This is a genomic window from Stenotrophomonas sp. 112478_Sma (genome assembly GCF_056479905.1).
Genome location: NZ_CM151072.1, coordinates 591,207 through 648,877, shown reverse-complemented (window position 1 = coordinate 648,877; position 57,671 = coordinate 591,207). Strand labels below are relative to the sequence as shown.

46 protein-coding genes and 1 riboswitch (2 of these 47 cut by a window edge) are annotated in these 57,671 nt (G+C 68.3%); of the genes, 7 read left to right on the top strand and 39 right to left on the bottom strand.

Annotation, left to right across the window (positions count from 1 at the left end):
* Positions 1–1,236 carry the 3' portion of an FAD-binding oxidoreductase gene (locus tag ACZK08_RS02885; protein ID WP_065182807.1) on the top strand. 150 nt of this gene lie to the left of the window's left edge, so only the last 1,236 of its 1,386 coding nucleotides appear in the window; its start codon lies off the left edge, out of view; the stop codon is at positions 1,234–1,236.
* Between the two features lie 72 nt (positions 1,237–1,308).
* On the opposite strand, the gene thiL is transcribed toward ACZK08_RS02885, so the two are convergent.
* The 5 genes from thiL to ACZK08_RS02860 all read right to left on the bottom strand — a co-directional run bounded on the left by thiL (position 1,309) and on the right by ACZK08_RS02860 (position 5,196).
* A complete protein-coding gene (thiL, locus tag ACZK08_RS02880) occupies positions 1,309–2,271 on the bottom strand; it encodes a thiamine-phosphate kinase (protein ID WP_081284448.1) in 963 nt (320 codons plus the stop codon).
* 126 nt (positions 2,272–2,397) lie between these two features.
* Positions 2,398–2,877 carry a transcription antitermination factor NusB gene (gene nusB / locus ACZK08_RS02875; RefSeq protein ID WP_053516471.1) on the bottom strand — a complete coding sequence of 160 codons (480 nt, stop codon included), beginning with the start codon at positions 2,875–2,877 and terminating at the stop codon, positions 2,398–2,400.
* A complete protein-coding gene (gene ribH / locus ACZK08_RS02870; RefSeq protein WP_010481977.1) occupies positions 2,874–3,341 on the bottom strand; it encodes a 6,7-dimethyl-8-ribityllumazine synthase in 468 nt (155 codons plus the stop codon). Before ribH ends, nusB begins: the two co-directional genes overlap by 4 nt.
* A 146-nt stretch (positions 3,342–3,487) precedes the next feature.
* The gene (gene ribB, locus ACZK08_RS02865) at positions 3,488–4,588 is read right to left on the bottom strand and encodes a 3,4-dihydroxy-2-butanone-4-phosphate synthase (protein WP_053516472.1); all 1,101 of its coding nucleotides are present in this window, start codon (positions 4,586–4,588) and stop codon (positions 3,488–3,490) included.
* A complete protein-coding gene (locus tag ACZK08_RS02860) occupies positions 4,585–5,196 on the bottom strand; it encodes a riboflavin synthase (protein WP_065182808.1) in 612 nt (203 codons plus the stop codon). Before ACZK08_RS02860 ends, ribB begins: the two co-directional genes overlap by 4 nt.
* Before the next feature lie 74 nt (positions 5,197–5,270).
* A riboswitch (FMN riboswitch) is annotated at positions 5,271–5,416 on the bottom strand.
* Positions 5,417–5,653: 237 nt separating this feature from the next.
* On the opposite strand from ACZK08_RS02860, the gene ACZK08_RS02855 reads away from it, so the two are divergent.
* The 3 genes from ACZK08_RS02855 (at position 5,654) to ACZK08_RS02845 (ending at position 8,129) form a co-directional block, all read left to right on the top strand.
* Positions 5,654–6,277, top strand: coding sequence for a hypothetical protein (locus tag ACZK08_RS02855; protein WP_053518907.1), 624 nt, complete (start codon positions 5,654–5,656; stop codon positions 6,275–6,277).
* 146 nt (positions 6,278–6,423) lie between these two features.
* A complete protein-coding gene (locus ACZK08_RS02850) occupies positions 6,424–7,308 on the top strand; it encodes a hypothetical protein (protein ID WP_065182809.1) in 885 nt (294 codons plus the stop codon).
* 167 nt (positions 7,309–7,475) lie between these two features.
* Positions 7,476–8,129, top strand: coding sequence for a hypothetical protein (locus ACZK08_RS02845; protein WP_065182810.1), 654 nt, complete (start codon positions 7,476–7,478; stop codon positions 8,127–8,129).
* A 45-nt stretch (positions 8,130–8,174) separates the two neighbouring features.
* Here the strand turns inward: ACZK08_RS02845 and ribD are convergent, their stop codons facing one another.
* The 5 genes from ribD to ACZK08_RS02820 form a co-directional block, all read right to left on the bottom strand.
* The gene (ribD, locus tag ACZK08_RS02840) at positions 8,175–9,260 is read right to left on the bottom strand and encodes a bifunctional diaminohydroxyphosphoribosylaminopyrimidine deaminase/5-amino-6-(5-phosphoribosylamino)uracil reductase RibD (protein ID WP_065182811.1); all 1,086 of its coding nucleotides are present in this window, start codon (positions 9,258–9,260) and stop codon (positions 8,175–8,177) included.
* Between the two features lie 161 nt (positions 9,261–9,421).
* Positions 9,422–9,943 (bottom strand): transcriptional regulator NrdR, encoded by a 522-nt coding sequence (gene nrdR, locus ACZK08_RS02835; protein ID WP_053518899.1) that lies wholly within the window; start codon positions 9,941–9,943, stop codon positions 9,422–9,424.
* A 215-nt stretch (positions 9,944–10,158) separates the two neighbouring features.
* Positions 10,159–10,593, bottom strand: a complete 435-nt coding sequence (locus ACZK08_RS02830; RefSeq protein WP_065182812.1) for a hypothetical protein — start codon at positions 10,591–10,593, stop codon at positions 10,159–10,161.
* A gap of 82 nt (positions 10,594–10,675) precedes the next feature.
* On the bottom strand, positions 10,676–11,929 hold the full coding sequence (gene glyA, locus ACZK08_RS02825; protein ID WP_065175825.1) for a serine hydroxymethyltransferase: 1,254 nt from the start codon (positions 11,927–11,929) through the stop codon (positions 10,676–10,678).
* Positions 11,930–12,075: 146 nt separating this feature from the next.
* Positions 12,076–12,555 carry an RcnB family protein gene (locus tag ACZK08_RS02820; RefSeq protein ID WP_065175826.1) on the bottom strand — a complete coding sequence of 160 codons (480 nt, stop codon included), beginning with the start codon at positions 12,553–12,555 and terminating at the stop codon, positions 12,076–12,078.
* Between the two features lie 251 nt (positions 12,556–12,806).
* On the opposite strand from ACZK08_RS02820, the gene ettA reads away from it, so the two are divergent.
* Together ettA and ACZK08_RS02810 are read left to right on the top strand one after the other, a co-directional pair.
* Positions 12,807–14,471, top strand: a complete 1,665-nt coding sequence (gene ettA / locus ACZK08_RS02815) for an energy-dependent translational throttle protein EttA (protein ID WP_005415249.1) — start codon at positions 12,807–12,809, stop codon at positions 14,469–14,471.
* An 84-nt stretch (positions 14,472–14,555) separates the two neighbouring features.
* Positions 14,556–15,872: an NCS2 family permease gene (locus ACZK08_RS02810; RefSeq protein ID WP_065182813.1), complete on the top strand. Its 1,317-nt coding sequence runs from the start codon at positions 14,556–14,558 to the stop codon at positions 15,870–15,872.
* 41 nt (positions 15,873–15,913) lie between these two features.
* On the opposite strand, the gene bcsZ is transcribed toward ACZK08_RS02810, so the two are convergent.
* From bcsZ to ACZK08_RS02745, 13 genes are all read right to left on the bottom strand, one after another.
* A complete protein-coding gene (gene bcsZ / locus ACZK08_RS02805) occupies positions 15,914–17,050 on the bottom strand; it encodes a cellulose synthase complex periplasmic endoglucanase BcsZ (RefSeq protein WP_065182814.1) in 1,137 nt (378 codons plus the stop codon).
* Positions 17,034–20,615 (bottom strand): cellulose synthase complex outer membrane protein BcsC, encoded by a 3,582-nt coding sequence (bcsC, locus tag ACZK08_RS02800; RefSeq protein ID WP_065182815.1) that lies wholly within the window; start codon positions 20,613–20,615, stop codon positions 17,034–17,036. The genes bcsZ and bcsC overlap by 17 nt, the downstream gene beginning before the upstream one ends.
* The gene (gene bcsB, locus ACZK08_RS02795) at positions 20,612–22,987 is read right to left on the bottom strand and encodes a cellulose biosynthesis cyclic di-GMP-binding regulatory protein BcsB (protein ID WP_081284449.1); all 2,376 of its coding nucleotides are present in this window, start codon (positions 22,985–22,987) and stop codon (positions 20,612–20,614) included. Before bcsB ends, bcsC begins: the two co-directional genes overlap by 4 nt.
* Positions 22,984–25,611: a UDP-forming cellulose synthase catalytic subunit gene (bcsA, locus tag ACZK08_RS02790; RefSeq protein ID WP_065182816.1), complete on the bottom strand. Its 2,628-nt coding sequence runs from the start codon at positions 25,609–25,611 to the stop codon at positions 22,984–22,986. Before bcsA ends, bcsB begins: the two co-directional genes overlap by 4 nt.
* The gene (gene bcsQ, locus ACZK08_RS02785) at positions 25,608–26,363 is read right to left on the bottom strand and encodes a cellulose biosynthesis protein BcsQ (protein ID WP_065182817.1); all 756 of its coding nucleotides are present in this window, start codon (positions 26,361–26,363) and stop codon (positions 25,608–25,610) included. The genes bcsA and bcsQ overlap by 4 nt, the downstream gene beginning before the upstream one ends.
* Positions 26,360–26,536: a cellulose biosynthesis protein BcsR gene (gene bcsR, locus ACZK08_RS02780; protein WP_080375313.1), complete on the bottom strand. Its 177-nt coding sequence runs from the start codon at positions 26,534–26,536 to the stop codon at positions 26,360–26,362. The genes bcsQ and bcsR overlap by 4 nt, the downstream gene beginning before the upstream one ends.
* The gene (gene bcsG / locus ACZK08_RS02775; protein ID WP_065182818.1) at positions 26,536–28,173 is read right to left on the bottom strand and encodes a cellulose biosynthesis protein BcsG; all 1,638 of its coding nucleotides are present in this window, start codon (positions 28,171–28,173) and stop codon (positions 26,536–26,538) included. Before bcsG ends, bcsR begins: the two co-directional genes overlap by 1 nt.
* Entirely contained in the window at positions 28,170–28,349 is a 180-nt protein-coding gene (bcsF, locus tag ACZK08_RS02770; protein WP_053518880.1) for a cellulose biosynthesis protein BcsF, read from the bottom strand. The genes bcsG and bcsF overlap by 4 nt, the downstream gene beginning before the upstream one ends.
* Positions 28,346–29,884 (bottom strand): BcsE family c-di-GMP-binding protein, encoded by a 1,539-nt coding sequence (locus tag ACZK08_RS02765; protein WP_065182819.1) that lies wholly within the window; start codon positions 29,882–29,884, stop codon positions 28,346–28,348. Before ACZK08_RS02765 ends, bcsF begins: the two co-directional genes overlap by 4 nt.
* 215 nt (positions 29,885–30,099) lie before the next feature.
* Positions 30,100–31,134, bottom strand: coding sequence for a fimbrial protein (locus ACZK08_RS02760; RefSeq protein WP_065182820.1), 1,035 nt, complete (start codon positions 31,132–31,134; stop codon positions 30,100–30,102).
* Positions 31,125–33,689: a fimbria/pilus outer membrane usher protein gene (locus ACZK08_RS02755; protein ID WP_065175834.1), complete on the bottom strand. Its 2,565-nt coding sequence runs from the start codon at positions 33,687–33,689 to the stop codon at positions 31,125–31,127. Before ACZK08_RS02755 ends, ACZK08_RS02760 begins: the two co-directional genes overlap by 10 nt.
* 91 nt (positions 33,690–33,780) lie before the next feature.
* On the bottom strand, positions 33,781–34,509 hold the full coding sequence (locus ACZK08_RS02750) for a fimbrial biogenesis chaperone (RefSeq protein WP_053518872.1): 729 nt from the start codon (positions 34,507–34,509) through the stop codon (positions 33,781–33,783).
* An 85-nt stretch (positions 34,510–34,594) separates the two neighbouring features.
* The gene (locus tag ACZK08_RS02745; protein WP_053518870.1) at positions 34,595–35,134 is read right to left on the bottom strand and encodes a fimbrial protein; all 540 of its coding nucleotides are present in this window, start codon (positions 35,132–35,134) and stop codon (positions 34,595–34,597) included.
* A 455-nt stretch (positions 35,135–35,589) separates the two neighbouring features.
* Between ACZK08_RS02745 and ACZK08_RS02740 the strand changes: the two genes are divergently transcribed.
* Positions 35,590–35,955: a hypothetical protein gene (locus ACZK08_RS02740; protein ID WP_053518868.1), complete on the top strand. Its 366-nt coding sequence runs from the start codon at positions 35,590–35,592 to the stop codon at positions 35,953–35,955.
* Here the strand turns inward: ACZK08_RS02740 and pncB are convergent.
* From pncB to ACZK08_RS02660, 16 genes are all read right to left on the bottom strand, one after another.
* Positions 35,952–37,133: a nicotinate phosphoribosyltransferase gene (gene pncB / locus ACZK08_RS02735; RefSeq protein ID WP_053518866.1), complete on the bottom strand. Its 1,182-nt coding sequence runs from the start codon at positions 37,131–37,133 to the stop codon at positions 35,952–35,954. The two genes, ACZK08_RS02740 and pncB, sit on opposite strands and share 4 nt — an antisense overlap.
* A 73-nt stretch (positions 37,134–37,206) precedes the next feature.
* Entirely contained in the window at positions 37,207–38,046 is an 840-nt protein-coding gene (locus ACZK08_RS02730) for a glycosyltransferase family 2 protein (protein ID WP_065182821.1), read from the bottom strand.
* On the bottom strand, positions 38,043–38,894 hold the full coding sequence (locus tag ACZK08_RS02725; RefSeq protein ID WP_065182822.1) for a glycosyltransferase family 2 protein: 852 nt from the start codon (positions 38,892–38,894) through the stop codon (positions 38,043–38,045). Before ACZK08_RS02725 ends, ACZK08_RS02730 begins: the two co-directional genes overlap by 4 nt.
* A 132-nt stretch (positions 38,895–39,026) precedes the next feature.
* Complete coding sequence (gspD, locus tag ACZK08_RS02720) at positions 39,027–41,228, bottom strand: type II secretion system secretin GspD (protein WP_065182823.1); 2,202 nt, start codon at positions 41,226–41,228, stop codon at positions 39,027–39,029.
* A 9-nt stretch (positions 41,229–41,237) separates the two neighbouring features.
* The gene (locus tag ACZK08_RS02715) at positions 41,238–42,038 is read right to left on the bottom strand and encodes a hypothetical protein (RefSeq protein ID WP_478452434.1); all 801 of its coding nucleotides are present in this window, start codon (positions 42,036–42,038) and stop codon (positions 41,238–41,240) included.
* Entirely contained in the window at positions 42,028–42,726 is a 699-nt protein-coding gene (gene gspM, locus ACZK08_RS02710; protein WP_065182825.1) for a type II secretion system protein GspM, read from the bottom strand. Before gspM ends, ACZK08_RS02715 begins: the two co-directional genes overlap by 11 nt.
* A complete protein-coding gene (locus ACZK08_RS02705; RefSeq protein WP_065182826.1) occupies positions 42,707–43,864 on the bottom strand; it encodes a PilN domain-containing protein in 1,158 nt (385 codons plus the stop codon). Before ACZK08_RS02705 ends, gspM begins: the two co-directional genes overlap by 20 nt.
* Positions 43,861–44,724, bottom strand: a complete 864-nt coding sequence (locus ACZK08_RS02700; protein WP_065182827.1) for a type II secretion system minor pseudopilin — start codon at positions 44,722–44,724, stop codon at positions 43,861–43,863. The genes ACZK08_RS02705 and ACZK08_RS02700 overlap by 4 nt, the downstream gene beginning before the upstream one ends.
* On the bottom strand, positions 44,721–45,353 hold the full coding sequence (locus ACZK08_RS02695) for a type II secretion system protein J (protein WP_065175843.1): 633 nt from the start codon (positions 45,351–45,353) through the stop codon (positions 44,721–44,723). The genes ACZK08_RS02700 and ACZK08_RS02695 overlap by 4 nt, the downstream gene beginning before the upstream one ends.
* Complete coding sequence (gene xpsI, locus ACZK08_RS02690) at positions 45,350–45,766, bottom strand: type II secretion system protein XpsI (protein WP_053520017.1); 417 nt, start codon at positions 45,764–45,766, stop codon at positions 45,350–45,352. Before xpsI ends, ACZK08_RS02695 begins: the two co-directional genes overlap by 4 nt.
* Entirely contained in the window at positions 45,766–46,260 is a 495-nt protein-coding gene (gene xpsH / locus ACZK08_RS02685; protein ID WP_053520018.1) for a type II secretion system protein XpsH, read from the bottom strand. Before xpsH ends, xpsI begins: the two co-directional genes overlap by 1 nt.
* A 6-nt stretch (positions 46,261–46,266) precedes the next feature.
* The gene (gspG, locus tag ACZK08_RS02680) at positions 46,267–46,710 is read right to left on the bottom strand and encodes a type II secretion system major pseudopilin GspG (protein ID WP_053520019.1); all 444 of its coding nucleotides are present in this window, start codon (positions 46,708–46,710) and stop codon (positions 46,267–46,269) included.
* A gap of 48 nt (positions 46,711–46,758) precedes the next feature.
* Positions 46,759–47,979 (bottom strand): type II secretion system protein XpsF, encoded by a 1,221-nt coding sequence (gene xpsF, locus ACZK08_RS02675; protein ID WP_065182828.1) that lies wholly within the window; start codon positions 47,977–47,979, stop codon positions 46,759–46,761.
* A gap of 24 nt (positions 47,980–48,003) precedes the next feature.
* Entirely contained in the window at positions 48,004–49,725 is a 1,722-nt protein-coding gene (gene gspE / locus ACZK08_RS02670) for a type II secretion system ATPase GspE (protein WP_111186337.1), read from the bottom strand.
* A gap of 140 nt (positions 49,726–49,865) precedes the next feature.
* The gene (locus ACZK08_RS02665) at positions 49,866–51,719 is read right to left on the bottom strand and encodes a S8 family peptidase (protein ID WP_065182835.1); all 1,854 of its coding nucleotides are present in this window, start codon (positions 51,717–51,719) and stop codon (positions 49,866–49,868) included.
* A gap of 158 nt (positions 51,720–51,877) precedes the next feature.
* A protein-coding gene (locus ACZK08_RS02660) for an ESPR-type extended signal peptide-containing protein (protein ID WP_065182830.1) crosses the window boundary here: on the bottom strand, positions 51,878–57,671 show its 3' portion. 2,663 nt of this gene lie beyond the right edge of the window; the window shows 5,794 of its 8,457 coding nt (coding positions 2,664–8,457); its start codon lies off the right edge, out of view; its stop codon occupies positions 51,878–51,880.

The window sequence follows — 57,671 nt, the reverse complement described above, 5'->3', positions numbered from 1 at the left end:
GACACCGAACAGGTGCAGGCGCTGGTCCGCGCCTGCCGCGTGCACGGCGTGGCCCTGGTCGCGCGTGGCGCGGGCACCGGTACCACCGGGGCGGCGGTGCCCCTGCCGGGCAGCATCGTGCTGTCGTTCACCCGCATGGATCGCATCGTCGAGATCCGTGCCGGTGATCGCTGCGCGGTGGTGCAGCCTGGCGTGCTCAACGGCGCCCTGCAGCAGGCGCTGACACCGCATGGGCTGTTCTGGGCGCCGGACCCGTCCAGCGCGGAGATCTGCAGCGTCGGCGGCAACCTCGCCTGCAATGCCGGTGGCCCACGCGCGGTGAAGTACGGCACCAGCCGCGACAACGTACTGGGGCTGGTCGCGGTCACCGGCACCGGCGAGGTGATCCGCTGCGGTGGTGCCTATACCAAGGATGCCACCGGCTACGACCTGACCCACCTGCTGGTGGGTAGCGAGGGCACCCTGGCGCTGATCGTGGAAGCTACCTTGAAGCTGACGCCGCTGCCGGTCGCGCAGGCCGGACTGCGCGTGCTGTACCGCGATGCCGATGCCGCCGCCGCCGCGGTATCGCGGCTGATGTCGCAGCCGGTGGTACCCACCCGCCTGGAGTTCATGGACGCGCGCAGCCTGGAACTGCTGCGCCTCAATGGCGCCGACGTACCGGAGGCCGGCGCGATGCTGCTGGTCGAGGCCGATGGCGACCACGACACCCTGCCCTACCTGCTGCAGGCGCTGGCCAGCGCTGCCGAAGGCGACGGCATGATGGAACTGGACGTAGCGATGGAGGGCCGCGCACGCGACCAGCTGTGGGCGGCGCGCAAGGCACTGTCGCCCGCGCTGCGCAGCGTTGCACCCGGCAAGATCAACGAAGACGTGGTGGTGCCGGTATCGCGCATTCCCGACCTGGTTGCCGGGGTACAGGCGCTGGCAGGCCAGTACAGCCTGACCATCGTCACCTTCGGCCATGCCGGCAACGGCAACCTGCATGTCAACATCCTGTACCACCCGGACGATGCCGATGAGAGCGCGCGAGCGCATGCGGCGCTGCCAAAGATCTTCGCGCTGACGCTGGCACTGGGCGGCACACTGTCCGGTGAACATGGCATTGGCCTGGCCAAGCGCGATTTCATGGCGCAGGCGTTCACTCCCGCCACGCTGGCGACCATGCGCGCGATCAAGGCCACGCTGGACCCGGATGGCATCCTCAACCCGGGCAAGGTGCTGCCTCCTGCATGAGGCGCCGCCCTGTGCATGAACGCCGTCCGTGTCAGGACGGTAGCGCCGGGCCATGCCCGGCGTTCTCATTCGTCAGGCGAAGTGCTGATAACCACCGTCGGCCACTTCGCCATCCACGTGCACGCCCTGCCCTTCGGCGATGCGGCCAATGCGGGTGAGCGGCAGGTCCAGCGATTCGGCGAGGTAATGCAGTGCGTCGCGCTGATCGGCGGCCGCGGTGAAGCACAGCTCGTAGTCGTCTCCGCCACGCAATGCACAGTCGCGCGCGCCATCGCGGCCGAGCAGCTCACGCAGCGCGTGCGAGATCGGCAACGCATCGGTATCGACATGCGCTGCCACGTCACTGAGGCGGGCGATGTGGCCCAGATCGGCCAGCAGTCCGTCGGACACATCCACTGCCGCATGCGCGAAGGCACGCAGGCGCAGGCCGAGGGTGACACGCGGCGTCGGCCGCAGCAGGCGCACGCGCAGGCGTTCGTAATCGGCCAGCAACGTGGCCGTGGCCACGTTCAGCGCCCCCTGTTGCCACAGGCGCAGCGCACCTGCCGCATCCCCCAGCGTGCCACTGACCCATATGTCATCGCCGGCCTGTGCACGGTCGCGGCGCAGGGCCTGACCACGGCCCACCTGGCCCATTGCGGTGACAGACAACGACAGCGGTCCGCGCGTGGTGTCACCCCCGATCAGCGCGACGTCATGCTGGTCGGCCAATGCGAAGAAGCCATCGGCGAATGCCTCGATCCAGTCTTCGGACGTTTCCGGCAATGACAGCGCCAAGGTGCACCAGGCCGGTCGCGCGCCCATCGACGCAAGATCGGAAAGATTGACCGCCAGCGTCTTCCAGCCGATATCGAAGGCCGGCGTCTCCACCGGGAAGTGCACGCCACTGTTGAGTGTATCGGCGGTCACCACCAGCTGTTCATTCGCGCGCGGCTGCAGCAGCGCGGCATCGTCACCGATGCCGAGCAGCACGTCATCGCGCTCGGCGGTGCGGGCGCGGATACGGTCGATGAGGGCGAATTCGGCCAGGGACATGGGGCGTTCTGCTCTTATGTAGCGGCCGGGCCATGCGCGGCTGCAGTTCGATCACGCGCCACACTACCGGACGCAGCCCTGCCCTGCGCGGCAAGCCAGGCAGGGCACGGCTCTACAGCGATCGGGTCAGTGGCCCGATTCGACCTTGCGCCATTCCACGGCGGCGCGGTCCAGCACACCGTTGACGTAGGTGTGGCCGTGTTCGGAGCCGAAGCGCTTGGCCGATTCGATGGCCTCGTTGATCACCACGCGGTACGGCACGTCCAGGCGGTAGCGCAGCTCGTACGCGGCCAGGCGCAGCACCGCGCGTTCGATGGCATCGACTTCCTCGATGCCACGGTCCAGATACGGGCCCAGCGCTTCGTCGATGTCGGTGCGGTTGTCGAGCACGCCGTGCATCAGCGCCTCGAAGTACGCCAGATCGGCGATCTCGCGGGCCTGCTCATGCGCGAACTGGGCGATCAGCGACTGTGCGTTGCCGCCGGAGATCTGCCACGCATAGACGGCCTGCACGGCACGACGGCGCGCGCGCGAGCGCAGCACCGGATCAATGCCATCGCGGCGGACGGGTTTACCGGAGGGCTTGCCCTGGGTGTTCTTGTTCATGGCAGCTGCTCCAGAAGATTGACCATTTCCAATGCGGCGAGTGCGACTTCCTCGCCCTTGTTGCCGTGGCTGCCGCCGGCGCGGGCCTCGGCATCTTCCACGCGTTCCACCGCCAGCACGCCGTTCAGTACCGGCACGCCGAAATCCAGCTGCACGCGCATCAGGCCTTCGGCGCAGCGGTCGGCCACGTGTTCGTAATGACGGGTGTCGCCGCGGATCACACAGCCCAGGGTGAGGATGGCGGCGTGTTCATGGGCGGCGGCCAGGCGTGCGGCGACCAGCGGCAGTTCCCAGGCGCCCGGCACCCGGATCACGTCGATGTTGGCTTCGGTGATGCCGTTGCCGGCCAGGCTCTGGCGTGCGCCGGCCACCAGCGTATCGGTGATGCGGGCGTTCCAGCGGCTGGCCAGGATGGCAAAGCGCGCCGACTCGGGAGTGCGAAGATCGCCTTCGTAGTGGCTCATATGCGGCTTGGGGGACTCGATAAGGGGTAATTCTAGCGTGGATGGGCCCCGGCCGTGGTTGGCGGGGGCCTGGCATCCGCCCGGCATGGCCCGGCGCTACCGGGGTCGGATCCCGCACCGCGGCCTCCGCCCCCACGGGGCGACCGTTACAGGGCCACCGTCTCCACCACTTCCAGGCCATAGCCGGCCAGGCCGATCTGCCGGCGCGGCGTGCCCAGCACGCGCAGCTTGCCCAGCCCCAGATCGGACAGGATCTGCGCACCGGCGCCATTGCGGCGCCACTGGCCCACATCCTTGTCCTTGCCCGGCACCACCGGTGCGGGCTGCTGGCGCAGGCGGGCGAGCAGCGCCTCGCCATCGCGCGGCGCCGACAGCACCACCATCACGCCGGCACCTTCGGCGGCGATCGCACGCAGCGCGTCGGTGGCGGCCACGCCGAAATCGTCACGACGCCAGTGCAGCAGGTCGGCCAGCGGATTCTCCACCTGCACGCGCACCAGGGTGGGCGTGCCGGCGTCCGGAGTGCCGCGGACCAGGGCGAAGTGCAGGTCGTGGGCGATGCGGTCGCGGTAGGTCACCAGCCTGAACGGGCCGAACTCGGTATCGATGTCGCGCTCATCGACGCGTTCGACCGTCTTCTCGGTGGCCAGGCGGTAGGCGATCAGGTCGGCGATGGAGCCCATCTTCAGGCCGTGCTCGCGGGCGAACACTTCCAGCTCCGGGCGACGCGCCATGCTGCCGTCCGGGTTGAGGATCTCCACCAGCACGCCGGCCGGTTCCAGCCCGGCCAGCATGGCCAGGTCCACGCCCGCCTCGGTGTGGCCGGCGCGGGTCAGCACGCCGCCCGGCTGGGCGATCAGCGGGAAGATGTGGCCGGGCTGGTGCAGGTCTGACGGCCGCGCGTTGGGCTTCACCGCGGTGCGGATGGTATGCGCGCGGTCATGGGCGGAGATGCCGGTGGTCACGCCCTCGGCCGCTTCGATGCTGACGGTGAAATTGGTCTGGAACTGCGCGGTGTTGGCCTGCACCATCGGCGCCAGGCCCAGGTCGGCGGCGCGGGTGCGGGTCAACGGCAGGCACACCAGGCCACGGCCATGGGTAACCATGAAGTTGATGTCGCTGGCCTTGACCAGCTCGGCAGCCATGATCAGGTCGCCTTCGTTCTCGCGGTCCTCGTCATCGACGATGACGACCATGCGGCCCTGGCGGATGTCTTCCAGGATCTCGGGGATCGGCGCGAAGTTCATGCTGCGTCTCCCCGCAGGTGCCCGCCGACAAGGCGTTCGACATAGCGGGCGACCAGGTCGATTTCCAGATTCACCGCACTGCCCACGCCGGAGGCGGAGAAGGCGGTGTTGGCCACGGTATGCGGGATCAGCGCGACCTCGAAGCCTTCCTCGTCCACTTCGTTGACGGTGAGGCTGACGCCGTCCACGCAGATCGAGCCCTTCTTGGCGATGTAGCGCAGCAGCGAGGCCGGCGCGGCGAAGCGCCAGCGCTGGGCGCGCGCGTCATCGTGGATGGACAGCACCTGGCCCAGGCCATCAACGTGGCCGCTGACCAGATGCCCACCCAGACGATCGGTCGGGCGCATGGCACGCTCGAGGTTGATGACCGCGCCCTGCTCGAGTTGGCCCAGCGTGGTCAGGCCCAGCGTCTCGGTGGAGGCATCGGCCCGGAAGCTGTTGGCGTCGAATGCGATGACCGTCAGGCAGACACCGTTGATGGCGATGCTTTCGCCCATCTGCACGTGATCGAACGGCAGGTTGCCGACATTGAAGGTGAAGCGGACATCGCCGCCGATGGACTCGCGTGCGGCCAGACGGCCGACGCCTTCGATGATTCCAGTAAACAAGTAACGTTCTCCGCAGGATGTGAGCGAAAAACGCCGCAAGGCAAACAGGCACGCGCAGGGCATGAGCCCTGTGGCACCGTCTTCTTTCATCCGGACTATGACCGTCGGCTCCGGCCTTGAACCGGATCTGCTGACCCCCGGCCGTGGGCCGGGGCGCTCGCGGGCTCGTGCTTGCGCACCTACCGCCGGTGGGGAGTTGCACCCCGCCCTGAAGACGTTTGTATACCGGCGAACCGGCGTGGCCAGTGTACCAGCCCGGGCTGAACGGGGTGGGACACCCGGGGCCGAAGCCGTTTCCCGGCGGGAAACGGATCTGACCCCAAGCCTGCCCAGCCTGTGACGGCTGTCTCTCGCATTTTGTAAAACTTTCATTAAAATTCGCCGCGGACGACATGAGGCCGCCACGGGCTGCGCCTCCGGCGCGCCCGCCAATGGACTGCAATTCACAGGAATTCCCATGCGCAAGCTCCTGATCATCGCCAGCCTGCTGGCCGTCGCTCCGCTGGCCTCGGCCGCCGAAGGGCTGAGCTACACCTACGTCGAAGGTGGCTGGACCCAGGTCAAGACCGACGACAGCGATTTCAACGACCCGAAGCTTGACGGCGGCTACGTGCGCGGTTCGTTCGCGCTGGCCGAGCAGGTGCACGTGTTCGGCAGCTGGTCGCGTACCAGCAAGAGCTACCACTTCACCGGTGCGTCGGCCAAGTTCGAACTGGACCAGCCTGAGCTGGGCATCGGCTACCACATGCCGTGGACGGACCGCCTGGACTACACCGCCGACATCGCCTGGGTGCGCCAGAACGCCGAGCTGACCGTGAAATCGGATCTGTTCGGCCGCGAACACCTGAAGGATCACACCAACCTGGCCCGCGCCACCATGGGCGTGCGTGGCAAGCCTTCGCCGAAGACCGAAGCGTGGGCCAAGGCCGGCTACATGGATGGCGGCAACGACTTCAAGGGCACCTGGGTCGGCACCGTCGGTGGCCAGATCAATTTCACCCCGACCTGGGGCCTGGTGGGAGAAGTCTCCGGCCAGCGCGATGTCACCCAGTTCTCGGCCGGCGTCCGCGCCAGCTTCTGATTGCCCGATCCTCGTCGTGCGATCGAACGGGCCCCGCAAGGGGCCCGTTTTTTTTCCGCTGCACACCGTTACCTGGCTGCATCGCGCCATCGAAAGCGTGGGCAGATGCGCTAGGCTTGCCCGCCTCTGGACCCGGAATCACTGTCATGAAGACCCCCCTGCGCTCCCTGCTGGCCACTGCACTGTTGTGCGCTCCCCTGTTCGCCAGCGCCGCCTCGACGCAGCTGAGCCCCGAACAGACGTTCGATCTCTATGCCCGCGTACTGCTGGAAGACGACGCGACCGCCACGCGCACGCTCAACGACGCGCTGAAGCCGGCGTTCGAGGGCCAGGACGCCGTGACCCCGAACCCGGGCGCGCTGGCCAAGGCATTGGCCGAACCCTGGCAGACGGTACTGACCAGCACCGGCGCTTCGATCGACGCTTCGGCCACCGAAGCGCTGTACGCCAAGGCGCTGCGTGATTCGAAGTGCCGCGCAACCCAGAGCGTGATCGAAGACAACGAATACGTTGAAGACCAGAAGCTGGCGCGGATCACCTACACCTGCCAGGTGCCCGACCTGGGCAAGGTCCGCCCGCTGTTCGCCGCCAGCCTGGCCGACCATGCCAGCCCGGCCTCGCGCAAGCAGTTCACCGACGCCTACACCCAGGCGCTGCAGAGTGGTGCACGCGTGCCGGTCAGCGGCACCTTCACCCTCTACCCGGCCAAGGACAACGGCTACTGGTACAGCGGCAACTTCGATGATCTGGTGGGCACCGTGGCCGGTGCGCTGGCTCCGTTCGAGGACTGGATGCAGGACGCGCAGGCAGCCAACGCGCCGAAAGTGACCGGCATACCCGGCTGCGACCTGCTGCTGCAGCAGCACCGCAGCTGCGTGGCGAAGATCGCGCCCAACCAGATCAGCGGCGTGGACGCGATGGCCGAAGAGCTGAAGGCCAAAGCGCAGGTGCAGTCGGCCGAGGAGATGACGCAGGAGTGCAAGGCGCTGCGCCCGCTGGCCGAGATGATGTGGACCGACGAATGCACCTGAGCCGCTAAGTGGTAGCGCCGGGCCATGCCCGGCGACACTCGAATGCACCTGATCGCGTGATGATGGCATCGCAGCGGGGACACGCGCTGCATGACCCCGTTTGCAACTTGTTGCATTGCTTCACAGGATGCCGGGGCCGATCCTGCAGCACCTTCCCGGCCCCTGACATGCGCCTGCTCGCCGCTCTGTCTTTTCTGTTCACCGGCGTGTGCATTGCCGCGCCACACACGCCGGAACAGGAGTACACGCTGCAGGCGCGTGTTGTTCTTCAGCACGATCCGGCTGCGCGCGACCAGCTGGCCCTGTGGGACGCTGCCGCTGTTCCTCGCAACGGAATCGATTGGCAGCGCAGCCTCGATGATCTGCCCACCTGGCTGCGGCAGCAACAGATCGTGCCGCCCTCGGCGGCGGTGATGCAGGATGTCACCGATGCACTGCTGGCGCGACTGTCGACGGCCACCTGCCACGCCGAGGCGTTCCTGCCGCTGGGCAGTCCCGAGATCGGTCGATTCACGCTCGCCTGCGCGTTGCCCGACCCGGCGCCCACGTTCGCGCTGTACCGGGCATTGCGCCAGGCCGGGCCTAGCGGGCAGGCGCAGCACAGCGATGTGTTCTTCAGCGCCTACGCCGCCCACCTTCGCAGTGCGCAGGCGGCATTGCATCGCACCCATATGGTGGGGTGGTCCTCCTATCGCCATGGCGACGTGCATGAGGCACGTTCAGACCAGCTGTACCAGGCCATTCTGCTGACATTGCTGCCGTTCGAGGCATGGGACATGCGTATCGCGGGGGATGTTCCCCCAATCCTGCTCCACGACTGACCACCCCGGCTACCGCGCGTCCGTCTCGTCCGCCGCCTGCCAATGCTACGGCCGCAGCAGCAGGCGCAGGTCCTCACCCACCTGGCATTGCTCGACCACGCGCAGCCGGCGTTGCTGCTGCATCGCTTCGATGCCCAGCCCGGCCAGCAGCGGGCGGGCCCGGTCACCCAGCAGGGTGGGCGCCTGGTACAGCAGCAGCTCATCCACCCAGCCGCCGCGCAGCAGCGCACCGGCCAGCGTAGCGCCGGCTTCGGTATGCACTTCGTTGATGCCGCGCCCGGCCAGCAGGGTCAGCATCGCGCCAAGATCGAGACGGCCGTCGGCACTGGGCACGCAGGCGAACTCGGCATCGGCGGCATCCGGTGCGCTGACCGCCGCATCGTGCAGGTACAACGTGGGTGCCCCACCCTCGCGCACGCGGCTGCATTCCAGCGAACGCAGGCGCGAATCGAGCACGACGCGCAGTGGCGGCATCACCTCGGCATCGGCCAGGCGCACGGTCAGCATCGGATCGTCGGCCAGCACGGTATCGGCACCGGTCAGGATCGCGCCGGCGCGTGCACGCCAGTGCTGCACGTCTTCGCGCGCCGCTGCTCCGGTGATCCATTTGGACGTGCCGTCGGCCATCGCCGTACGCCCGTCCAAGCTGGCGGCCAGCTTCACCCGCAGCCACGGGCGATTGCGCTCCACGCGTGACAGAAAGCCCTTGTTGAGCTCGCGTGCCTGCGCCGCCATCAGCCCTTCGGCGACCTCGATGCCGGCGCCGCGCAGCAGGTCGAATCCGCCGCCATCGACCTGCGGGAAGGGATCACGCAGCGCAGCGACCACACGCGATACACCGGCCTCGATCAGTGCCAGCGCGCAGGGGGGTGTGCGCCCGTAATGCGCGCAGGGCTCAAGGGTGACGTAGGCAGTGGCACCGCGCGCCTCACCACCGGCCTCTCGCAACGCGAACACTTCGGCATGCGGGCCACCGGCACGCTGGTGCCAGCCCTGCCCGACCACACGTTCACCATGGGCGATCACGCAGCCGACCATCGGATTGGGGCGGGTGGTGTAGGCGGCGCGCTCGGCCAGACGCAGCGCGCTGGCCATGTGCAGATGGTCGAGTACGGAGAATGGGGTGGTCATCTGGCCATGGTAACGCTGCCGGTGTTGATCCATGCCATCGATGCCAACCAAGGTTGGCACCCACCAGTGAATGCAGCTATCGGTGCCAACCAAGGTTGGCACCCACCCGTGGATGCGCCATCAGTGCCAACCGAGGTTGGCACAGGCCACCGCAGAGGCGGTCAGCCCTTCTTCTTCTTGGCCAGCGCGATCACATCGCCCAACAGCTGCAGCTGTTCGGTGCTGGCCGGCAGCTCGCGTTCGAGTTTTTCGATTTCCTCGCGGAAATCGGCCACATCCTCGAAGCTGCGGTAGACCGAAGCGAATCGCACGTACCCCACGTGATCGAGCTTGCGCAGCTCGTTCATCACGAACTCGCCCACCTTGATCGAAGGCACTTCACGCTCGCCACTGAGGCGCAACTGATGGACCACCGCACGCACCGCCGCTTCAATCTTGTCTTCCGGCACGGCACGCTTCTGCAGCGCGCGATCAAAGCCGGCGCGTACCTTGCGCTGGTCGAAGGCCTCGCGGGTGCCATCGCTCTTGACGATGGCCGGCAGCTTCAGTTCGACGGTTTCCAGGGTGCTGAAGCGCTCGTTGCAGGCCTCGCACTCACGCCGACGGCGGATCGTCGCGCCGTCTTCAGAGACGCGCGAGTCGATGACCCGGGTATCGGCATGTTGGCAGAAGGGGCAATACATTGAACGCCTGGCTCAGGGGACAACCTAATGCCACGGTCATGGCAGCGTCGCAAAGGTACCTGAGAAGGGGCTTTCCGGCAAATTTCATGTGCGGTACGGTCCCTCGTCAAGGGCAACCCTGCAGCCGTCCCAGATGCACCCAGATACTCAGAAACACCCTGATGCGTGAGGCTGGACATGCCATCCCTACACCACCATGCGACTTGCCTGAAAAGTCAGGCGCCCGGAAGGTGAGCAGGCCGCCAGCGCAGCCAGGCCAGATGCGCCGCCGGCAGCAGCAGCGGCGGGCCGAACAGCAACAGGCTGAAGCCCTCCATGCGTTCGGTCAGGCCGACCACCAGCCCGAGCACGACGGCGGGCACTGCTGCCAGCGCGCCCAGCGCCAGCAACGCCCACCACACCCGGCCCACTGCCTGCAGGCCAGACCGGCCCTGCAGCAGGAAACCGGCGCCGATGTACAACCAGCCAACAATGCCCAGCGCCCCGGCGGTGCCCCAGCACACCAGCAGCAGTCGGCTCGGCAGGCGGGTTTCCTGCGTCAGGCCGGAGTACACGCCCACCAAGGCCACGGTGCCTCCCAGCAGCACGCCTGGCAGCCCGAACAGCAGGGCCTGCACGAGGTGCAGGCGCTTGTGCAGACGTTCATCCATACGCTCATCCATGTGCGTTGCTCTCCCTGGGCCGGGGTCGGAGCCCTTCCCCTGCGGGACGGGATCCGACCCCATCAGCCGATCAACCGTAGACCGGGTACTTGCGGCACTGCGCGCTGACGGCATCGCGCACGCGGGCGATCACGGCGTCATCGTTCGGCGCATCGAGGACATCGGCGATCCAGTTGGCCAGATCCACGCAGTCCTGCTCGGTGTAGCCACGGGTGGTCACCGCCGGCGTACCCAGGCGCAGGCCCGAGGTCACGAACGGCGAACGCGGGTCGTTCGGCACCGAGTTCTTGTTGACGGTGATGTGCGCCTTGCCCAGTGCCGCTTCCGCGTCCTTGCCGGACACGTCCTTGCCGATCATGTCCACCAGCATCAGGTGGTTCTGGGTGCCGCCGGAGACGATCTTGTAGCCGCGCGCGATGAGCGTGCTGGCCATCGCCTGGGCGTTCTTCACCACCTGCTGCTGATAGGTCTTGAAGGCCGGCTCCAGCGCTTCCTTGAAGGCCACCGCCTTGCCGGCGATGACGTGCATCAGCGGACCGCCCTGGATACCCGGGAACACGATCGACTGCAGCTTCTTGACCAGGTCCTCATCGGCACCCTTGGCGACGATGATGCCGCCGCGCGGGCCGCGCAGGGTCTTATGGGTGGTGGAGGTGACGACGTGGGCGTGGTCCAGCGGGCTCGGATAGACGCCGGCGGCGACCAGACCGGCGACATGGGCCATGTCGACGAACAGGTAGGCGCCGACCTTGTCGGCGATGGCGCGGAAGCGTGCCCAGTCGATCACCTGCGAGTAGGCCGAGAAGCCGGCCACGACCATCTTCGGCTTGTGCTCCAGGGCCAGGCGCTCGACTTCGTCGTAGTCGATCAGGCCCTGGTCGTTCACGCCGTACTGCACGGCGTTGAACAGCTTGCCCGAGGCGTTCACCTTGGCGCCATGGGTGAGGTGGCCGCCGTGGGCCAGGCTCATGCCGAGGATGGTGTCGCCGGGCTGCAGCAGCGCGAAGTACACGGCCTGGTTGGCCTGCGAGCCGCTGTGTGGCTGCACGTTGGCATAGTCGGCGCCGAACAGCTGCTTGAGGCGGTCGATCGCCAGCTGCTCGGCGATGTCCACGTATTCGCAACCACCGTAGTAGCGCTTGCCCGGATAGCCTTCGGCGTACTTGTTGGTCAGCTGGCTGCCCTGCGCTTCCATCACTGCCGGGCTGGTGTAGTTCTCGCTGGCGATCAGCTCGACATGGTCTTCCTGGCGCTGGGTCTCAGCGGCGATGGCCTTGGCCAGTTCGGGATCGTAGGATTCGATGCGGACGTCACGCGGGAACATCGGGTACTCCAGCAGGCAGGGAAAGGGGGTGTACGGCTCAGCCCCTGATTGTAGCCCCGCACCGGCCGGCTGGGGCCGAAACGGACGGGGCCGGATCCCTCGAAGGAATCCGGCCCCGTATGGTTCCGAGTGATGTTGCGGGGTCCTCAGCGGCTGCTGAGCACGTACTGGGCGATCACGCCGGTGGCGATGGCCACCAGCAGCATGTTGCCGCGGTCATCGCGGATCCAGTGGTGGCCATGCGGCGGACGGCGCAGGTGGTAGCGCGGATAGTCGTTCACCACGTAGATCGGGCCGCGATAGTAGTCGCGGTAGCGGTGCCCCACCTTCCAGCCATAGCCGGGGCCGTAGGCAGGACGGTAGACCACACGCGGCGGCGGTGCCGGGCGGTAGTAGCGGTCATGATCACGGTGCCACTCGCGGCGGTCCTGCCGGTAATCGCGCCGGGCCTCACGGCGGTCGCGCTCCCAGTCACGACGGTCCTGTCGCCACTCGCGACGATCCTCCCGCCACTCGCGGCGGTCGTGGCCGCGGCCGCGATGGTCGTCGTCGGCAAATGCCGGGGCAACCGCGCCGAGCGCCAGCACAGAGGCCACGGCTCCGGCCATTACTCGATTGATGCGCATGTCAGACCTCTGCTTGGGTGGTGGTGACCCCATATTGCGCACCGGATCTGAACCGTTTCCGGCTGGAAACGCTTCCCGCTTCAGGACTGTGACGGCGATTCAGGCCGCGGCCAGCCCGGCCGGCTCCCCGTGGCGCGGCGGGTAACCGGTTCCGGCTATAATTGGCGGTATTCCATTCAAGTCTGTGCCCGCTGCCGCACCGGGAAACCTCCCGTGACGGTCGGGCGCAGGGTCGCGCCTACGGAGACCTCATGTCCTCGCAATACATCTACACCATGAACCGCGTGTCCAAGGTGGTCCCGCCCAAGCGGCAGATCATCAAGGACATCTCGCTGTCCTTCTTCCCGGGCGCGAAGATCGGCCTGCTGGGCCTGAACGGCGCCGGCAAGTCGACCGTGCTGAAGATCATGGCCGGCGTGGATACCGACTTCGAGGGCGAGGCACGCCCGCAGCCGGGCATCAAGGTCGGCTACCTGGCGCAGGAACCGGAACTGGACCCGAACAAGACCGTGCGCGAGTCGGTCGAGGAAGGCGTGGGCGAAGTGCTGCAGGCCCAGGCTGCGCTGGAGGCGGTGTACGCCGCCTACGCCGAGGAAGGCGCCGACTTCGACGCGCTGGCCAAGGAACAGGAGCGCCTGGAGGCGATCCTGGCCGCCGGCGACGCGCACACCCTGGAAAACCAGCTGGACGTGGCTGCCGATGCGCTGCGCCTGCCGCCGTGGGATGCCAAGATCGCCAACCTGTCCGGCGGTGAAAAGCGCCGCGTCGCGCTGTGCCGCCTGTTGCTGCAGAAGCCGGACATGCTGCTGCTGGACGAACCGACCAACCACCTCGACGCCGAGTCGGTGGAATGGCTGGAACAGTTCCTGGCGCGCTACACCGGCACCGTGGTGGCCGTTACCCACGATCGCTACTTCCTGGACAACGCCGCCGAGTGGATCCTGGAACTGGACCGCGGCCGCGGCATTCCGTGGAAGGGCAACTACACCGAATGGCTGGTGCAGAAGGATGAGCGCCTGAAGCAGGAAGAAAACCAGGAAAAGGCCCGCCAGAAGGCGATCCAGAAGGAACTGGAGTGGTCGCGCCAGAACGCCAAGGGCGGCCGTTCCAAGGGCAAGGCCCGTCTGGCCCGCCTGGAAGAGCTGCAGTCGCAGGATTACCAGAAGCGCAACGAGACCAACGAAATCTTCATCCCGCCGGGCGAGCGCCTGGGCAACATGGTGATGGAGTTCAAGAACGTGTCCAAGAAGTTCGGCGACCGCCTGCTGATCGACAACCTGTCGATGCTGATTCCGCCGGGCGCGATCGTCGGCATCATCGGCCCGAACGGCGCCGGCAAGTCGACGCTGTTCAAGATGATCACCGGCCAGGAGAAGCCGGATTCGGGCGAGATCGTGATCGGCCCGACCGTGCAGCTGTCCTACGTGGACCAGAGCCGCGACAAGCTGGAAGGCAACCACAACGTCTTCCAGGAAATCGCCGGTGGCCTGGACATCCTCAACATCAACGGCATCGAGATCCAGTCGCGCGCCTACATCGGCCGCTTCAACTTCAAGGGCCAGGACCAGCAGAAGATGGTCGGCTCGCTGTCCGGTGGTGAGCGTGGCCGCCTGCACATGGCCAAGACCCTGCTGCAGGGTGGCAACGTGCTGCTGCTCGACGAACCGTCCAACGACCTGGACATCGAAACGCTGCGTGCGCTGGAAGACGCGCTGCTGGAGTTCCCGGGCAACACCTTCGTGATCTCGCACGACCGCTGGTTCCTGGACCGCATCGCCACGCACATCATCGCTTTCGAAGGCGACTCGCACGTGGAGTTCTTCCAGGGCAACTACCGCGAGTACGAGGAAGACAAGAAGCGCCGCATGGGCGATGACGCTGCGCCGAAGCGCCTGCGCTTCAAGGCACTGAAGTAACGCAACAGGAAAGGCCGCGCTCGCGCGGCCTTTCTCCTTCTGTGGGTCGCCCGCTTGCCGGGAGACACCTTCACGAGAAGCCCCATGTCCCTGTTCGAACGCCTGTTCCAGCTGCAGCAGCACGGCACCACCGTGCGCACCGAGCTGCTGGCCGGTGTCACCACCTTCCTGACGATGTCCTACATCGTCTTCGTCAACCCCGAAATCCTCGGCACCACCGGCATGGATGCGGGTGCGGTATTTGTCGCCACCTGCCTGGCGGCCGCGCTGGGCTCCACGGTGATGGCGCTGGCAGCCAATTTCCCGGTCGGCATGGCTCCGGGCATGGGCCTGAACGCGTTCTTTGCCTTCACCGTGGTCGGCGCCGCCGGCCTGCCCTGGCAGCAGGCGCTGGCGGCAGTGTTCATCTCCGGCCTGGTGTTCCTGGTGCTGTCGCTGACCGGCGTGCGTGCCTGGCTGGTATCCGGCATTCCTTCGTCACTGCGCTCGGCCATCGTCGCCGGCATCGGCCTGTTCCTGGCCATCATCGCCCTGCAGAAGTCCGGGGTGATCATCGGCAACGAGGACACGCTGGTGGCGCTGGGCCCGCTCAACACCGCCTCTCCGCTGCTGGCACTGGCCGGCTTCCTGCTGATCGCCGTGCTGGAGGCGCGCCGCATCCGTGGTGCGATCCTGATCGGCATCCTGGCGGTCACTGGGGCCGGCTGGGCGCTGGGCGACGTGCAGTACCAGGGACTGGTGTCCCTGCCGCCAAGCCTGGCGCCGACCTTCCTGCAGCTGGACCTGCCGGGCCTGCTGCACCACGACGGCGGTGCCCCCATCGCGGTACTGCTGCAGGTGGTGCTGGTGATCGTGCTGGTGGAGGTGTTCGATGCCACCGGCACGCTGTACGGGGTGGTCGGCCGCGCCGGCCTGCTGAAGCTGCCGGGTGCGCAGAAGCGTTTCGGCCGTGCACTGCTGGCCGACAGCACGGCAATCGTCGCCGGCTCCATGCTGGGCACCAGCAGCACCACGGCATTCGCTGAAAGCGCCTCGGGCGTGCAGGTGGGCGGCCGTACCGGCCTCACCGCCCTGGTGGTCGCCGCGCTGTTCCTGGCCGCCCTGCTGTTCTCGCCGCTGGCCTCGATGGTGCCAAGCTACGCCACCGCACCGGCCCTGCTGTTCGTTGCCGGGTTGATGCTGCGCGAGCTGGTGGAAGTGGACTGGAGCGACCTCACCGAATCGGTGCCGGCGGCCCTGTGCGCGCTGGCGATGCCGTTCACCTACTCCATCGCCAATGGACTGGCTTTCGGCTTCATCGCCTACGCCGCGCTGAAGGCCGGCACTGGCCGCTGGCGCGAGGTGCATCCGGCGGTGTGGCTGGTGGCCGTGCTGTTCGTGCTGCGCTTCGCGCTGGAGTAATCAGGGCAGGGGCCCGCTGTCACGGCGGGCTGCTGGTGTACTCATCGCCATGCCGGTCGCAGCTGGCCATCCACGCCGAAACGCCAGCGGCCCTCGGCCCAGCCCCGGCCGAACAGGGCCAGCATCTGCGAATAGTAGGCCGGTGCCTCGGCACGCTGCTGTTCCGGGCTGGGCAGGCTGGCCAGCAGCGACTTCGCCAGCCCCTGCTCGCGCTGTGCCAGCACACAGGGCAGTACAGCCGCGCGGAAACCATAGTTGCCTTCGCCCTGCCCCTGCCCGCTGCGGGTATCGACCTTTTCCCAGAGTGCCGCACCGCTGCGCAGGCGCTGCAGCGGACCGGACAACGCCGCCAGCTGCCGCCGGAACAACGGATCGCGCGGGGCCGTCATGCCTGCCCACGTGTAGCAGCGGATCGCGTCGTAGCCGCCCACCGCTCCGTTCACCGGATCGACCACGAAGCGTCCCTGCTGCCACGCCGCCCAGTCCGGTGCATAGCCATGCGGGCTGGTCTGCTCCAGCAGCGTGGTCGCGTTGTCCGCCAGTTCCGCCCAGGGCCCACTGCGATCGGCCGCGGCAAAGCGCCGCAGCAGCGGCAGCGGCAGATAGCTGGGATTGACCCGGGTCGCATCGCCTTCGATGAATCCCTGCGGTCCCGGCAGCAGCATCGGGCCGAGACCGGGCAGCTGCACGACTTCCCTTTCCCGCACCTGCCCCAGCATGCCCCCGGCGATGGCCTGCAACGCAGGACGGTGCCAGAGCCGCCCCGCTTCGAGCAGGGCGTAGGCCAGCCACAGATCGGAATCGGACGCCGGATTGTCGTCCAGTACGCGCCAGCCGCCCTTGTCATCGCGGCCCCACAGCCAGGCCGGCAACCGCTGCCGCATATCGCCCCCGGCCAGGTTGTCCTGGGTCCAGCCCAGAACGCGATCAAACAGCGCCTGATCGTTGTCGACCAGCGCGAAGAACAACGCATACGACTGCCCTTCCGACGTACTGCGCTGGTCGTCCTGGCTGCGATCGATCATGCGTCCGTCGTTGCTGAGGCTGCTGTCCAGCAGCACCTGCCAGGCCGGCCAGCGCGGCGCTGCGAGCGCACGCCCTGCGCCCATGGCCAGCAACGGCAAGGCGGCCGTCGCCTGCAGCAGTCGGCGGCGTTGCGGGTCAGCGGAACTCGCCATAGGGCACCAGCGGCGACACGGGCAGCGGCAGGTTGCCCTGCCAGGGCTTGAAGGTATAGCGCAGATAGAGCTGGAATGTGTTCGGCGAGAAGTCACGGCTGCGCTGCAGGGTTCCCGCCGCGCCCAGGACGATGTGATCGCCCAGCCGCCGCTCCACGGCCGCGTAGAGCCGATAGCCGGTGCCGGTGCTGCGGCTGTCGCCGGTGTACAGGCCGGCCTCGTCCAGCGCGAGAGCACCGTACTGCGGCTCCAGCTGTGCCACCACGCGCTCGATCAGCGCCTGGTCCGGGAAGCGGCTGATCGACGCCGTGCGCGCGCTGGACACACTGACCGACCCATCCACCCGCAGCGACCACAGATCGTTGCGCCAGGCAAAGCTGGCCGGCAGGCTCAACGAGGCATAGCGCTGCGGGCTGTAGTAGCCGCCCTGGCCCAGGGAGTAGCCGCCCAGATCCTTCTGGTAACGCCAGTACATGGCCGTGGTGCCGACGTCCAGGCGCATGTCCGTACGCTGGATCAGCTTGTGGTACCAGCCGACCATCGCACGCGCACGCGTGTTGTCCGCGACGTTGTGACCGGTCAACCGGTGCCAGCTCCAGTTCGACCAGACACCATTACGTCCGCCCTCATCGAAGCCCAGGCTGAAGGTGATGCCATTGGCGGTCACCCCACCCCAGGCAATGCCGCTGCGAGGATCGTAGGCACCGGCCTGTGACAGCAGGGAGTTGGTCATCGGCCGCCGCGACAGCGTCGCCCCCCAGCCGAGACGGCCCAGATCGCCATTGGCGGTGATGCCTCCCAGCCAGTTGCCGATCACATAGTGGGACGGCGTATGGCCAAGGTCGACATTCCAGCGATCGTCCAGCGTGCGCCAGCCGGCCGCGAACCCTGCGCCGGAACTGCGCCGCTGATGCACGAAGCGGGTACATCCCGGGGCCTGCAGCCGGGAGCCGTCGGCACGCAGCAGCGACAGGTCGCAGCTGCCGAAATCCTCGTCGTAAGTGCCGTCGGCGCCGGTGCGGAACCGCCCTGCGTCGAAGTGCACCTGTTCGATGCGCGCCCAGCCGAGCCCGCCTGCAAACGGCGCATCCAGATGCGCGATGCGGGTGTCGCGCCCGAGGCGGGAAATGCCGGGCGTTCCGTCGCTGCGACGACCGGTATCCTGCATCACCGTCAGCGTGGGATTTTCCTGCTGGTACAGCGTTTCCACGTCGCTGCGCAGGCTGCGCCGCAGCCAGTCGTCCCCCGCGGTCTCGCGGCTGGCCAGGGTCAGCGCACGGTTGTCGCGCGGCTGTGCCTGCGTTGCGGCCAGCAGGCCGTTGTCGGCCATCGCCTGCGCGTACATGTCCAGCGCCTGCTGCGGATCCTCGCGGCGCACCAGTCGCGCTGCGTCGCGCCAGGACTGTGGATCCGGACCGTCCCTGCGGGCCAGCAGCGCGCGCAAGATCGCCAATGCCTTGGCGTCCTCGTGCAGGTCGGTCCAGATGCCGGCCAGCTGGCGCTGCTGGCCGAGCGCATCTTCGGCGACCACCGGGGGCGACAGCCGCATCTGCCGCCGCGCGTTGTCCAGATCGCCGGCACCGATCCAGGCCTGCACCTGGCCAAGCTGTGCATCGACGTTGTCCGGCTGCTCCGCAAGTACCCGCTGGTAATACTGCAGGGCCTGCGGGTGGTCGCCGCGCAGGCGCGCCCAGTCGGCCAGCAGCAGGTTGTTCTCGGCACTGGCCGGTTGCTGTTGCAGCAGAGCGATGGCTTCCGGCTCGCGTCCCTGCGCACGCAGCGACCAGAGATGATCGATGAGCTGCTGCCGGCGCAGCCGTGCGGACAGTGCGCGGATATCGTCATCCCATTCCGCCAGCGGCACCGCGTCCAGCACTGCCAGTGCCTGCGGCAGGCGATCGGTGCCGGACAGATACAACGCCTGCGCGTAGCGTGCTTCAGCGCTGTCATTGCGCGCCACCATGTCCGCGACCACCGCATCGGCCTCGGCAGGCCGACCCGCGGCCTGCAGCTCAACGGCCAGGGCACGGGCGAGCCACGCATCGGCGGGCAGCTCCACGCGCAGCTCATGCCCGAGCGCAAGGGCGGCCTCCGCATCGCCGGCCGCCAGGGCCTGCTCACGTCGTTCGCGCAGGCGACTGATCCGCAGCTGACGCAGATCCTCGGCGTACAACCGGCGCTGCGCGGCCGGCAACGCATCGATGAAGGTCTCCAGACGCTGCGGATCGGTCCTCCCATACAGCTGCACCAACCTGCGGATCACGTTGGCATCGTTCGGCGCCATCCGCCTCGCGGCCTGCAGCTGGCGTTCGGCCGAGGCGTCGTCGCCACGGGCCACGGCAACATCCACCTGCCCCAGCCGTGCGTTGACCTCGCGTGGCTGCTGCCGCCGCGCCTGCGCGTACAACGCATCCGCCTCGTCCAACCGACCGGCACCGAGTGCGGCATCGGCCTGGTCCAGCAGCAGCCAGTAGCGCGTACTGGCAATGAGGTCGCGCCATTTGTCGCTGCTCTCGCCGACGGGCGTGGCCTGGATCGCGCGTTCGAACAGGCCGATCGCCGACGCGCGACGGCCCTGTCGCATCTGCGCCATGCCCAATCCGCCCAGGAAGGCGGCTTCGCGCGGATAGGCCCGCAACGCCTGCTGGAAGGCACGTTCGGCCTCGGCATCGCGCCCGCGTTCAAGCAGTTGCTGGCCACGCAGACCCGCCCGCCAGGCCGGATCACTGACCTGCCTGTGCTGCTCGGCATAGCGCTCGCGCACCAGGGCGATGTCATTGAAGGTGGGATTGCGGGTGATGAACGCCTGCAGGCGACGCACGCCGCGCTCATCGGCGGGCTGGTCCTGCAGGTACGCCCACTCGGCATCGGCAGCCAGCCCGCGGGCGTCGGGGTTGCGGCCCATGCGCCGCAGCGCGTCGAGCGCTTCATCGTCGCGACCGGCCGCGAACAGCAGCTGCGACAGCGTCTGCAGCAGCCCGGTGTTGCCTGGATACGCCTGGTCCAATGCGGTCAGCTCCCGGATCGCCAGCGCGCGGCCATCCGCCTGCGCGCCACGCAGACGCCAGTACTCCAGCCCCAGCTGCAACCCCGGAGGCGCGTCATTGAACAGGCGGCGGTAGATCGCCAGCGCATCGGCACTGCGGCCACCGGCTGCGAACAGGCGTGCCTGCTGCAGCTCCTGCTGCAGATCGCCCTGGTAGGCCTGCCAGAGGCGATCACCCGCAGCGAGTTCGCGACTGCCCGCACCGACCTGCCGCAATCGTTGCAGTGTCGCGGTCGCATCCTCCACCTTCTGCTGCGACAGCTGCACCTCCAGGATCGCCAGCAGGGTGCCACGATCATCCGGTGCCAGCATGCGCAGCCGGGCCAACGCATCTTCGATCAGGCTCTGGCGCCCGGTCGCCTCGCCGATGCGTACCTGCTGCAACAACCACTGCCGCTGCTCGGCCGCAGTGCCGCCGGGCATTTGCGGCAGCGCCTGTGCCGTGCATGCGCCGGTCCCGGCCAGACCCAGCAGCACCAGCCGGGACGCCATCAGCAGCGGCGGCGAGGTCCGGCTCATTCCTTGCCCGCATCCAGGCGCCGCGCGGCGACCCAGCGCAGTGCACGCCAGAGCAGGAAGGCGACCATCAGCACCACCAGCGTGGCCAGCACGGCCAGCAATGCCGGATGATCGGCCAGGTGGTACCACAGCAGCAGCCACCACGGCAGCGCGCCCACGTAGTAGTGTTCGCCCACGAACTGGCTGTTGATGCCGGAACTGCGCAGGATCGCCACCGATCCCGCAATGGCTTCGCGCTTGCCGGTGTCGCTGAGTGCATCATCGAGCAGCTGATAGTCGGCCGGATGGCTGGCCGCCAGCGAGACGATGCTGCGCTGTGCATGGCGGGGCGACTGCAGGCCGACGATGGCCGCGAAGGGCGCCTGTGCGGTGACCGCCACGCGGGTGACCGCAGGATCGCCCGCGCGGCTGCCGCGACGGGCCTGCTGCACCGCCAGCTCCGGCGATGACCACTGGCCATTGAGCAGGCGCGTGCGTTGGTCGTCGATCAGCAGTGACAGCTGCTGGCTGCCGCGCAGCTCATCCGGCAATGCGCCCAGGACCAGCAGGTCCGCATCCAGCGCACTGGCCTGTTTCCAGTCTGCGGACAGGCGCAACCCGTAGGCCGGGTACCCACTCTGCACGCCCAGGCCTCCGATCAGGTTGAGCAGCAGGCTGACCTGGGCCTCGCTGGCGGACGGCGGCACCAGCACCACGGTTTCAGACAGGTCCGCCATGCGTGTGAACGGGAAGCCGCTGAGCGCGAACGCGGACAGGTCCGGCAGACCCATGTAGTGATGGAAGCCGGAGAAGTCGATGGTCGAATCCTCCTCGATGGCCGCCTGCAGGTTGGGCGGCAGCACGGTCTGGCAGTGGTCGCGCTGGGCACTGCCCATCACGCTGGCAAAGTTGAAGTCGAACCGCAGCTGGTTGCGGTCACCCAGCTTCAGCGCCGGAATCAACAGGCGGCCATCGTCGGCGCCGGCATCGCCAGCGAGCACAGGCAGGCGGATTTCCGCCACACCCTGCTTGCCGGTGCGACGCACCAGCGGGAAGCTTGAAATGAACTGGTCGTTGATCGCCACGCCCAGCCGCGACTCATCACTGCCAAACGGCGGCGTGTAGCGGTAACGCAGGTTCAGTGGAATGCCCTGGTTGCGCCAGATGAACAGGTCCGGTGGCAGGTTGAGATTGACCGTGATCGGCTGCGGCGATACCCCGTTGGCATGCAGCTGCTGCGGATAGTCCAGCAGCTCGGCCAGGCGCACCGCGCGATCGGTACGCACCCAGTTCGGCGCGTCGTACGGCCTGCGTGGCGCCAAGGGCTTCATTTCGTCGATCGCGACCTGGCGGCCGCGGAACAGGACATTGCCGGCCGCCATCGCCGAAACGGCCTTCTGCAGGTCATCGTCGTTGCGGCCCAGCACCAGCAGCAGCTTGCGCTGCGGATCCTCGGGCAGGGCCATCAGCTCGATCACCGGCCCCTGCACAGGCGCGTGGTTGGCGATCACCGGCGGGAAGCGGCCATTCACCGCCAGCACCACCGCGTGGCCCTGCTCGGGCAGGGTGCCGAAGCTCACCGGAAAACGGGCCTGCCGCCACCATCCCGCCAGGCTGCCGAAATAGGACGCCATGACCGCCGCAGCCCGCTGCTGCGCCAGCGTGGGCGCCGCTGCAAACACCACCGGCAGTTCCAGCCGCGCGGTGTCGCGCGGATCGAAGAAGGGCAGCGGGAAATTGGCCAGATCATCCTGCATGTCCAGCGGCTGGCCGCCCAGCCTCAACGTGCTGTTGCTGGAGAGGTTGACCCACAGCGAGCTGTGCGTGGGTTCTTCGCAGATGTCGGTGTAATGGCCGACGAATTCCAGGCGGACCTGGTTGAAATCAGCGATCAGGCGCGCATCCAGCGGCAGCTTGGCCTGCACGGGGCGTCCCAGCTGGTCGTTGCTGATCGGTACCACGCCCATCATCGCGTCGTTCAGATAGACCCGCAGGTGCGACAGCGTCGGCAACAGCGACGGCGAGGGTGTGAAGCTCAGATCCAGTTCCGCTTCGCGCGCGAGGCGATCGCGGCGCACCTGGAATTCGAACGTGGTGCTGTTGCGGACGCCGGACAGCAGCGTGTCCTGGCGGCGGCCAAGCTGTGCCAAGGTGCTGTGCCGTTGCCAGGGCCAAGCGCTGCCGGCCCAGGTATCGGGCAAGGCCGGTTCGCCGCGCGGCGCGGGCACCGATGCCGCTGTGGTCGGGGTCGGTACCGCAACCTGCGCGGCCGGGGCATCCGGCGTTGAACCGGTGGCAGGCGCCGGCACGGGTGCTGGAGCGCCATTGCCGGACACCACTGGCAGTACCAGCAACGGCAGCAGCAGCCAGCGCAGAGAGGTCGGGATGCTCATGGACGAAGCCCTGGGTCAGCGGCTGGGTCAGCCGGGTGGGAGGGAAGCGGACGTTGTGGTGCGAAACTGGCCAGCCAGCGCAGCAGGCGACCGCTCCAGTGCACCGGGCGGTCGAGATCGAACGGCGTGAAGTCGCCCATTCGCCGATAGCCTTTCCAGCCCAGCACCAGCACGCTCCACAGGCTGCGTGGCAGGCTCTTGGGCTGGTAACCGGCATGCCAGTCCAGCCACGCATCGGCGCGGGCGAATGTGCATTGGGCGAACTCCACGCGCTGGCGCTCGTTGTCGAACTGCAGCAGCAGGCCGAGGCGATGGCCGACGCTGCGCTGTACCCGCGCCGGGAAGGCGAACTCGCGCCGGCCACGCCCGAGCAGCAGGTGTACGCGCGTGCCTTCGGCCAGTTGCGGATCCAGTCCCAACTCCAGGCCGACGCCATCGTTGGAATAGTCCTGCAGCACGCCCCGCAGTCGACGCCCATCGGGTATCTGCAGCGCCATCGGCAGGCGCGTGGTGACCCGGTGGGTGCGCCGCACCTGCTGTACCTCCGCCGCCACCGCCAGCGCGCCGCCGATGATCAGCAGGTTGTACAGCACCCACAACGAACTCACGACCACCGTGCCGCGCTCATCGGCAGGCCCCTCGATGAAACGCCACACGGCGAAGCACAGCCCCAGCACGTTCAGCAGCGCCAGTACCAGGTAGGGGCGCGCCACCCGCCAGTCGAAGCGGTCACCCGCCTGCGTGCCGCCCTTGTCGGTGACATTGAACTTGCCACGGCCGGGACTGAACAGGGCCACGGTGGTCGGCCGCGCGATGTACCAGGCCAGCACGGTTTCATAGACCTCACCCCAGAACGGGCGGCGGTACCGGCCCTGGATGCGCGCGTTGGTCAGGCTGGCGTGGGCCATGTGTGGAACGACAAACAGCAGGATCGCCAGCGCGGGGGCGTAGATGATGTAGACATGCAGCAGGAGGAAGGCCAGCGGCGCGGTGAGGAACACCAGCCGCGGGATGCCCGCGAGAAAGTGCAGCATCGCGTTGGCGTAGCAGAAGCGCTGGAACAGGCTCAGGCCCTTGCCAAGCAGCGGATTGTCGATGCGGAAGATCTGCACCATGCCGCGTGCCCAGCGGATGCGCTGGTTGACGTGCGCGCCCAGGCTGTCGGTGGCCAGGCCGGCCGCCTGCGGAATGCGAAGGTAGGCCGAGTTCCATCCCTGGCGATGCAGGCGCAGGGCGGTATGCGCATCCTCGGTGACGGTCTCGGTGGCGAAGCCGCCGATGGCATCGATGGCCTCACGCCGCAGCACCGCGCAGGAACCACAGAAGAATGCGGCATTCCACAGGTCGTTGCCGTCCTGCACCAGCCCGTAGAACAGCTCGCCCTCGTTGGGATCACTGCGGAACACCTGCAGGTTGCGCTCGAAGGGATCGGCCGAGAAGAAATGGTGCGGCGTCTGCACCAGCGCCAGCTTCGGATCGCGCAGGAACCAACCACAGGTGATCTGCAGGAACGAGCGCACCGGCAAGTGATCGCTGTCGAAGATCGCCACCAGCTCACCGTCGACCAGGGGCAGGGCGTGGTTGAGGTTGCCGGCCTTGGCGTGCCGGTTGTCGCTGCGGGTGATGTAGTTGACGCCGGTCTGCTCGGCGAAGGCACGGAACGCCTCGCGCTTGCCGTCATCGAGAAGGTGGATGCGAAGTCTGTCGGCCGGCCAGTCCAGCCCCATGGCGGCATGGACGGTATGCCGCACCAGTGACAGGTCTTCGTTGTAGGTGGGAATCAGCACATCCACCGTGGGCCACTGCCGGATGTCCGCCGGCAAGGGCGCCGGACGCCGTCGCAGCGGCCAGGCAACCTGTACGTAGCCCAGCATCAGCACCAGCCAGGAATACGTCTCGGCCACCAGCAGCACCAGACCGCAGACCAGGTCGAAGGTGCTGCTCCAGTTCAGGGTGGCGGTATAGCGCCACCAGAGATAGCGGCAGGACACGGTGATCGACAGCACCACCAGTACCAGCGTCGCATAGCGGCCGGGCATGCGCCGTACCAGCAGCGCGATGACCCAAAGCAGCAGCACGAACACGAACTGCGCCAGGTAGCTGAAGGGCTGGGTGATGCACAGCGCGGCCAGACCCAGCGTGGCCAAGCCGGTGACGGCGGTCAGCGCCTGCCGCGCGCGCGGTGGCAGGCGCTCCAGGCGCTGTGCGAGCCACGCCGCGAGGCGACTGTTGCCGACATCGGCAGGTGCATCACGCATCGCCCGCAGGTAGCGCAGGCGACCGCGTCCTGCCGCTCCGCGCAGCTCGGCGATGCGCTGGCGCCGGGCCTGGGCCAGGCGCTGGCGGCGCAGCGAGGTATGCGGAACCAGCCGCACCAGCGACAGCCATGCGGCCTGGATCAGCAGCCGCAGTGGATCTCCGGGGCGCCAGCGGCGATCACCCTGCAACTGCGGGAACGCACGCCGCAGCCGCGGCGCCAGCGCCTGCCACGCAGGTCCTTCCAGCCTCAACAGCGCCCAGCCCAGGGCCTGCAGCGACCACAGCAGCGCGCACAGTGGCCATGCGGCGTACACGCGCTCACGCAGCCGGTTCCAGTGCAGATAGTGGATGCGTGCGCCCTTCATCGCCCGCTCTCCCGATCCTGCCGCCGCGCCGCCTCGGCCAGGCACCACAATGCCAGGCCGGCGACGTCGGCAGCCGCCAGCGCATCGGCCGCATGCTGGCCCAGCGGCTGCTTGCTGGCCAACGCGGCCGGCACCCGCGCATCTTCGTGCAGAGGCTGAGGCACCAGCATCGACGCGTGCGCATGCAGCCAAAGCTGCATCAGATCACGCTGCACCGGAACCGCCGGGTCATACCGGTTGGCCAGCAGACGGCGCGGATCGTCGTGCTGCCGCTGCAGGAAGACGTGGCTTGCCGGATCGACGCACGCCAGGCGCAACGGCAGCGTACAGCGCGCATATCGGTTGACCGCCGCCGCGTGTGCCGGCAGCCGCTGCGGCAGGTCGAACAGCAGCCAGTCGAACTGCGCCGACAGCACTGGCACGCGATCATTCCAGGTGTCGGGTGCCAGACTCAGCGCCTGCTCGATCTGCAGGGCTTCGGCCGCGCTGACACGGCCGTACGGCAGCACCGCCAGGCCCGGCGCGCAGGCGAAGGCCGCATCTCGCCAGTCGCGGCTGTCCAGCATTGCCCGCGCCCAGCCATCAGCCTCCCGTGCGGCCAACCCGACATGCAGGCCCAGCATCTGATCCGGACTGCACTCGACCAGCAGCACGCGCTGGCCCTGCGCATGCAGCGCCTGTCCCAGTGCGGCCAGCACCGTGGTGACGCCTGTGCCGCCGTGCACGCCCTGCAGGGACAGCAGTACGCTCATGGCTGCCGCTCCAGCTCGGCCAGCAACGGCCAGCGTGCCAGTGCCCGGGCACGTTCGTTCTGCGCCGAGAAGTCCACGTAGGGCAACCCGGGCATGCCCAGGCTGCGACGCAGCAGATCGATGTCGTCCTCCTCCACCGAAAGCGTACTGGCAACGGCCAGGATGTCGGCCATCAGCGTTTGTCCTCCGGGTACGGGTTCCAGGCCTTGCTTCCCTGCAGCTGCAGCCAGGGCTTGCCACCGTAATCGATGACCTTGGCGCCTTCGTTCTCCGACACCGAGGGCGTACGTGGCAGCCCCTGCAGCAGGCTGTCCCAGTCGCGCGCTCCCGACGGCGACTGCGCGTTCAGCGCATACACCCGCGACACCAGTTCGGAGAGGGCCAGATAGCTGCTGGGCTCGGGCACATGACGCGGCCCTCCGCTGGCCGGCGTGCCCATCCCGACCAGCTTGATGCCGACCGGCACATGGGTGATCGAGGGGCTGGGAATCTCCCGCATGCCGGGAATCTGCATGCGGTCGCCATGCAGCGCCGCGCCATGCTCGGGCACCACGACGATCATGGCGCGACGGCCACTGCGCTCCACCGCTTCGACGAAGCCTGCCATGTCACCCAGCACCATCTGCGCGCGGGCCTTGTAGTCCGCCGCGTTGGCACGACCGTCGGCGCCGACGATGCGGTTGCCGTCGTGCAGGGAGATCGTGTTGTAGAACAGCGCGACCTGCTGCGCCTGTTCGGCCTGGCGCTGCTTCCACCAGGCGTTCAGCACGTCACCATCGCGGCGCAGCGGCGACTTGTCGAACGCGACCAGCGCCCGGGGAAACGCGCTGATGTCCATCGGCCGTGCCTGCAACCCACCGTACTGGCTCAGTTCGCCGATGAAGTTGTCGAAGTGCCCATCGTGGTTCATCGCCAGCTCGCTCTGGAAACCCAGGCGCTGCAGGTTGGAGAACAACTGGCATTCGGCTGGCACCGGGTCGAACAATGCGGTGTGCGAGGTCTGTCCGCAGCTGGCGCGCAGCAGGCGGATCGCCGCCGGTCCGCTGTAGGCGGTGGCCGAGTTGAAATCGTCGAAGATCAGGTCCATGTGGTCCAGCAGCGTGTTCTGGCGCATGCCGACTTCGTCCAGATCACTCCATGCCAGCGAACAGATGTTGAGGATGATGACGTCGAACGGCGCAGCGCTGGCCGGCGCCGGGAACACCGTCTTCAGGCCCGACTGCTGCTGGTAGAAGGCCGCCAGCCAGGCATTGAGTGTCTCGTTGCTGGCCGGCGCAAGTGCACCGGCAGCGCCGGCAGCGGCGTCAGCACCGCCGGTCGCTGCGGTGGCCTGCGACGTTCCCCAGTTCAGGCCCGCCGGCAATGGCAGTGCCACCACCGCCATGCCCAGCATGCCCAGCACGCTCAGCGTCGTGATGCGCAGCCACGGTTTCAGCAGCAGGTAGGCAACCACCAGCAGCACCAGCACCGCGACCATCTGCCAGTTGATGAAGCGCTGCGCCAGCTCCAGCCAGTAGTCGGCGGAGAAATCGAGCACGCCCGGCTGTGCGAGAAGACGCTGGAAGGGCGGCCACCAGGTGTCCTGGTAGTAGAGCACCACGGCCACCGGCACGGCGACGACCGTGCGTGTGATGCGTGCCCATCGCCACGGCAGTGGCACCAGCAGGGCGGCCAGGAACAACAGGTTGGGCAGGACCTTGAGGTCCAGCGCGCCCATCCAGGCCAACACCACTTTGGACAGGAAGTACAGGTTCCAGCCGCGCAGGTCCGACCAGACGAACGGCGATGCGGGCGTCGGCTCTGCGCTCATTGCGGCCTCCGCGCATCGCGCACCCGCACGCCCGTACGCCGCAGGTGCCGTGGGGGCAGCCATGACGCTGCGCGGCGACGCACCGCGCGCCACAGCGCGCCCAGCATCACGCCGAACGGAATCATCACCAGCGCACAGGCCGCGATCAGCGTCCACAGCTGCTGGTCGGTGGTCATGCGGAATCTCCCAACCGGAACGGGATGGGGGCGTTGAATGCGACCTCGTTGACCGGGGCCGCGGGTTGCGGCAACGGAACGGCAGGGGCGGGCAGCGTCTCGGATTCGGAGTCGCTGCCGCGGGCATTCATCGCTGCGATGTCGTACTCGGCCAGGCGCTGGTAGCCATCGAACAGCTCGCGCCAGGGCAGCCGGTACAGGTTGGAGAGCGCCTGTTCGACCGCATCGCGGCGGCAGCCGAACAGGAACAGGCGGACCTGGCCGCGGTACACGCAGGCCACATCCCCCTGCCTGCGGATGTTCAACTGCTGCAGGGTCTGTTCCGCGCGCAGCCCGGCCACCGGCTGCAGTGCCAGCACGGCGCTTTCCACCGCGCTGCCGTCCTGATCGATGCGTTCGCCGACGATCTGCCGGAAGCGGTCGGCCGCCACGATTCCATTCACCGCCGGTGGCCGGTGGGCACGGATCAACGGTTCGGGGTCGGCCGCCAGCTGCCCCTGCCAACGCTGCCGCTGCACCGTCTCCAGCAGCGTCAGCAGCCGCGGCAGCGGAGTCGCCGCCGGCACCACCATGTTGCCGCCGCACTGCAGCAGCAGGCGCTCGTCGGCGTAGCGCAGGCACGGTTGCACCTCGCGCACCACCAGCTTCAGCAGGTCGCCGCGCTCGCGGCGCAGCCGATGCAGCAGGCGTGCCAGTGTGTCCACCTGGTCGTTGCTGCGGATCGCCAGCACCACGGTGGCCTCGCGCGCCTGCAGCGCCGAAGGCAGCAGGTCCGCCCAGCCATCGTGGAGCCGCCAGGCGGGCGACAGCGGCGGAGCGCCTTCCAGCACGTCGGCCTCGGCCAGGTACAGATCACGATCGCCGCCGCTGGCCTCGACCGCAGAGAGCACGCTGTCCGCCTCTTCTGGCACGCGGCGCAACCCGCCTTCTGCCGCTTCGATCGCGAAGGCACGGCGGGCCACCACGCCATGGGCGTTGGCCCAGTAATGCAGCAGCAGCTGCAGCGCACCGCGGTGCGGATGCAGCTGGGCGACGCCGGAACAGGTCCGGTTCAAGGCCAGCAGGCGCGGCGCCAGGGTGGCCACTTCACCGTGGCAAAGCAGCAGCAGCACCGTGCCGGCCTGCTCCGCCCAGGCTTGCAGCTGCCGGTTCCATGCCGCCAGCCGGGCATCGCTCCAGCCTTCCAGCGCCGCCAGCGGAAACTGCACCATGCACAGGCGGGTCGCGGCGGTGGCCGCGCGGGGAAGATCAACCGCCAGACCGCGCAGGGTCCGCTGCATGGCAGCGGCCGAGGAACGGAACAGACGCAACCGCGCCGGCCCCTCCCCCGGCGGCAGCTCGGCCAGCATCGCATCGGCGCCGCGCCCCAGCGTCGCCAGCACGGCGTCCTGCACGTCGCTGGCCGAACCCAGCACACCTGCGCCAACCAGGTCGGCCGGCGCGCTTCCGGCCGCGACGACCCAGTACAGCCCACCGCCGTGCATCTCGACGAACTCGGGCGGCAATCCGGCGATGGCAAGATGGGGCGCTGTCATGCCGGGTCCTTTCAGCGGACCTCAGCCGAGCCGACGCTGCGGCAGCGGAGGTGCTGTGTTGGGTGACTCGAATTTCATGACGCGCATCACACTCGTGCTGCGATACGTTCATGGCAGCTCCGATCTTGGTATTTCCGGGATCAAGACGCAGTCAACGTCGCCTGCGGAACAGGCAACGTTGGGGTGCAGCGCAGCGGTGGAACGGCCGTTGGCCGCTACTCGTACTGGATGGTGAAAGTCGCCTGTCCGTTCGCGACACCGGCACCGACGGTACCGGCCTGGGTCTGTACATAGCGGGCGCGCAGCGGCAGGGTCATGGTGCTGGTGCCCGGTATGGTGGTGCCGACATTGATCGCCTGGCCGAAGCGCACTTCGCGCTCGGTGGTGCCATCGCGCTGGACCATCTGGATGCCGATGCGGGTCGCGCTGTTGGCAGCCGCGCTGAGCTTCAGCACGCCCGGCATGTTGGAGCTGTCCTGGTCGGCATCCAGGCGGATGCCGATCTTGCTCTGGTAGGCAGCAATATTGCTGCCCTGGCAGTTCAGGCGGATGTCGAAGTCACGGTTGACCGCGCGCGAACCGACGCCGGTGAACGAGGTGTTGGGGACACTGCCGAAATCCACCGCGATGTTGCGGCTGCCGGCGTCCACCTCGCAGGTCGGGCTGACCACGGTCGTGCCCGATCCTTTGAAGGTGGAGGTCAGCACCGGCCGGCTGGCACCATCGCCATCGTAGTAATAGGTGGTGAAACGTCCATTCGGCGCGATAACGCCCGATCCTGTCTGAGCTGCTGTCTTGATCAGTTCGACACGGAAGCGGCCTCCGCTCAACGAGAGGTTGGTATTGCTTCGCAGGATCAGCGTGTGAGGATAGTAGGTCTGGATATCACCGGAATCGCGATAGACGCGAATGCCAACACCTGCCACGTCGGTTGCGTATACGTTGCTGAATCCTGGTACCGGCGTCTGCTGTGCCGCATTGACGAAGCGACCGCTGGCGTTGCCGCCCCGGCTATCGCAGTAAGCGACGCTGTTGCGTTGATTGATGTTGACAATGAGTTCCTTGATCACGCCGCCGACCGGGGTGCTGGGAAGAATCACGATCTGGCCCATGTCCATGGTCACGTCTTGGGGTTGGAACCCGGACTGGGTGATGTAGCAACTGGCAAACGCAGGCGCCGCCACGAGGGCGCCCGTGAGCACGGCCAGTGCGGCCAGCGCCTTGCGGCCACGGGAATGAATCATCGGCATGCTGCCTCCAGCGGGATGAAGCCGGTCTTGGACGCATCGGCGCCCGCCGGAACCTGGTAGTCGACGGTGCAGCGCTGGTCGGCGCCGGCGCCCCACTCCACCTGCAGTCGGCCGTGATCCTGCTCGCTGCGCACATACAGGCGGCCACCCTGGCTGACCATGCCCACCGGCTGGCCCTGCTCGTCCTTGACCTGTGCGCCGAACGGCAGGGTGCGGCCATCGGGATTGCGCACCTGGATCAGCAGCGCGTTGCCCTTGCGGGTATCGAAGCGCAGGTAGCTGATGGCACCGGCAAACGGTGCAACCGACTGGCTGCTGCTTTCCAGCTCGACGTCATGCGCCATGCCCTGCGGATCCAGGGTCACGGTGTTCAGGCGGTACGGCGATACGTACGGCACCACGGCGTAGCCGCGACCATCGATGCGCAGGCCCGGTGCGTTGGTCACCTGCGCGTCGCGCGCGCCCGGCGCCTCGACCAGCACCATGGTATCGCCACGCTGCGGAGTGAAGGTGACGCCGCCCGGATGCATGACCACGCTGCCGTTGGCGCCCACCGATGCCTGGCGGAAATCGCTGGAATGGCTGTAGGTCGCGTTCAACGCGGTGTAGCGGCTGCGGTACTCGGCGTTGCCGACCGCGGTGGTGTTGCCCTCGCGGGAATCGGACAGGGCCACGCCGTAGCTGAAGTTGTTGTCGACGCCGGCCGAACCGGTGATGCCCACGCGGCTGTTGTCGTAGCCACCACGGTCACGCGCGCCCAGGTCGGCGCTGAACGACACCGGATGGGTCCCGCGGCCCAGCGGAACGCTCATCGAGAACAGGTACTGGGTGTCGGCCCGGCCGAGGATGCCTTCTTCGGTGCGCAGTGCCGAGAAACCGTAGTTCACCGAGCGCCAGGCGTTGTTGTAGCCCACCTGGTACTGCTTGGAGGTGCCGGAACGGTCGTAGAAGTCACGCACCGAACCGGTGACGTACAGCGCACCGGCACGGCGTCCCAGCGGCTGGTTCAAGGTCAGCTGGAACTGGCTGCGCTGGCGGCCACGGGTGGTCGGGTCGATGCCGCGATCATCCGCGTCGCGTCCGTACAGGGCGTCCTGCAGGCTGTAGTAGCCTTCGGTCGAATAACGATAGGCGGCCAGGGTCAGGTTGGTCCCGGTTTCGCCGATCATGTTGCTGTAGCTCAGGCGCACGCTGGCGCCGGTGTGGTCGCCGTAGTGGTTGAACGACGTGCGGGCATGGGTGACATCGGCCGCGAACGCACCGATCCGGGTGGACAGGCCAATGCCGTACAGCAGTGAAACGTAGCCTTCGCTCAGCGCGCTGCCGCCGTACAGGGTCAGCTGGTTGCCGATGCCGCGCTGGTAGGTACCCTGCGCCAGCCAGGGTTCATCGCGCAGCAGCTCGTTGCGGACCTGGCCGGCGGTCACCGAGTAGCGGGAGACGCCTTCGCGCAGCATCTGCGGCACCGAACCGAACGGCACCTTGAACTCGCGGCGGCGGCCATCGGCCTCGATCACGCTCACTTCCAGGTCACCGCCGTAACCGGTCGGGTACAGATCGTCGATGACGAAGCTGCCCGGCGATACGGTGGAGGAATAGATCAGCTGCTGGTTCTGCCGGACTTCCACCCGCGCATTGGTCTCGGCGATGCCGCGCACCACCGGCGCGTAGCCGCGCAGCGAATCGGGCAGCATGCGGTCGTCACTGGCCAGGCTGGCACCCCGGTATCCGATCGACTCGAACAGTTCGCCGGTGGTGTAGGCCTCGCCTACAGTGAGCATGCCGCGGATCTTCGGGATGCCGCGCTGGGCGTAGGTGGCGATGCTCTGCCAGTGGCGGCCGTCGCCCTCGGTCCAGGTCAGGTTGGAATCGTGGCGGAACTGCCAGCCACCCAGGTTCAGGCCGGCATTCAGGCCCAGATAGGCGCTGCGGTTGCGCTGTCCGCCTTCGACGCGGCTGTCGCTGTCGATGGCATTGAAGCTGTAGCCGACGAAGCCGGCGTTGATGCCGCGGTCCCACAGCGCGGGGTTGACGTAGCCACGCGCTTCGCGGCGCAGGAACACCTGCGGGATGCTCAGGTCGTAACGCAGGTTGCCGCTGTCATAGACGCCATAGGCATTGGCCATGCGCTGCTGCACCGGCACGCACGTGGAGGTATCGGTCGGCACCGACGGATCCTGCTGCAGCAGCACCGCCTCGCTGTCCACGCCCATTTCCTCGAGCATCGGCAGCGCCAGGCAGGCATCGACGCGCCCCTGTGCATCCGCCTTGAACTGCACGTCGCGGCGGCCCTGCCAGGCGCCATTGACGTAGACGTCCACGCGATAGGTGCCGGCGACCATCGGATTGCCGTTGCTGAAGGCCGCCAGATCGACCTGCTTGGCCTGGCCGGAGAGGAAGCTGGAGTTGAACTGCGCCGACTCCGGCGCACGCGCGGTCGCCGCCCCAGTCTGCGCCATCAGCGCCTGTTCGCCGAGATTGGCCGGGGCAGCCAGCGCCCATCCTGGGCAGGCCACGCCGGCAGCCAACAGGCAAAGCGCCTGATGGATCGACAATGTCAATCTGTTTCCGATCACACTGACATTCCTTCAATTCGCCGCACGGCGGCGGTGGCGGGATGCGCAGGCCCTGGCCAGCGCGGCGCGTTCAGCCCCCGGTGCTGTCGAGGCGGACCTTGTGCTCCACCCGACCGCCGTAATCGTTGATGGTGATGAAGCGCACCTCGGTGGTGCCCGCCGGTGCGGCGAACTCCAGGTTCTGCTTCGGTGCGACCATCGTTCCCTTGTCCTCGACCGCCTTTTCGCTGCTGCCGGTCACGGCATGCACTTCGGCCAGGGTCACGTGGAAGGGGCTCGGGTTCTCCACCCGCAGGCGGTCACCGCTGCGGGTCCAGCGCAGGGCTGCCGGTGCGTCGTTGGCGACGCCCTTCAGGCCCTGCGGCCGATAGAAAAGCTTCAGGCGCGAACGGAACGCGACCTGCAGGTAGTTCTGCTCACCGTTCTCGGCGTTGTCCGGCGACGGCGGCACGTCCAGCACGTTCAGCCAGAACACCGACTCGCGATCGGTCGGCAGCTGCGCGCCGGAGAAGATCAGGCGCAGCGCCTGGCTGCGGCCCGGCTCGACGCGGCTGATCGGCGGCGTCAGCACGAACGGGGCATCACTGGTGTCGGCCGTCTGGTTGGCGTCGCCACTGTCGATCCAGGCCTGCACCAGCGCGGGCGAGTCGCCCACGTTGTCGACCTGCACGGTGACTTCGCGCGACTGCGCCGGATAGATCACACGCGTGCCATTGACCACCACGCCTGCCATGGCTTCCTGGCAGAAGAGCAGCGTCGACGCTGCCAGCAGCAGCGCCCGGGGAAAGAGAGCTTTCATCGGAAGTACTACGCTCGAGGTGTGTGGCCAGGGGCCGCGGAGCGCTGGCCGGCGCGTACGCCGGCCAGTGCGGGTACGGCGATGATCAGTTGTAGATGATCGTGTACTTGACGCTGCTGGTGACGTCGCCCGGGGTGGCGGCGGCAGTGGCGTAGTACTCGGCGTAGTAGTTCAGGTTGGCGGTGCCGTCGGTGGCAACGGTCACCCACTGCGAGTTGTCCTGGGCCAGACCGGTGCCTGCGGCCTTCACCGGCAGGAACTGGTTGTTCGAGCCCAGCAGCTGCAGCTGCACGTTGCCGGCAGCGTTGGCCGAAGCCTGGTTGATCAGGCGGCCGCTGTTGAAGTCAACGGTCGAACCCGGCTCGAAGTAGGTGGCGACGTTGCCGGCGCTGCACTTGGTCAGGTTGATGGCGAACGGGGTACGGCCCGCGACGGCACCGGCGGTGGCCAGGGTGTTCTTGGACACGGTCGGCAGGGTAACGGCGAAGTCCTTGCCGCCCGGGGTCGAGATGGTGCAGGTCTTGTCGGTCACCTTGCCATTGAAGGTGATGGTGCCGTCGGCAGCGTTGGCGGCCAGCGGAGCAGCGGCCAGCATGAGAGCCGCGATGATGTTGATCTTGTGCATTGCTTTTACCTAACCCTACTGAAGAGATGGAAGTAGAGGAGGAAGCAAGGAGCACTGCCGGGCTTCAAGACCCATCCTTGCGTCTCACCTGTGGCCGGATTCGGACATACCTGCCCCTGAATCCGTGACGCAAGTATATGCAGAACTGTGATGAAAGTCCCATTATTTTTCTGAACGATGGTTTATTGACGCCACAAATGTGACGTGATAGGCACTTTTGGCTTGGCGGCCGATGGGGAATTGGCGCGGGCCAGCAAAAGTGGGGGAACGACAGCAGATGACGTCTTCGACCCCGGTGGCGGGCGCGCCTGAAAGAGGCTGTTTTCAGCCGGCCAGCGCCTTATTTGATGCGCATCACTCTTTGTTGGTGATGGCCCTAGCAGATTCGGATTTTGCCTATTAAAGGCCGTCCGGAGCTGTCGCTAACTAGGACACACCGAACCAGAGAACGTGTCATGAGGACTTCCCTTCTGCTGTGCGTGGCCCTGATGTCCGTCAGTGCGCTGGCCCAGGCCAGCAGTGGCAGCATCCGGTTCAGCGGCCGCATCGCCGAGCCGGGTTGCACGACGGCCCTGTCCCAGGGCGAGCTGAGCCTGGCGGCCTGCCCGCCGTCAGCCAAGGGCTCGACGGTGGCGGTGACCGCGGTGGGCGACAGCCAGGCCGCGACGCTGCGCGATGGCAAGCGCCATGGCCAGCAGCTGGCCGTGTCGGCCAGCGCCATGCGCGTCGGCGACATCGCCTTCTCCGAGCGCTACCGCGTGGAAGCGCCGCAGCAGCAACCGCTGCGGGGCGCCTACCTGGTGGTGGTCGACTACCTTTAAGCCGGGTCCGGCAGTTCAAAGACCTGGCGCAGGTAGGCCAGGTAGCCGGGGTCGTCGCACATGCTCTTGCCCGGCGAATCGCTGAGCTTGGCCACCGGCTGGCCGTTGCAGCGGACCATCTTGATGACGATGTTCAATGGCGTCGGGCCTAGATCGTTGGTCAGGTGGGTGCCGACGCCGAAGGCCACCTGGCAGCGACCGCGGAAATAGTCGTACAGGCGCATCACCTTGGCGATGTCGAGCCCATCGCTGAACACCAGCACCTTGCTGCGCGGATCGACCCGGCGCTGCTGGAAATGCGCCAGCATGCGGTCGCCCCAGTCGAACGGATCGCCCGAGTCATGGCGCACGCCGTCGAACAGCTTGCAGAAATACATGTCGAAGTCGCGCAGGAAGGCGTCCAGGCCGACCACGTCGGACAGCGCGATGCCCAGGTCACCGCGGTACTCGCGTGCCCATGACTCCAATGCCGCCACCTGCGAATCGCGCAGCCGCGGCCCCAGCGCCTGGAATGCCTGCAGGTACTCGTGCGCCATCGTGCCGTGCGGGGTCATGCCGTACAGCCGGGCGAAATGCACGTTGCTGGTGCCGACCAGCTGCGGGCCGAGCGCATCGCGCAGCAGCGGCAGCAGGCGCGCATGCCAGTCGCGCGAGTAGCGACGGCGGCTGCCATAGTCGGCGATGCGGCATTGCTCGAAGCCGGGGGTGTCGCGCAGCAGCGCGGCCTTGGCCTGCAGGCGGCGCTCGCCCTCGGCGAAGTCGGGCGTGGTGGTGTTGCGGAACCAGACTTCGTTGATGATGGCCAGCAGCGGCACTTCAAACAGGATCGTATGCAGCCAGGGCCCGGTGATGTCCAGTTCGATCTCGCCGGGCACCCGGGTCGAGGCACGCAGCTGGATGTACTTGCGGTCCAGGTGGAACAGGCCGAGGAAATCGGCGAAATCGGGCTTCACGAAGCGCAGGCCACGCATGTAATCCAGCTCGGCGTCGCTGAAGCGCAGGCTGCACAGGTGGTCGATCTCTTCATCGATCTGGTCGATGAAGCGGGCCAGGTCGATGCCGGGCGTGCGGCATTTGAACCGGTACTGCACCTGGGCGCCGGGATGCTGGTGCAGCACCGCCTGCATCATGGTGAACTTGTACAGATCGGTGTCGAGCAGGGACTGGATGATAGGCATGAGGCGGATTATGCGCCCGGCGGGGTGAACCGGGGGGCCCGCCCATGCGCGCCGCCGCCGGACACGCTCGACACTACAGGGATCTGCGCAGCAGTCTCGGCACCAGCAGCAGCGCGTGTGCCCAGATCGCCCCCCAGACCGCCACCTGCACCAGCAACGAGCGCTGTGGCGCCTCGAACCTGCGGAAGTAACGCCACAATCCGCGGTGCTTGTGCCACTCGACGAAGAAGGGCCGCGAACGGCTGGACACGCCGCGGACATGGGTGACCTGCAGGTCGTTGGCGATCGCCACCACCGCGCCCGCCTCACGCGCGCGCCGGCACAGGTCCAGGTCCTCGGCGTGCAACCGGTAACCGGCGTCCCAGCCACCGAGACGATCAAACAGCGTCCGCGGCATCAGCAGCAGCGCGCCGGACAGCGCCGGCACCGGCTGCAGCGTCTTTGCCGGATCGCGCGGAATAGCCAGTTTCGAGCCGCTGCCCGGCGAGCGCAGCATGGCCAGGAAATCCGGATCACGGCGGCGCACCGCCTCATCGGCATGGCCGTGCTCATCCACCTGCTCGACCCCGAGCAGACAGTCACCGAGCACGTGTGCGCGATCGCGCAGCCTGGCCAGGGTTTCCGGCTCGACCATCAGGTCCGGGTTGATGAACGCCAGCCACGGGCTGTGCGAATCGGCCGCGCCCTGGTTGTTGGCGGCGGCGAAGCCCGGATTGTCCGGGTTGCCGATGAAGCGCACGCGCGGGTCGTGGCTGGCGTGCCGCTGCACGATATCCAGCGTGCCATCCACCGAACCGTTGTCGATCACCCGGATTTCCGCCACATCCTGCGACTGGCGCAGCCGCGACAGGCAGGCATCGATGGTGCTGCCGCTCTGGTAGGTAACGACGATGGCGGCAATGGCGGCATTCAAGCGGTTGGCTCCGACGCGGACGGGACGAACAGATCGCCCTGTTCGCGCGGCATTATCGCCTGCCGCATCCGCTGCTGCAGGTCCGCGCGCAGTTCGAGCAGCGGATCGTGCATCAGGAAGTCGGCCAGGCGTGGCACCCAGCCAGGCCACCGCGCGGCCAACGCCTCCAGATCGCCATCGCGGCTGACCGCTTCGCCGGCGCGGCTGACGAACGCGTTCTCGCACAGCACGTTGCGCCAGCCCAGGCCCGCCATGCGCAGGCTCAGATCGACCAGCGCAGCGTTCCAGCCGGCGTAGCTTTCCACGTCCAGTCCGCCGGCACGGCGACGTGCATTGCCGCGCACCAGTACCGCATGCGTGACCGCCGATGGCAGCTCCGGGTGCAGGGTCGGCAGTGCGGCGCAGGTCTGCGCCAGCAGCGCAGTATCGGTGGGCTCGGCATTGATCTCGCCCAGCCGGGGCCAGGCCGCGGTCTCGCCTGCATTGCACCAGGGCGTGGCGGTGGCAATGGCCGCATCGCGGGCGAAGGCGTCCTGCAGCTGCTGCAGCCATCCCGGCGCCGGTACGCTGTCCGGTGCCAGCACGGCCACATCGAGCCCCTCGCAGGCACGCAGCATTTCATCCAGATGGGCCACCTCGCCCAGCGGCCGGGCGCGGCGGGTGTACTCGGCCTGCAGTGGCGTGTTCGCCAGCCAGTGCTCGACGACCGCCTGAGCGCGTGGTCCGGTCTGGGCATCGTCGGCCAACCAGACCGCGGTACCCGGTGCCGTACCGGCATCAAGTGCGGCCAGACACCGGTCCAGCGCCGCATCGTCCACGCACAGCGGCAACAACACGATCGCCCCCATCCCGCCTCCGTGGTTGTCGGTGGCCACAGCGTAGCACCGGGAGGGTGTTGGCCGGGTTGCACCCGGCACGTGCAGAGGCCGGAGCCGAAGCAGGGTTCATGGAAACGGCGGGCGTCGCCCCGCCGTAACCCCCTACTTCTTTGCGCGCGGCTGGTTCAGCGGCTCCATCGCCCGGAAACGCTCGCTGTACTCGTCGGTCAACGTGCGCGCTTCCTGCGCATTGCGAACGATGCTGGGCGTCAGCAGCACGATCACCTCCGAACGACGGCTGGTGCGGCTCTTCTGCCCGAACAGTGCGCCGATCACCGGAACCCGGCTCAGGCCGGGAATGCCGCTGCTGCCATCGGTGGCCGAGTCGGTGATGAGGCCGGCCAGCATGATGGTGTCGCCGCTCTGTACGGCGGCCTCGGTAGCCAGCTTCTTGGTGGAAATGCGCGGGTTGCAGTTGCGCTCCTGCGGATTGCAGTTCTCCGGCACATCCGACGCGCTGCTGACCTCCTGCACGATGTCCAGGAACACCGTGCCGTCGCGGGTCACGCGCGGGCGCACCTTCAGGATCACGCCGGTATCGATGTACTGCACCGAGCTGTAGCTGCTGGTGCCGACGCCGGTGTTCACCGTGGTGGTGCTGATCGGCACCTTGTCACCCACGTTGAGCGTGGCCTCGGCGTTGTTGCGCACGAACACCGACGGGGTCTGCAGCAGTCGCACATCGGTGACCTTGTCCAGCGCGCTCACCACCGCTGCACCATTGTGGCCGGTGAACGCCCAACCCAGGCCTTCGCCGCCGGTCGCAGCACCGGCGAAGCTGCTCCAGGAGCCACCCGCCGCGGCCGGCAAGGTCACACCGCTCAAGGCTCCGGTCAGTGCACGCCCGGCCACGGCGTTGTCGAAGAACCAGTTCACGCCGTACTTCAGGTCGCCATCCAGAGCGACCTCGGCCACCTGGGCTTCGATATGTACCTGCAGTGGCATCACGTCCAGCTTCTCGATCACCTCGCGGATCGAGCGCCAGGCCTGCGGCGTCGCGCGCACCAGCAGCGTATTGGTTTCCTCCACCGCCGACACGCCGACCCGGTCGCCTTCCACTTCCAGGCTGACGCTGACGTTGCCGGACTGGCGCTGCGGCAGGTTCAAGCTGCCATTACCGCCACTGGAACTGCTGCCCGGGGTCGAGCCGAAGCTGCTGCTGTTGTTGCTGTCGATGCCACGGTCGCTGTCGCTGTCCAGCTGCGACGGAATGGCACCCGGGGCCAGCGATGCAGGGCTCGAGCCGCCCCGCTTGCCGCTGCTGGCGAACGCCTCGCTGAGCCGCTCGGCAAGATCGCGCGCCTTGATGTAGCGCAGCTCATGGGAGAACAGGCGAGCACTGCCACCGGCCGTATCGATGCGGTCCAGCCATTGCTGGATCTGGTCCAGGTAGCGCACCTGCGGGGTGATCACCAGGACCGCGTTGGCGTTTTCCAGCGGCAGGAAGCGGAACATGCCGGCGCTGGGCGTCTTGCTTTCCTCGCCGAACACCTTCTCCAGGTCGCTGGCAACCTGCTCGGCCTTGCCGGACGTGATCGGGAACACGCCCACCGACATGCCCGACAGCCAGTCCACATCGAAGATCTCGACCGTGCGCAGGTAGTTCTCCAGCTCGGCACGGGTGCCGCCGAGGGTGATCACGTTGCGGCCGCTGTCGACGTTGACGATGGCGTTGGGCCGCGCGTACGGCTCCAGCACCTTCTTCATCTCGGTGGCGGAGATGAACTGCAGCGGCACCACCCGGACCTCGAAACCGCGCGCGCTGGAGGCCGGTGCGGTGCTCGGCGCGACAGTGCCGGCCAGCGCCTGGTCGGCGGCAACGATGTTGTAGCGCCCGCCGCTGTACACCATGCGCGCGTTGTTCCAGCCCAGCACCATCTCCAGCAGGTTCAGCGCCTGTGCCGGCGAGACCGGCTTGGGCGTGGCCAACGTGACCGTGCCCTGCACCCCCGGCGCGATCACATAGTTCTGGCCCAGCATGTCACCGAGGATCGCCTTGACCACGGCATGCAGCGATTCGCCCTCGAAGTTGAACGTGGCGCTGCCGGTGCCGGCCGCATGCAATGCCGGCGACGGTGCGCGCGCGGCCTCGCGATTGATCATCGTGCCGGTGCCACGGCGGATGACCGCCTGCGGTGCCCCCTGGCTGTCGGCCGCCGCATCGGCCTGGACGTCCGCTGCGGCCTGGCCGGCGCTGGCCGCAGGTTGCAGGGCGCCCTTGCGCTGCACATGGGGGCTGGAGACGGTACCGCAGCCCACCAGCAGCGCGAGCACGAAGGACCAAGGAAGAAAACGCAGGCTCATGCTCTCACTCTACCGGTTGGCGCCATTGCCCGAAGGCGGCGGCGACTGTTGGTGCTGTTGCTGTTGTTGTTGCAGCTGGCGGCGGCGGGCCTGGATGCGCTCGCGGATGGCCTGCATCTGCGCTTCGCTGGGCCCGTTGCTGTTGGCCGGCGGCGGGGGTGCGGCAGCAGACGCCGGCGCGGGTGTGGCGTCGGCTGCACGTTGCGGTGCGGTCGCCGCCTGTGCCGGCGCGGCCTGCGCCGGCAGCGGCACTACCGGCGGTGGCACCGGCACGCCCGGTGCGGGTGCACCGGCACTGCCGCGCAGGACCGTCGGTGGCTCCCCGCCCTGCCCGTTGAACACGGCAAGTTCCAGCACCTGGCTGCCGCCCGGGCCGATCACCGTCGCCTGGCGGGGCTGCAGCGCGACCAGCTGCCAACCGTCGACCGCGTCACCATTGAGGCGCAGGCGCAGCGAGCGGTTCTGCTCCGTACTGAACGTGGCCAGGCCGAAGTCGTCCGTGAGCAGCACACCGGTCAGGCGCAATGCGGCACTGGCGCTGGGTTCACTGCCGCCCAGCAGGTAAGGGCGCGGCCTGCGGTCTTCGGCGAACAGCGGACGCGCGGCGATGGCGCTGTAGCTGTCCGCACTGGCCATCCGTTCCGGAGCGAACGCCGGCAGCACCGGCAGTGCTGCCGCGGGGTCGGCGTCGGCCCCGCCGGCCGGCAGGCGACTGCCCAGTCCGAAACCGGTGGCCAGCCATATCGCGGCGGACCAGCCGGCCAGGGCCAGCAGGAAACCGGTGCGCAGGCTGATGGGCTCACGTTTCATCGGCGACCTCCTCTCCCTCGGCGGCCGCCGGTGGCGGCGGCTCGACCGGGGCCGGGGCGGCCGCGGCGGGCTCCGCTGCGGGAGGTACTGCCGCAGCGCCACTGGCGGCACCGCGCAACAGGTAGCCGGCCAGTTCGAAGGAGACGTCCAGGCCCAGCCCGGATTCGTTCGGCGACTGCTGGAAGCGCTGCGCGATGAGATTGAGGTTGTCCACGAACAACCGCGGGCTGCCGGTTTCCAGGCTGTGCAGCACGGTCGCCAGTTCCGCCACGCCGCAGCGCAGGCGTACCTGCATGGCGACACGGACGAACTCGGCATCACGGCGATTGTCGGTCAGCGGCGTGCGATTGCTGATGGTGCAGCTGCGGTTGCCGGGGCTTGCAGTGGCCACCGCATCCTGCAGGCGCGCGCCGAGCGCGGCGGCCGCGGCTTCGGCGGTGGCCTCCTGCAGGAAGCCGGGTTGCCGTTGCAAGGCTTCACGGGTGGCGCGCAGCCGCTGTTCGATCTGGGGCTGCTGCTGCAGCTGCGCCTGCACGCGCTGCTGGCGCTCGCGCAGGGCCGCGACATCGGCATCGATCTCGCGCAGCGGCTGGGTGAACCAAGGGTGCACCAGCAACAGGTAAGCCAGGCCCAGCACCGCCAGCAGCAGCGCCAGCGCCAGCCAGCGGTCACGGCGTGCGCTTGGCATCGGCCGCCTCCGGAGTCGCTGCTGTCGGCGTTGCCGGTGCCGCCGCGGGCAACGGCTGAAGTTCGGCAGTCATGGTGAAGCGATCCCGGCCGCTGCCGGCGCCGTCCGCCTGCAGCACACCGGTCAGGTTGACCTTGCGCCATTGCGGAGCATCCTGCAGCAGCTGCACCAGCTGCGAGGCTTCGCGGCTGAGCCCGATCAGCTGCAGGCCGTTGTTCTCGATGGCCAGCTTCTCCAGATAGGTGCCTTCGGGCAGACGGCGGGTCAGCTCGTTCCAGATTTCCACCGTGCCGGCATGCTGGCGGCGCTGCGACTCCAGGAAGGCCGCGCCGTCGATCAGTGCCTGCAGCTGGGCGCGTTCACTGGCGACACCCCGGGCACTGCGCGCGCTGCGTTCGACGTCCGCACGCAGTGCGTCGGCGGCGGCGCGGCGGTTGTCCAGCAACTGCAGTCCAGCCAGTACCAGCATCACCAGCGCGGCCAGGGCCAGCAGCAGGTTCCAGCGCCGCATCGGATCGGGCCGCGACTGGCGCTGGGCGCTCGGCAACAGGTTGACCTGCAGCGTGCCAGCCTGTGCATCGATCGCGTCGACGCCGGCCAGGGCATCGCCCCACTCGCCCACGCTGGCACGCCAGGCCTCCATCTGGCGCAGCGGCCAGGCCACCAGTTCGACCTGCAGCTGGCCTTCCCCTGCCGCGCCCAGTTCACGCACGTCATAGCTGACCTGGCTGGCCTCGAACGGGGTCTGCCGGTCGATCTCATAACCGACCACCGCGTGCAGCCGGTCGCCGGCCGCCGCCGGCAGCCGCAGGGTGCGCCGCAGGACCCGTTCCACCGGCAGCAGCCAGAATCGCGGCAGGCTGCGCAGGCGCGGCTCCAGCACGCGATCCAGTGCAGCCGGAGACGAAGGCCATGGCAGGGTGACCACCGCCTCGCGGCGCTCGCCCGCTTCGCGCCAGACCTGCAGCTGGTCACCCTCGCGCTGCACCAGCAACCGTGCCTGGGCCCAGCCCAGCGCCCATTGCCAACGCGCCGGCACCCACGCCAGCAACGAGTGCCGCCACCAGCGCAGGAAACGGCCGGCGCCAGGACCGATCTGGCCCTGCACCTGCCGCAGACTGTCCTGCCAAGCCGTCATCTTGCCGTCATTCCCTGCTCCCAGCGAAGCACTGTGTAGGACCGCCCGGGAATCCCCCCGGAGCCATTGCGAACCACTGCCTGCAACACCGACCTGCGTCCACTGCTGTCGATGACACGGGACTCGATACTATAGGTGCCGCTGCTGCTGGCAAGCGCTGAAGATCCATCCGCCGGATCGCCGTCACGCTCCGGCTGGTTCCGCTGCGCCAGCACGAGGTCGGCATCCAGGCCCAGCGCGGTCAGCACGGGAGCGCTGGCGAATCGCGGATCCGGTCGCGCCTGGCGGCTGTAGAGGGTCAGGTGCGGCAGCATCTTCCGGTACAGCGGCCCGTTCATGCCCAGCACCCGCTGCAGTTCGCCCAGCGTCTCGAAGCGCTTGTTGCGTGGCCCATACGGCAGCCCGGCCGCAGCGTAATCCTGTGCCTCGGCACCGCCGCCGGGCTGCAGCAGGCTGTCCTCGTCACGCCAGTCGACGATCGCGCCGGCCAGCTGACGCGCGTTGTCCACCGGTTCGCCAAGTGCCTGCAGAAATGCGGTCAGCAGCGCCACGTCGGCCAGGTTCAGGTTGATCTTGCCGTTCTCGTCCAGCACCTGGATCTCGATGCGGGCACCGTCGAACTGCCAGCGATAGGTGCGACCATCGGCCTGCCACGGCGCGCGCAGCGGATCCGGTGACAGCCGCATCAGTGCGTACTCAAGTCCCGCACGGGCACGCTCCTGGCCACGTGCATCGTCGTCGAGCACGCGCTCCTGCAGATGCTCGACGCGGGCGCTGAGCGCGAACGCGCCGACCAGTGCGGTCATCAGCGCGATCAACCACAGCACCAGCACCAGTGCGGCCCCGCGCGACCGCATCAACGCCCCCCTCCACCGCCGCCCAGGCGGGGGGCCACCACCAGGGGCGGCCATGCGGCACCACGGACCGGCACGATCCGCAGTTCCACCAGCAGAGGCAGGCGACGGGTGTCTTCCCAGCGCGGCAGCCACTCGGTCATCTGCCCGCTGCCGGCATCGATGCCGCGATAGCGCATCTCCACCGCTTGCAGGCCATCCACCAGCACCTCGGGCGGGCGTGGTGGCGTTTCGGCGATGCGCTCGCCCTCCTGCAGCAGGACCAAGTCCAGCAGCAGACGCTGCTGCCCGGCCTTGCCGTCCACCTGCAGCGCATGCAGATAGGGCCCGCCGCGTCCGAGGTAGCCTGGCAGATCGGCGACGAACAGCATCCGTTGCTCTTCGCCCAGGAAGAACACCGGCTCGCGGGTCGGGTCTGGCACTTCCAGCGGGCTGCGCATCGCCCCGGCCAGCTGTCGCCGCAGCAGGGCCTGCACCGCGCGCATCCGCTCGCTTTCGGCGGCGATCTGTTCACCCCGCTGGCTGACCGCCATCGCCGAGCGCACGCTGGCGAACGCCAGCGCCAGGCCACCGGCAAGCAGCACGGTCGCCAGCATCACCTCAACCAGAGTGAATCCCGCAGCGCTCCGCTTCATCGCGCGCGCTCCAGGTCCGGCGGCAGCAGGCGCAGGCTGCGCCAGCGCAGCTGTTCGCGCTCGCCATCGCCCCACCGCACCTGCAACTGCAGTTCGGCCAGCCACGGGGCACCCGGCGACTGCGTGGCCGCGGCGTTGCCGGCGCGTGGCTCGGTCCAGGGCTGCACCTGCAGCTCCCAGCGATAGCGCCCGTTTTCCCAGTCGCCCTGCTGCTGCCCCACCTGCAGCGGCGCATCCACGCCCGCCGCAGCCAGCAGCGATTGCGCATGCAGGACGGCGCGCGTGCGCAGTTCGGCCTCGCGCACCTGCCTGGCACCGCCGGACAGGCTGCCCAACAGCAGGGTCAGCGCCAGCCCGAGCAGAGCGAAGGCCACGATCACCTCCAGCAGCGTGAAACCGCGCGCCCGCCGCATCACTGCGCCTGCCATGGGCCGGAGCGGACTTCACCGGTCAACCAGCCGACATCGATGCGCCATTCAGCGGCATCACGCTGCAGGCGGATGCGGCCGCCACTGGAACCGCCATCGGGATGGAACTCGATCACGCCCTGCCCCGGTGCAGTGGCCAGCTGCGCCGCACCTTCGAAACGCACCGTCAGCTGTGCCGGCACTTCACCCTGGCGCTGGTTCGCCCCCTGCCAGCGATGCCGTGCCGGCTCGATCACGAACCGCTGCGGTTCGCCGCGCGCGATCGCCTGTGCACGCACCATGCGCAGCTGGTTGGCGATGTCCTTGCCGGCGCTGCGCAGCTGCATGCCGGCGAAGCCACGCGACAGTCCCGCCGCGGTGATCAGGCCGATGGCCGCGATCAGCGCGATCACTAGCAGCATCTCCAGCAGCGACAGCCCCGCCGGGCGCCTGCCGTGCAGGCGCGGTCGGGGCAACCGGCGCGGCAGGAAATACGTCATGCGGGATTACGGCTGGTAGCGGATGTCGGCATCGACGCTGCTGCCACCGGCCTTGCCGTCCTTGCCCAGGCTGATCAGCTCATACGGCTGGCCTTCGCCGGGTGCGCGGTACTCCAGCGCGTGCCCCCACGGATCGTTGAGGTCGGCCGGCTTGGCGTACGGGCCGAGCCAACCGCCAACGCCGGCCGGTGCGGTCACCAGATCGGTGAGCGCGCCCGGCAGCTTGCCGGTATCGATCTGGTAGTTGTCGATCTTGGATGCCACGGTCTGCACCTGCGCCTTGGCGATGTTGGCCTTGCCCCGGTCGGCACCGCCCAGCACGCGGCTGGCCACCAGGGTCAGCACCGCGCCGATCAACACGATGACGATGATGATCTCCAGCAGGCTCATGCCCGACTGGTGCCGCGCGGCGGTGAAGGACAGGCGGATGGGTCGACGGTTAGCGATCATGATCGGTCCTTTCGGTTGCGTTGGGTCGAAGTGCGGAAGAGTCCATCGTCAACCGATGGCATTGGTCAGGTCGTACAGCGGGACCAGCACGGCGACGATGACCGCACCGACCACCGAAGCCAGCACAAGGGTGATCGCCGGGACCATCGCCGCCAGCAGGCGATCGATGCGCCGGGCGCTGTCCTGCTCGAAGGTATCCGCGGCCTTCAGCAGCATGGTATCCAGCGCGCCGGATTCCTCGCCGACCTGGATCATCTGCAGGGCAAGCCGCGGAAAGCGCTTGCCGCGCGACAGTGCCAGCGACAGGCCCGCACCGTTCTTGACCTCGTCGGCGGCGGTATCCACGTCGGCTGCCAGCGCGCGGTTGCCCAGTACGTTGCGGGCGATGCCCAGCGCACCCAGCAGCGGCACACCGTTACGCAGCAGCGTCCCCAGCGTGCGCGCCAGCCGTGCGGTTTCCAGCTCGCCGAGCAGGCGGCCGATGCTGCGCCGTTGCAGCAGCCAGCCGTCGAGGGCCAGCCGGAAGGCCGGCTGCCGCAGCTTGCGCTCGAACAGCAGGGCCAGCACGCCCGGTACCACCAGCAGCAGGATCCACCAGTCGCGCACGAACAGGCCCAGCTGCAGCACGGCATTGGTGAACCACGGCAGCGCCACGTCCAGGCTCTCGTACATCTGCGCGAACTGCGGCACGACGTAACCCAGCAGGAACAGCAGCGCGCCGCCCACCACCACCAGCAGGATGGCCGGGTAGACCAGCGCATTGATCACCTTGCCCTGCAGCGCACGCGCACGCTCAAGGTAATCGGCCAGCCGCTGCAGGGTCTCGTGCAGGCTGCCGCCGGCCTCGCCGGCACGCACCATGTTCACGTACAGGCGCGAGAACAGGCCATGCTGGCGCTCCAGCGCGGTCGACAGCGGCGCACCACCGCGCACCACGTCGCGGATGTCGGTGATCGCACGACGCGAGCGCTCGTCCTCGGGCAGGCCCAGCAGGATCGACAGCGCGCGATCCAGCGGTTGGCCGGCGCCGAGCAGGGTCGCCAGCTGCTGGGTGAACTGCAGCAGCGCCGGGCCCTGCAGCGGGCGCTGGTGGAACAGATTGCGCCAGCTGCCCCCGCCGATGGACCCCGCATCGGCCAGCTGGGTTTCCATCGGCAGATGCCCCTGGTCCTGCAGGCGCGCGATCAGGTCGGGCTCGCTGGCCGCTTCCATCTGCCCGTCGAAGATCTCGCCATGCGGATTGAGGGCCTTGTAGCGGTAGTTCGGCATGTCAGCCCCGGGCTCCGGCGCGCATCAGCTCTCCTCCGTCACACGCAGGACTTCCTCAATGGTCGTCTGCCCGGCAAGGGCCTTGGCCAGGCCATCCTCGTACATGGTGCGCATGCCGCCTTCGCGCGCGATGCGCTCCAGCTCGCCCATGCCATCGCGGCGCATCACCGCGCGCCGCAGCGCGTCGTTCATCACCAGGAATTCCATGATGGTGGTGCGGCCCAGGTAGCCGGTCGGTGCCAGTGCCGAGGGACGCGGCCGGTACAGGTGAATCGCCCCCTCCGGCTGCAGGCGGCGCAGCTCGAAACGATCGATCTCTTCCGGTGACGCCGGGTAGCGCTCGGCGTGGGTCGGTTCCAGGCGGCGCACCAGACGCTGCGCGAGGATGCCGTTGATGGTGGAAGTCAGCAGATAGTCCTCCACACCCATGTCGAGCAGCCGGGTGATGCCACCGGCGGCATTGTTGGTATGCAGGGTGGACAGCACCAGATGGCCGGTCAGCGCCGACTGGATCGCGATGCGCGCGGTCTCCAGATCGCGCATTTCGCCGATCATGATGATGTCCGGATCCTGGCGCACGATGCTGCGCAGCGCATTGGCGAAGTCCAGGCCGATCTGCGGCTTGGCCTGGATCTGGTTGATGCCTTCGATCTGGTACTCGACCGGGTCTTCGACCGTGATGATCTTGACGTCGGCGGTATTGAGCTGGCTCAACGCGGTGTACAGCGTCGTGGTCTTGCCCGAACCGGTCGGGCCGGTCACCAGCAGGATGCCGTGCGGCTGCTCCAGGACCTTGCGGAACTGCGGCAGGAATGCATCGGTGAAGCCAAGCCGATGGAAATCGAACACCACGGTTTCGCGGTCAAGCAGGCGCATCACCACGCTCTCGCCGTGTGCGGTCGGTACCGTGCTGACGCGAAGGTCCAGCTCCTTGCCCTGCACGCGCAGCATGATGCGGCCGTCCTGCGGCAGGCGGCGCTCGGCGATGTTGAGCCGGGCCATGATCTTGATGCGGCTGATGACCGCGGCGGTCAGGTTGGCGGGCGGGCTCTCGCCCTCCACCAGCACGCCGTCGACGCGGTAACGGACCTTCAGCCGGCTTTCGAAGGGCTCGACATGGATGTCCGAGGCACGCAGTTCCACCGCGCGCTGGATCACCAGGTTGACCAGGCGGATCACCGGCGCTTCCGAGGCCAGGTCACGCAGATGTTCGATGTCGTCCACCGCGCCGCCTTCACCATCGGCGGTTTCAACGATCGCCCCCATCGCGCTGCGGCCCTGGCCGAACCAGCGCTCGACCAGATCGTCGATCTCCGCCCGCATGCCCAGCACCGGCGTGACCGGCACGCCCAGTGCCAGCTGCACGGCCTGCTGCGGGTAGACATCGTGGGCATCGGCCAACCACAGCCGTACGCCGTGTTCATCCAGCGCCAGCGGACAGACGTGGAACTGCTTGAGGAAGCGCAGTGACAGCGGCAGGCCTTCGGCGAGGGACTGCGGCGGCGTCTCGGGCACCTGCTTGCCTTCCAGCAGTGGCAGGCCCAGCACATCCGCGCTGGCCTGCGCCTGGTCCCGCTCGGACACCAGCCCCAGGCGCACCAGCAGGCCGAGCAGGCTGCCGCCGGCCTCGGCATGCAGCGGCCGCGCCCGGGCCAGGTCTCCTTCCTTGAGCCGCCCACGCGCCAGCAGCGCATCCAGGATGCGGCTCTCGGCGTCGTCGGCAGTGGTTGCAGCGAGCGCGTTCACGTGACTCTCCTGTCGATCGGCCCGACTTTAGCAGTTAAGCCGTGGTTTCCGCCGCCATCGCGCCGCCTTTCGAAAAATGACAACGCCCGCCACCGCGGGGTGACGGGCGTCGCCAGTTCATCTACGACAGTGCGATGGCATTACTGCGTGGCGAGGATGGTCACCCCGCTGTAGGCGGCTTCACCCACCACCTTGACGTAGTACGTGCCGGCCACCGGCTTGTTGACGCGCACGGTTTCGGCGTTGCCCGCACGTGTGGACTTGGCATCGTTGTCGCTCGCGCTGGGCTCGCGGCCCTGGGCCAGGTACACCGACACGTTGCCACTGCCACCGTAGGTGATCACGCTCAGCGATTTGCCCGCCACCGCTTCGAAGCTGTACAGGGCACTGCCGCCGGTCGCACCGGACAGGCCGCCGACAGCGACCTTGTTGGTCAGCGGCGTGGCTACCGGGCCGCAGTCCTCGGTGCACGGTTCCTCCAGCGCCTTGGCCAGTGCGGCCTTGGCGTCGACGATGCCGGTACCGATCGGGGTCGCCGACGGGATGGCCACCGGGAACGGGCGTGCGGTTTCCTTGAGCAGGGTACGCATGGCTGCCGGAGCCAGCGGCTCCTTGCCATCGGCGATCAACGCGCTCTGCACCAGTGCCGCCACCGCCGCGACGTGCGGCGAGGCCATCGAGGTACCGCCCATGCCCATGTAGCTGTAGCTGCCCGAATCCGGCGTGGTCGCCGCGTCGGAACCTGCCTGCCAGACATAGCCACCCGGATTCCCGTCCACGCTGCCACCACCACCGGGGCCGGAAAGATCGACGCGGGTGCCGTAGTTGGAGTAGTAGGTGATGCCGCCGGTGATGCGGGTGGCCCCCACCGTCACCACACCAGCGCAGCTGGCAGGACGGTAATTGGACGCGTTGTCGGTCTCGTTGCCGGCGGCCACCACGACCGTGGTGCCGCGCGAGATCGCGCCATTGATCGCATCCTGGTAGGTGCCATCGCAGCTGCCGCTGCCACCCAGGCTCATGTTGATGACTTCGGCCGGGTTGGTATTGGCCGGAATGCCAGTCACGGTGCCACCGGAGGCCCAGGTGATGGCGTCGGCGATGTCGGAGAGGTAGCCGCCACACTTGCCGAGTACGCGGACCGGCAGCACCTTGGCCTTGTGCGCGACGCCGGCCATGCCGACACCGTTGTTGGTCTGCTCGGCCACGGTGCCGGCGACGTGCGTGCCGTGCCAGGAGCTGTCTTCAGCCAGCGAACCGGTGTAGCACTCGTTGTCGTTCTCGACCCAGTCGCCATAGTCCTGTGCGCCCGGTACACGGTCGTCGGTAGCGCGACGTGAGGTCTCGGCATCGCTGATGAAGTCGTAGCCCTCCAGCAGGTTGCCGACCAGATCCGGGTGCTGCGGCAGGATGCCGGTGTCGAGCACCGCCACCACCACGCCCTCGCCCTGCGAAACATCCCAGGCCGCCGGCGCGTTGATGCCGCCGGTCGCGTTGTGCAGGTGCCACTGGTACTGCTGGTAGTACTGGTCGTTCGGCACCAGCGCCGGCTGCACATCGCCCGCACGCAGTTCGCTGCGGCGCAGCTTCACGTCGGCCTCGGCGTACTGCACCGCCGGATCAGCCTTCAGCTCCTTCAGCACGCGCTGCAGTTCAGCCGGGGCCAGACGGCCCTGCAGGCGGATCACATCGGCGCCGACGCCGAGCTTGCGCACGACCTGCGGGCCCAGGGTACTGGCGCGCGCAGTGCCGCCGGACAGGCTGGCGCGGGTCAGCGCCGACTGCACCGTGGACAGCTTGGCCGAACGATCCAGCGCAGCGGCCGTGCCGGCGCGGTACTTGACGATGATGCGGTCGGTGCCCGGCTGTGCGGTGCGCGCCTGGCGCGCCGGTTCCTGCGTCGGCAACCCGGCGGCATGGACGGCACCGACGGCGGTCATCGACAGCACGGCGGCGGCAAGCACGTTGATGCGAAGGTTCTGCTTCTTGATCACGTCGAAATTCCTCTTCTGGGTCATGGATCGAACCAACACTGCGGCCATCATTCCTTGACGACTCCCGGCCGGCCCAGCCGGGATTGCCGTGACCTCCCCCCAGGCCCTCGTTGCGGGTGTGGCGCCGGCGTGGGTGGCCGCCGGCGCGATGGAGTGGCTTACCAGCCGAAGCCGGCACCAACGCCGACCGAGCTGTCGTCGCTGCTGAAGGCTCCGCCGAAGGTGACCGTGGCGCGGTCGCTGATTGCACGCTGGTAACCCAGCGACAACGCCGACTCGCCGCCCTGGAAGCCGACACCGACGCCGACCCGGTTCTGGGTACGGATGCCGGCGGCGCTGGTGGCCATGTTGAGCATCGCCGCGCTCATCGCGCCCTGACGATCGATGCGACGGTCCATATGACGCAGGCGGCCATCGACTTCGCCCTTGAACACATCGAAGCTGTCGGTCACGGCCTTCACCTGGCCATCGGTGTAGCTGTTGGCCGTGGCGACACCACGGTCCAGCTGACCCTTGTTGACCGCGTCGGTGGCAGCGCTGCCGGCCGCGACATTGGTGACCTGGCGCTCGTTGCCTTCGCTGCCGACAGAGACGGTGTTGGCACGATCGGCAACCGAGCCCTGGCCCAGCGCCACGGCGTTGGCGGCCGTCGCACTGGCCCCCTGGCCGATGGCCGTGGACGACGCGCCGCTGGCAACGGCGCCCTCTCCCACGGTGACCGCGTTGAAACCCGCTGCCGGTGTGCCGACCGGGATGCCCGAGCCCGCTGCGGCGGCGGTCGGCGCGCCCTGTACCCGGGCAGTGCTGGCAGTGGCCACGGTGGGGACAGCATCGGCGCTGGCCGTCTCCGCGGCCAGGCTGCCGGCGCCTCCCTCCAGCGGCGTGCTGGTCGAACGCAGGCTGGCGGTGCGGGAGCGGTTCGCCCCCCCGGTGCGCTGGTCAATCTCGCTGACCTTGCGGTCCAGTGCGCCAAGGGCATCGCCGACATTGCTGTAGCTGGCGCCCTGGATCACGTAGTTCGGCGCGACGAACACACCCTGCATGCCGACACTGGCGCCACCGCCGAGGAAGCTGGCGGCATCGCTGAGCGACTGGAACAGCTGGCCGCCATTGATCGCCTGGCGACTGCCGGCGGCGATGCTGCCGGCGCCGACATTGTCGATCGTGGTGCCCTCGATGCCGGCCAGGGTCAGCCGGTCGCGGCTGGCGTCGTCATAACCGACCGCATTGGCAGTGGACGTTTCCACGGTCGCGATACGCGAATCGAAATCGCCGACCCGGGTTTCCACCGCACCGACGCGCTGGTTGGTGACGTTGAGCTGCGAACCGGTGACCGCGTCGCTGCTGCCTGCGGCGATGCGACCGTCGGCGACGTTGACGATGCGGCGCGTCGCCGGACCATCGGTACCGTTGCCACCGCCGACGGACACCACATTGGCGTCCAGCGCGCGCGCGCCACTGCCCAGCGCCACCGAGTTCGCACCGGTCGCGCCGGCGTTGGCGCCGACGGCCAGCGCCGCATTGCCGATGGCGCTGGCACTGCTGCCCAGCGCATTGCTGCGGTTGCCGCTGGCACTGGCACCGGAACCGACGGCGACCGCGTTGCTGCCCGTGGCGCTGGCGGTCCCGGTACCGGTCGCACGGAAGTGGCGGCCGGTGGCATCGGCGGTGGCCGCCACCACATCCAGCTGGCCCTTGTTCACCGCATCGGTCGCCTGGGTACCGGCCGCGACATTGGTGACCTGGCGGTTGATCGCGCTGTGGGTAATGCCCGCCGCATCAACCCAGTCCTGCGCCGCACCGACCGATACCGCGTTGGCACGATCCGCCAGCGATCCGGCACCCAGCGCGACGCTGTTGTCGGCGGCCTTGGTCGTCCAGGTGTTGCTGCCCAGCACCGTGGCATTGGTTGCCTGCGCGTAACTGTTGTAGCCGACCACGGTGGCCCCGTCCTCGGTCGCCCACGCCTCGCTGCCGATGGCGGTGGTGTACTGACCGCTGCCGACGCTGTTGGCATCCTGCCCGGCCAGGGCGTTGAAGCCCACCGCCACGCCATTGAGGCCGGTGGCCGCGTTGTTGCCGAGCGCGGTACCGTACTCGCCGGCGCGTGCCTGTACGCCGAAACCCGCACCGGCGATCTGCGCGGTGGTGCCCTGGCCGACCGCCGTGGCGACGTCGGCCGCCTGCGCGCCACTGCCCAGGGCCGTGCCGAAGAAGCTGGACGTGGCACCCGCACCGTAGGCTGTGGACTGCCAGCCATTGGCATAGGCGAAGTTGCCGACCGCAGTCGCTTCGCGACCGTCGGCCGTGGCCCCGTAGCCGACGGCGGTGGCGGCCAGGCCGCTGGCCTGGGCGATGCCACCTACCGCAACGGCACCGATGCCCTCCGCTTCCGACTGCGCGCCCAGGGCGACGCTGGCCGGCCCGGCGCTGCTGCTCTGCGCACCGAGGGCGATCGCGCCGCCAGCGGTACTGCTGGCGCTGTTGCCGATGGCCACGCCATCCTCACCCGTCGCCACCGCGTTGAAGCCCACGGCAGCGGCATTGGCGGCGACCGCCGTCGCGCCACTGCCCAGTGCGGTGGCACCGTTGCCGATCGCGTTGGCCGCTTCGCCGGCGGCCAGCGCGTTGTCACCTTCCACATAGGCGCCGGCGTCGCTGTCGGCACTGCCACTGGCCTGGAAGTAGCGGCTGGTGTTCTCGGCCACCGACGCCACGGCGTCCAGCTGGTTCTTGTTGACCGCATCGGTGCCTTCGGTACCCGCGGCGACATGGGTGACCTGGCGTTCGCTGCCCGTGCTGCCAACCGCCACCGTGTTGTCGCGGTCTGCCTTCGATGCAGCACCGAGGGCGACGCTGTTGCTGCCGTTGGCGGTGGCATTGGCGCCCAGTGCGGTGGAATCAGCTGCGTCGGCCCACGAGTTCCAGCCGATAGCGGTGGCGTAGTCGTCGGTGGCCCATGCACCCGCACCGAACGCCGCAGCGCCGTAGCCGCTGGCGCGGGCCGGGATCAGACCAAAGAAGGTGCTGCCGCCGATGGCGACGCTTTCATCGCCGCTGGCTTCACTGGACTGGCCCACCGCCACGGCTCCGGTACCAGCCGCGGCCGCACCGAAGCCGACGGCCGTGGTGTTGGCGCCGGTCGCGGCGGTGCCATAGCCGAGCGCGGTGCCGAGGCGACCCGTTGCCTCGCTGTAACCACCGACCGCCGTGGTGCCATCGGCCGACGCCGCGCTGCGGAAGCCGCTGGCCAGCGACTGCGCACCGCTGGCCAGCGCTTCCGAGCCGTTGGCGGTGCTGTACACCGCCGTGGCCTGTGCCCCCGCGCCGGTCGCCGTGCTGCCGATCTCGCTGGCAACCGCGCCGTTACCCAGCGCCGCACTGTTTTCACCGGTGGCCTGTGCGTTGCTGCCCACCGCTGCGGCATTGCTGCCGCTGGCCAGGCTGTCCAGGCCCACCGCGGTGGCACTGGCGGCGACCGCGGTCGCGCCACTGCCCAGTGCGGTGGCACCGTTGCCGATCGCGTTGGCCGCTTCGCCGGCCGCCAGCGCGTTGTCACCTTCCACGTAGGCGCCGGCATCGCTGTCGGCACTGCCACTGGCCTGGAAGTAGCGGCTGGTGCTCTCGGCCACCGACGCCACGGCGTCCAGCTGGTTCTTGTTGACCGCATCGGTGCCTTCGGTACCTGCCGCCACGTTGGTCACCTGGCGCTCGTTGCCGGCACTGCCCACGGCCACGCTGTTGGCGCGGTCGGCAACGGAACCCGCACCCAGTGCCACGCTGTTCGCAGCATTGGCGGTGGCGCTGGCACCGAGTGCGGTGGAATCGGCCGCGTCGGCCCACGAGTTCCAGCCGATGGCGGTGGCGTAGTCGTCGGTGGCCCATGCACCCGCACCGAACGCCGCGGCGCCGTAGCCGCTGGCGCGGGCCGGGATCAGACCGAAGAAGGTGCTGCCGCCGATGGCGACGCTTTCATCGCCGCTGGCTTCACTGGAATCACCCATGGCCACCGCGCTGGCGCCGCTGGCCGTGGCAAACACGCCCGTCGCAGTACTGTTGGCCCCGCTGGCGATCGTGCCGTAACCCAGTGCAGAACCGAGACGACCACTGGCTTCGCTGTAACCACCGACCGCCGTGGTGCCATCGGCCGACGCCGCGCTGCGGAAGCCGCTGGCCAGCGACTGCGCACCGCTGGCCAGCGCCTCCGAGCCATTGGCGGTGCTGTACACCGCCGTGGCCTGTGCGGCCGCGCCGGTCGCCGTGCTGCCGATCTCGCTGGCAACCGCACCGTTGCCCAGCGCCGCACTGTTTTCACCCGTGGCCTGTGCGTTGCTGCCCACCGCTGCGGCATTGCTGCCGCTGGCCAGGCTGTCCAGGCCTACGGCGGTGGCACTGGCGGCGACCGCCGTCGCACCACTGCCCAGTGCGGTGGCACCGTTGCCGATCGCGTTGGCCGCTTCGCCGGCGGCCAGCGCGTTGTCACCTTCAACGTAGGCGCCGGCGTCGCTGTCGGCACTGCCACTGGCCTGGAAGTAGCGGCTCGTGTTCTCGGCCACCGATGCCACGGCGTCCAGCTGATCCTTGTTGACCGCATCGGTGCCTTGGGTACCTGCCGCCACGTTGGTCACCTGGCGGGTGTTGCCACCACCACCGACCGATACCGTGTTGTCACGGTCTGCAATCGAATCGGCACCCAGCGCGACGCTGTTGGCGCCGCGCGACTCGGCCGCATTGCCGAGCGCGGTGCTGTTGATGCCCGGCGACCATGCGCCACCACCGACGGCCGTGGAGTAGTTGCCGGACGCCTCGGTGGCGAGAATGCCGAACAACGAGCCGCCGACAGCGACACTGTTGGTACCGGTGGCCAAGCTGCCCTGACCGGTGGCCGTGCTGTAGTCGCCGGAGGCTTCCGAGTCGCCGCCCAGCGCCACGCTGTTGGAGCCGGAGGCATTGGCAAAATTGCCGAACGCGGTGGCGTTGAACGCCGAGGCGCTGGCGAAACCGCCGATGGCGGTGCTGTAGCCACCCGTGGCTTCCGCACCGATGCCGAATGCAGCCGAGGCCGTGCCGCTGGCCACGCTCTCGCTGCCGACCGCCGTGGCCGCTTCACCACTGGCGGTGCTGAAGTGGCCCACCGCCGTCGCCTCTTCTGCGGAGGCTTCGGACAGCACGCCGCTGGCGGTGCTGCCGGCGCCACTGGCGATCGAGGCAGCACCGAAGGCCGCGCTCTGTTCACCGCTGGCTTCGCTTTCCGCGCCATGCGCGGTGGCGTACTCGCCGGTCGCCTGTGCGTTGGCACCGATCGCGCTGGCGTTGGCTGCGGTGGCCACGGCATTGAAGCCCAGCGCCTGCGCGTTGTTGGCCAGTGCGTTGGCGCCGCTGCCCAGGGCGATGGCGCCGTCGCCGATGGCGTTGGATGCCTCGCCGGCAGCCAGTGCGTTGTCCCCTTCCACGTAAGCGCCAGCATCGCTGTCGGCACTGCCGCTGGCCTGGAAGTACTTGCCGGTGGTGGATGCTTCCGCCGCGACGGCATCCAGCTGTGCCTTATTCACCGCATCGGTGGCCTGCGTACCTGCGGCCACGTGGGTCACCTGGCGCTCGTTGCCGGCAGCGCCAACCGCCACGCTGCGGTCACGATCAGCCACCGAGCCTGCACCCAACGCGACCGCGTTGCTGCCGCTGGCGTTGCTGCCGGCACCCAGCGCGATCGCGCTTTCACCGCCGGCCACCGTATTGGTGCCGATGGCGATGCTGTTGACCGTGTTGCCCAGCGCCTGGTAGCCCAACGCCACGCTGTAGTCGCCGTAGCCGAAGGCACCGCGGCCGACGGCGGTGGCGCTGGTGCCGTTGGCCCAGCTGTTGTAGCCGATGGAGGTGGCGCCACTGCCGCTGGCCCATGCTGCATTGCCGAAGGCGGATGCGTTGGTGGCGGTGGCCCATGCGCCCGAACCG

What these genes read in the sequence shown, in the direction of transcription:
- xpsH (WP_053520018.1), bottom strand. Translation starts at nt 46,260, where the DNA reads ATGACGTATTTCCTGCCGCGCCGGTTGCCCCGACCGCGCCTGCACGGC.
- bcsB (WP_081284449.1), bottom strand. Translation starts at nt 22,987, where the DNA reads ATGAGCATCCCGACCTCTCTGCGCTGGCTGCTGCTGCCGTTGCTGGTA.
- ACZK08_RS02715 (WP_478452434.1), bottom strand. Translation starts at nt 42,038, where the DNA reads ATGAAACGTGAGCCCATCAGCCTGCGCACCGGTTTCCTGCTGGCCCTG.
- ACZK08_RS02725 (WP_065182822.1), bottom strand. Translation starts at nt 38,894, where the DNA reads ATGGGGGCGATCGTGTTGTTGCCGCTGTGCGTGGACGATGCGGCGCTG.
- ettA (WP_005415249.1), top strand. Translation starts at nt 12,807, where the DNA reads ATGTCCTCGCAATACATCTACACCATGAACCGCGTGTCCAAGGTGGTC.
- xpsF (WP_065182828.1), bottom strand. Translation starts at nt 47,979, where the DNA reads ATGCCGAACTACCGCTACAAGGCCCTCAATCCGCATGGCGAGATCTTC.
- bcsZ (WP_065182814.1), bottom strand. Translation starts at nt 17,050, where the DNA reads ATGGCGAGTTCCGCTGACCCGCAACGCCGCCGACTGCTGCAGGCGACG.
- ACZK08_RS02765 (WP_065182819.1), bottom strand. Translation starts at nt 29,884, where the DNA reads ATGACAGCGCCCCATCTTGCCATCGCCGGATTGCCGCCCGAGTTCGTC.
- nrdR (WP_053518899.1), bottom strand. Translation starts at nt 9,943, where the DNA reads ATGTATTGCCCCTTCTGCCAACATGCCGATACCCGGGTCATCGACTCG.
- gspG (WP_053520019.1), bottom strand. Translation starts at nt 46,710, where the DNA reads ATGATCGCTAACCGTCGACCCATCCGCCTGTCCTTCACCGCCGCGCGG.
- ACZK08_RS02760 (WP_065182820.1), bottom strand. Translation starts at nt 31,134, where the DNA reads ATGCCGATGATTCATTCCCGTGGCCGCAAGGCGCTGGCCGCACTGGCC.
- ribB (WP_053516472.1), bottom strand. Translation starts at nt 4,588, where the DNA reads ATGAACTTCGCGCCGATCCCCGAGATCCTGGAAGACATCCGCCAGGGC.
- ACZK08_RS02820 (WP_065175826.1), bottom strand. Translation starts at nt 12,555, where the DNA reads ATGCGCATCAATCGAGTAATGGCCGGAGCCGTGGCCTCTGTGCTGGCG.
- xpsI (WP_053520017.1), bottom strand. Translation starts at nt 45,766, where the DNA reads ATGCGGCGGGCGCGCGGTTTCACGCTGCTGGAGGTGATCGTGGCCTTC.
- ACZK08_RS02745 (WP_053518870.1), bottom strand. Translation starts at nt 35,134, where the DNA reads ATGCACAAGATCAACATCATCGCGGCTCTCATGCTGGCCGCTGCTCCG.
- bcsA (WP_065182816.1), bottom strand. Translation starts at nt 25,611, where the DNA reads ATGAAGGGCGCACGCATCCACTATCTGCACTGGAACCGGCTGCGTGAG.
- bcsQ (WP_065182817.1), bottom strand. Translation starts at nt 26,363, where the DNA reads ATGAGCGTACTGCTGTCCCTGCAGGGCGTGCACGGCGGCACAGGCGTC.
- ACZK08_RS02750 (WP_053518872.1), bottom strand. Translation starts at nt 34,509, where the DNA reads ATGAAAGCTCTCTTTCCCCGGGCGCTGCTGCTGGCAGCGTCGACGCTG.
- pncB (WP_053518866.1), bottom strand. Translation starts at nt 37,133, where the DNA reads ATGCCTATCATCCAGTCCCTGCTCGACACCGATCTGTACAAGTTCACC.
- ACZK08_RS02810 (WP_065182813.1), top strand. Translation starts at nt 14,556, where the DNA reads ATGTCCCTGTTCGAACGCCTGTTCCAGCTGCAGCAGCACGGCACCACC.
- ACZK08_RS02855 (WP_053518907.1), top strand. Translation starts at nt 5,654, where the DNA reads ATGCGCAAGCTCCTGATCATCGCCAGCCTGCTGGCCGTCGCTCCGCTG.
- ACZK08_RS02695 (WP_065175843.1), bottom strand. Translation starts at nt 45,353, where the DNA reads ATGAAGCGGAGCGCTGCGGGATTCACTCTGGTTGAGGTGATGCTGGCG.
- bcsF (WP_053518880.1), bottom strand. Translation starts at nt 28,349, where the DNA reads ATGACCACCGACCAGCAGCTGTGGACGCTGATCGCGGCCTGTGCGCTG.
- glyA (WP_065175825.1), bottom strand. Translation starts at nt 11,929, where the DNA reads ATGTTCCCGCGTGACGTCCGCATCGAATCCTACGATCCCGAACTGGCC.
- bcsG (WP_065182818.1), bottom strand. Translation starts at nt 28,173, where the DNA reads ATGAGCGCAGAGCCGACGCCCGCATCGCCGTTCGTCTGGTCGGACCTG.
- gspM (WP_065182825.1), bottom strand. Translation starts at nt 42,726, where the DNA reads ATGCCAAGCGCACGCCGTGACCGCTGGCTGGCGCTGGCGCTGCTGCTG.
- nusB (WP_053516471.1), bottom strand. Translation starts at nt 2,877, where the DNA reads ATGAACAAGAACACCCAGGGCAAGCCCTCCGGTAAACCCGTCCGCCGC.
- ACZK08_RS02705 (WP_065182826.1), bottom strand. Translation starts at nt 43,864, where the DNA reads ATGACGGCTTGGCAGGACAGTCTGCGGCAGGTGCAGGGCCAGATCGGT.
- ribD (WP_065182811.1), bottom strand. Translation starts at nt 9,260, where the DNA reads ATGACCACCCCATTCTCCGTACTCGACCATCTGCACATGGCCAGCGCG.
- ribH (WP_010481977.1), bottom strand. Translation starts at nt 3,341, where the DNA reads ATGAGCCACTACGAAGGCGATCTTCGCACTCCCGAGTCGGCGCGCTTT.
- thiL (WP_081284448.1), bottom strand. Translation starts at nt 2,271, where the DNA reads ATGTCCCTGGCCGAATTCGCCCTCATCGACCGTATCCGCGCCCGCACC.
- ACZK08_RS02740 (WP_053518868.1), top strand. Translation starts at nt 35,590, where the DNA reads ATGAGGACTTCCCTTCTGCTGTGCGTGGCCCTGATGTCCGTCAGTGCG.
- ACZK08_RS02850 (WP_065182809.1), top strand. Translation starts at nt 6,424, where the DNA reads ATGAAGACCCCCCTGCGCTCCCTGCTGGCCACTGCACTGTTGTGCGCT.
- gspD (WP_065182823.1), bottom strand. Translation starts at nt 41,228, where the DNA reads ATGAGCCTGCGTTTTCTTCCTTGGTCCTTCGTGCTCGCGCTGCTGGTG.
- ACZK08_RS02830 (WP_065182812.1), bottom strand. Translation starts at nt 10,593, where the DNA reads ATGGATGAACGTCTGCACAAGCGCCTGCACCTCGTGCAGGCCCTGCTG.
- bcsR (WP_080375313.1), bottom strand. Translation starts at nt 26,536, where the DNA reads ATGGCCGACATCCTGGCCGTTGCCAGTACGCTTTCGGTGGAGGAGGAC.
- bcsC (WP_065182815.1), bottom strand. Translation starts at nt 20,615, where the DNA reads ATGAGCCGGACCTCGCCGCCGCTGCTGATGGCGTCCCGGCTGGTGCTG.
- ACZK08_RS02845 (WP_065182810.1), top strand. Translation starts at nt 7,476, where the DNA reads ATGCGCCTGCTCGCCGCTCTGTCTTTTCTGTTCACCGGCGTGTGCATT.